The organism is Actinomadura sp. NPDC000929, assembly GCF_040492065.1.
GTDB classification, from domain to species: domain Bacteria; phylum Actinomycetota; class Actinomycetes; order Streptosporangiales; family Streptosporangiaceae; genus Spirillospora; species Spirillospora verrucosospora.
The window spans coordinates 1-50690 of sequence record NZ_JBEUPA010000045.1 but is presented as its reverse complement, the minus strand read 5'-3'; the positions used below and the strand labels follow the sequence as shown (position 1 = coordinate 50690).

53 protein-coding genes are annotated in these 50690 nt (G+C 71.3%); 36 read left to right on the top strand and 17 right to left on the bottom strand.

Annotated features, from left to right (window positions below; translation table 11 throughout):
• On the bottom strand, window positions 1-1873 hold a 1873-nt coding region (locus tag ABWI04_RS18385), incomplete at its 3' end, for a helicase-related protein (RefSeq protein ID WP_353833166.1).
• 286 nt (window positions 1874-2159) lie between these two features.
• Between ABWI04_RS18385 and ABWI04_RS18380 the strand changes: the two genes are divergently transcribed.
• Window positions 2160-2927, top strand: coding sequence for an NERD domain-containing protein (locus ABWI04_RS18380; RefSeq protein ID WP_345183554.1), 768 nt, complete (start codon window positions 2160-2162; stop codon window positions 2925-2927).
• Window positions 2928-2982: 55 nt separating this feature from the next.
• On the opposite strand, the gene ABWI04_RS18375 is transcribed toward ABWI04_RS18380, so the two are convergent.
• Entirely contained in the window at window positions 2983-3390 is a 408-nt protein-coding gene (locus ABWI04_RS18375; RefSeq protein ID WP_353833167.1) for a hypothetical protein, read from the bottom strand.
• 154 nt (window positions 3391-3544) lie between these two features.
• The gene (locus ABWI04_RS18370; RefSeq protein WP_345183556.1) at window positions 3545-3910 is read right to left on the bottom strand and encodes a hypothetical protein; all 366 of its coding nucleotides are present in this window, start codon (window positions 3908-3910) and stop codon (window positions 3545-3547) included.
• A 99-nt stretch (window positions 3911-4009) separates the two neighbouring features.
• Here ABWI04_RS18370 and ABWI04_RS18365 point away from each other — a divergent pair, with 99 nt between their 5' ends.
• Window positions 4010-4732: a histidine phosphatase family protein gene (locus ABWI04_RS18365; RefSeq protein WP_353833165.1), complete on the top strand. Its 723-nt coding sequence runs from the start codon at window positions 4010-4012 to the stop codon at window positions 4730-4732.
• On the opposite strand, the gene ABWI04_RS18360 is transcribed toward ABWI04_RS18365, so the two are convergent.
• Window positions 4716-6206, bottom strand: coding sequence for a GAF domain-containing protein (locus ABWI04_RS18360; RefSeq protein ID WP_353833164.1), 1491 nt, complete (start codon window positions 6204-6206; stop codon window positions 4716-4718). The two genes, ABWI04_RS18365 and ABWI04_RS18360, sit on opposite strands and share 17 nt — an antisense overlap.
• Before the next feature lie 228 nt (window positions 6207-6434).
• On the opposite strand from ABWI04_RS18360, the gene ABWI04_RS18355 reads away from it, so the two are divergent.
• The 6 genes from ABWI04_RS18355 to ABWI04_RS18330 all read left to right on the top strand — a co-directional run bounded on the left by ABWI04_RS18355 (window position 6435) and on the right by ABWI04_RS18330 (window position 11899).
• Window positions 6435-6620: a hypothetical protein gene (locus ABWI04_RS18355; RefSeq protein ID WP_353833163.1), complete on the top strand. Its 186-nt coding sequence runs from the start codon at window positions 6435-6437 to the stop codon at window positions 6618-6620.
• Window positions 6621-6694: 74 nt separating this feature from the next.
• Window positions 6695-7258 carry a hypothetical protein gene (locus ABWI04_RS18350; RefSeq protein WP_353833162.1) on the top strand — a complete coding sequence of 188 codons (564 nt, stop codon included), beginning with the start codon at window positions 6695-6697 and terminating at the stop codon, window positions 7256-7258.
• Between the two features lie 34 nt (window positions 7259-7292).
• Complete coding sequence (locus ABWI04_RS18345; protein WP_353833161.1) at window positions 7293-8351, top strand: threonine aldolase family protein; 1059 nt, start codon at window positions 7293-7295, stop codon at window positions 8349-8351.
• A 100-nt stretch (window positions 8352-8451) separates the two neighbouring features.
• Window positions 8452-9645 (top strand): thiolase C-terminal domain-containing protein, encoded by a 1194-nt coding sequence (locus ABWI04_RS18340; protein WP_345183568.1) that lies wholly within the window; start codon window positions 8452-8454, stop codon window positions 9643-9645.
• Window positions 9646-9846: 201 nt separating this feature from the next.
• Window positions 9847-10761, top strand: a complete 915-nt coding sequence (locus tag ABWI04_RS18335) for an oxygenase MpaB family protein (protein WP_353833160.1) — start codon at window positions 9847-9849, stop codon at window positions 10759-10761.
• A gap of 91 nt (window positions 10762-10852) precedes the next feature.
• Window positions 10853-11899: a lysylphosphatidylglycerol synthase transmembrane domain-containing protein gene (locus ABWI04_RS18330; protein WP_353833159.1), complete on the top strand. Its 1047-nt coding sequence runs from the start codon at window positions 10853-10855 to the stop codon at window positions 11897-11899.
• A 108-nt stretch (window positions 11900-12007) separates the two neighbouring features.
• Here ABWI04_RS18330 and ABWI04_RS18325 read toward each other — a convergent pair whose 3' ends face one another.
• The 3 genes from ABWI04_RS18325 to ABWI04_RS18315 all read right to left on the bottom strand — a co-directional run bounded on the left by ABWI04_RS18325 (window position 12008) and on the right by ABWI04_RS18315 (window position 14290).
• Window positions 12008-12781: a hypothetical protein gene (locus ABWI04_RS18325; protein ID WP_353833158.1), complete on the bottom strand. Its 774-nt coding sequence runs from the start codon at window positions 12779-12781 to the stop codon at window positions 12008-12010.
• Window positions 12782-12918: 137 nt separating this feature from the next.
• Window positions 12919-13728 (bottom strand): amidohydrolase family protein, encoded by an 810-nt coding sequence (locus ABWI04_RS18320; RefSeq protein WP_353833157.1) that lies wholly within the window; start codon window positions 13726-13728, stop codon window positions 12919-12921.
• Window positions 13718-14290 carry a TetR/AcrR family transcriptional regulator gene (locus ABWI04_RS18315; RefSeq protein ID WP_345183578.1) on the bottom strand — a complete coding sequence of 191 codons (573 nt, stop codon included), beginning with the start codon at window positions 14288-14290 and terminating at the stop codon, window positions 13718-13720. The genes ABWI04_RS18320 and ABWI04_RS18315 overlap by 11 nt, the downstream gene beginning before the upstream one ends.
• A 269-nt stretch (window positions 14291-14559) precedes the next feature.
• On the opposite strand from ABWI04_RS18315, the gene ABWI04_RS18310 reads away from it, so the two are divergent.
• Entirely contained in the window at window positions 14560-15729 is a 1170-nt protein-coding gene (locus tag ABWI04_RS18310) for a Cmx/CmrA family chloramphenicol efflux MFS transporter (RefSeq protein ID WP_353833156.1), read from the top strand.
• On the opposite strand, the gene ABWI04_RS18305 is transcribed toward ABWI04_RS18310, so the two are convergent.
• Both ABWI04_RS18305 and ABWI04_RS18300 read right to left on the bottom strand, forming a co-directional pair.
• Window positions 15675-16490: an SGNH/GDSL hydrolase family protein gene (locus ABWI04_RS18305; protein ID WP_345183582.1), complete on the bottom strand. Its 816-nt coding sequence runs from the start codon at window positions 16488-16490 to the stop codon at window positions 15675-15677. The two genes, ABWI04_RS18310 and ABWI04_RS18305, sit on opposite strands and share 55 nt — an antisense overlap.
• A gap of 417 nt (window positions 16491-16907) precedes the next feature.
• A complete protein-coding gene (locus tag ABWI04_RS18300) occupies window positions 16908-17213 on the bottom strand; it encodes a PGPGW domain-containing protein (protein ID WP_345183584.1) in 306 nt (101 codons plus the stop codon).
• A gap of 146 nt (window positions 17214-17359) precedes the next feature.
• Here ABWI04_RS18300 and ABWI04_RS18295 point away from each other — a divergent pair, with 146 nt between their 5' ends.
• Window positions 17360-17854 (top strand): NUDIX domain-containing protein, encoded by a 495-nt coding sequence (locus ABWI04_RS18295; RefSeq protein ID WP_353833155.1) that lies wholly within the window; start codon window positions 17360-17362, stop codon window positions 17852-17854.
• Between the two features lie 17 nt (window positions 17855-17871).
• Window positions 17872-18264, top strand: a complete 393-nt coding sequence (locus ABWI04_RS18290) for a PPOX class F420-dependent oxidoreductase (protein WP_353833154.1) — start codon at window positions 17872-17874, stop codon at window positions 18262-18264.
• 17 nt (window positions 18265-18281) lie between these two features.
• Here the strand turns inward: ABWI04_RS18290 and ABWI04_RS18285 are convergent, their stop codons facing one another.
• Entirely contained in the window at window positions 18282-18845 is a 564-nt protein-coding gene (locus ABWI04_RS18285) for a hypothetical protein (protein ID WP_353833153.1), read from the bottom strand.
• Between the two features lie 239 nt (window positions 18846-19084).
• Between ABWI04_RS18285 and ABWI04_RS18280 the strand changes: the two genes are divergently transcribed.
• Complete coding sequence (locus ABWI04_RS18280) at window positions 19085-20023, top strand: M48 family metalloprotease (RefSeq protein ID WP_353833152.1); 939 nt, start codon at window positions 19085-19087, stop codon at window positions 20021-20023.
• A gap of 26 nt (window positions 20024-20049) precedes the next feature.
• On the opposite strand, the gene ABWI04_RS18275 is transcribed toward ABWI04_RS18280, so the two are convergent.
• Window positions 20050-20307 carry a hypothetical protein gene (locus ABWI04_RS18275; protein WP_353833151.1) on the bottom strand — a complete coding sequence of 86 codons (258 nt, stop codon included), beginning with the start codon at window positions 20305-20307 and terminating at the stop codon, window positions 20050-20052.
• A 146-nt stretch (window positions 20308-20453) separates the two neighbouring features.
• Here ABWI04_RS18275 and ABWI04_RS18270 point away from each other — a divergent pair, with 146 nt between their 5' ends.
• Window positions 20454-21722 (top strand): alpha/beta fold hydrolase, encoded by a 1269-nt coding sequence (locus tag ABWI04_RS18270; protein ID WP_353833150.1) that lies wholly within the window; start codon window positions 20454-20456, stop codon window positions 21720-21722.
• On the top strand, window positions 21638-21877 hold the full coding sequence (locus ABWI04_RS18265) for an alpha/beta hydrolase (RefSeq protein WP_353833149.1): 240 nt from the start codon (window positions 21638-21640) through the stop codon (window positions 21875-21877). The genes ABWI04_RS18270 and ABWI04_RS18265 overlap by 85 nt, the downstream gene beginning before the upstream one ends.
• An 84-nt stretch (window positions 21878-21961) precedes the next feature.
• Here the strand turns inward: ABWI04_RS18265 and ABWI04_RS18260 are convergent, their stop codons facing one another.
• Window positions 21962-22525: an SUKH-4 family immunity protein gene (locus ABWI04_RS18260; RefSeq protein ID WP_353833148.1), complete on the bottom strand. Its 564-nt coding sequence runs from the start codon at window positions 22523-22525 to the stop codon at window positions 21962-21964.
• On the bottom strand, window positions 22522-22947 hold the full coding sequence (locus ABWI04_RS18255; RefSeq protein WP_345183600.1) for an ATP-binding protein: 426 nt from the start codon (window positions 22945-22947) through the stop codon (window positions 22522-22524). Before ABWI04_RS18255 ends, ABWI04_RS18260 begins: the two co-directional genes overlap by 4 nt.
• A 691-nt stretch (window positions 22948-23638) precedes the next feature.
• On the opposite strand from ABWI04_RS18255, the gene ABWI04_RS18250 reads away from it, so the two are divergent.
• The 7 genes from ABWI04_RS18250 to ABWI04_RS18220 all read left to right on the top strand — a co-directional run bounded on the left by ABWI04_RS18250 (window position 23639) and on the right by ABWI04_RS18220 (window position 29146).
• Window positions 23639-25633 carry a hypothetical protein gene (locus ABWI04_RS18250; RefSeq protein ID WP_353833147.1) on the top strand — a complete coding sequence of 665 codons (1995 nt, stop codon included), beginning with the start codon at window positions 23639-23641 and terminating at the stop codon, window positions 25631-25633.
• The gene (locus tag ABWI04_RS18245; RefSeq protein ID WP_353833146.1) at window positions 25620-26066 is read left to right on the top strand and encodes a hypothetical protein; all 447 of its coding nucleotides are present in this window, start codon (window positions 25620-25622) and stop codon (window positions 26064-26066) included. Before ABWI04_RS18250 ends, ABWI04_RS18245 begins: the two co-directional genes overlap by 14 nt.
• Window positions 26063-26572, top strand: a complete 510-nt coding sequence (locus ABWI04_RS18240) for a hypothetical protein (RefSeq protein WP_353833145.1) — start codon at window positions 26063-26065, stop codon at window positions 26570-26572. The genes ABWI04_RS18245 and ABWI04_RS18240 overlap by 4 nt, the downstream gene beginning before the upstream one ends.
• Window positions 26573-26976: 404 nt before the next feature.
• Entirely contained in the window at window positions 26977-27858 is an 882-nt protein-coding gene (locus ABWI04_RS18235) for a helix-turn-helix domain-containing protein (RefSeq protein WP_353833144.1), read from the top strand.
• A complete protein-coding gene (locus tag ABWI04_RS18230; protein ID WP_353833143.1) occupies window positions 27855-28049 on the top strand; it encodes a DUF397 domain-containing protein in 195 nt (64 codons plus the stop codon). Before ABWI04_RS18235 ends, ABWI04_RS18230 begins: the two co-directional genes overlap by 4 nt.
• Window positions 28050-28342: 293 nt before the next feature.
• Complete coding sequence (locus tag ABWI04_RS18225; RefSeq protein WP_353833142.1) at window positions 28343-28510, top strand: hypothetical protein; 168 nt, start codon at window positions 28343-28345, stop codon at window positions 28508-28510.
• A gap of 153 nt (window positions 28511-28663) precedes the next feature.
• The gene (locus ABWI04_RS18220) at window positions 28664-29146 is read left to right on the top strand and encodes a GtrA family protein (RefSeq protein ID WP_345183611.1); all 483 of its coding nucleotides are present in this window, start codon (window positions 28664-28666) and stop codon (window positions 29144-29146) included.
• A 417-nt stretch (window positions 29147-29563) separates the two neighbouring features.
• On the opposite strand, the gene ABWI04_RS18215 is transcribed toward ABWI04_RS18220, so the two are convergent.
• Window positions 29564-30226 (bottom strand): NUDIX domain-containing protein, encoded by a 663-nt coding sequence (locus tag ABWI04_RS18215; protein WP_353833141.1) that lies wholly within the window; start codon window positions 30224-30226, stop codon window positions 29564-29566.
• 388 nt (window positions 30227-30614) lie between these two features.
• On the opposite strand from ABWI04_RS18215, the gene ABWI04_RS18210 reads away from it, so the two are divergent.
• The 3 genes from ABWI04_RS18210 to ABWI04_RS18200 all read left to right on the top strand — a co-directional run bounded on the left by ABWI04_RS18210 (window position 30615) and on the right by ABWI04_RS18200 (window position 33041).
• Window positions 30615-31175 carry a hypothetical protein gene (locus tag ABWI04_RS18210; RefSeq protein WP_345183615.1) on the top strand — a complete coding sequence of 187 codons (561 nt, stop codon included), beginning with the start codon at window positions 30615-30617 and terminating at the stop codon, window positions 31173-31175.
• Window positions 31176-31189: 14 nt separating this feature from the next.
• Window positions 31190-31717 (top strand): hypothetical protein, encoded by a 528-nt coding sequence (locus tag ABWI04_RS18205; protein ID WP_353833140.1) that lies wholly within the window; start codon window positions 31190-31192, stop codon window positions 31715-31717.
• Window positions 31718-31916: 199 nt separating this feature from the next.
• Window positions 31917-33041, top strand: a complete 1125-nt coding sequence (locus ABWI04_RS18200; protein ID WP_353833139.1) for a TRM11 family SAM-dependent methyltransferase — start codon at window positions 31917-31919, stop codon at window positions 33039-33041.
• 140 nt (window positions 33042-33181) lie between these two features.
• Here the strand turns inward: ABWI04_RS18200 and ABWI04_RS18195 are convergent, their stop codons facing one another.
• The gene (locus ABWI04_RS18195; protein ID WP_353833138.1) at window positions 33182-34144 is read right to left on the bottom strand and encodes a zinc-dependent alcohol dehydrogenase family protein; all 963 of its coding nucleotides are present in this window, start codon (window positions 34142-34144) and stop codon (window positions 33182-33184) included.
• Window positions 34145-34298: 154 nt separating this feature from the next.
• Between ABWI04_RS18195 and ABWI04_RS18190 the strand changes: the two genes are divergently transcribed.
• Genes ABWI04_RS18190 through ABWI04_RS18180 form a run of 3 tightly spaced genes read left to right on the top strand, consistent with a single transcriptional unit; the run spans window position 34299 to window position 36362 of the window.
• The gene (locus ABWI04_RS18190) at window positions 34299-34937 is read left to right on the top strand and encodes a TetR/AcrR family transcriptional regulator (protein WP_353833137.1); all 639 of its coding nucleotides are present in this window, start codon (window positions 34299-34301) and stop codon (window positions 34935-34937) included.
• Complete coding sequence (locus tag ABWI04_RS18185; RefSeq protein ID WP_353833136.1) at window positions 34934-35842, top strand: hypothetical protein; 909 nt, start codon at window positions 34934-34936, stop codon at window positions 35840-35842. The genes ABWI04_RS18190 and ABWI04_RS18185 overlap by 4 nt, the downstream gene beginning before the upstream one ends.
• Window positions 35843-35888: 46 nt before the next feature.
• Entirely contained in the window at window positions 35889-36362 is a 474-nt protein-coding gene (locus tag ABWI04_RS18180) for an Mth938-like domain-containing protein (RefSeq protein WP_353833135.1), read from the top strand.
• 30 nt (window positions 36363-36392) lie between these two features.
• Here ABWI04_RS18180 and ABWI04_RS18175 read toward each other — a convergent pair whose 3' ends face one another.
• Together ABWI04_RS18175 and ABWI04_RS18170 are read right to left on the bottom strand one after the other, a co-directional pair.
• Entirely contained in the window at window positions 36393-37838 is a 1446-nt protein-coding gene (locus ABWI04_RS18175) for a serine/threonine-protein kinase (protein WP_353833134.1), read from the bottom strand.
• A 104-nt stretch (window positions 37839-37942) separates the two neighbouring features.
• Window positions 37943-38395: a hypothetical protein gene (locus tag ABWI04_RS18170; protein WP_345183631.1), complete on the bottom strand. Its 453-nt coding sequence runs from the start codon at window positions 38393-38395 to the stop codon at window positions 37943-37945.
• A gap of 300 nt (window positions 38396-38695) precedes the next feature.
• Here ABWI04_RS18170 and ABWI04_RS18165 point away from each other — a divergent pair, with 300 nt between their 5' ends.
• From ABWI04_RS18165 to ABWI04_RS18125, 9 genes are all read left to right on the top strand, one after another.
• Window positions 38696-39253, top strand: a complete 558-nt coding sequence (locus ABWI04_RS18165) for a hypothetical protein (RefSeq protein WP_353833133.1) — start codon at window positions 38696-38698, stop codon at window positions 39251-39253.
• Between the two features lie 260 nt (window positions 39254-39513).
• On the top strand, window positions 39514-40023 hold the full coding sequence (locus ABWI04_RS18160) for a hypothetical protein (protein ID WP_353833132.1): 510 nt from the start codon (window positions 39514-39516) through the stop codon (window positions 40021-40023).
• 242 nt (window positions 40024-40265) lie between these two features.
• Window positions 40266-40634 carry a hypothetical protein gene (locus ABWI04_RS18155; RefSeq protein WP_353833131.1) on the top strand — a complete coding sequence of 123 codons (369 nt, stop codon included), beginning with the start codon at window positions 40266-40268 and terminating at the stop codon, window positions 40632-40634.
• A 289-nt stretch (window positions 40635-40923) separates the two neighbouring features.
• Window positions 40924-44010, top strand: coding sequence for an AfsR/SARP family transcriptional regulator (locus tag ABWI04_RS18150; protein ID WP_353833130.1), 3087 nt, complete (start codon window positions 40924-40926; stop codon window positions 44008-44010).
• 68 nt (window positions 44011-44078) lie between these two features.
• Window positions 44079-45617, top strand: a complete 1539-nt coding sequence (locus ABWI04_RS18145) for an MFS transporter (protein WP_353833129.1) — start codon at window positions 44079-44081, stop codon at window positions 45615-45617.
• Between the two features lie 281 nt (window positions 45618-45898).
• Complete coding sequence (locus ABWI04_RS18140) at window positions 45899-46528, top strand: Crp/Fnr family transcriptional regulator (protein WP_353833128.1); 630 nt, start codon at window positions 45899-45901, stop codon at window positions 46526-46528.
• A 98-nt stretch (window positions 46529-46626) separates the two neighbouring features.
• Entirely contained in the window at window positions 46627-47439 is an 813-nt protein-coding gene (locus ABWI04_RS18135; protein ID WP_353833127.1) for a hypothetical protein, read from the top strand.
• A 98-nt stretch (window positions 47440-47537) separates the two neighbouring features.
• On the top strand, window positions 47538-49673 hold the full coding sequence (locus ABWI04_RS18130; RefSeq protein ID WP_353833126.1) for a hypothetical protein: 2136 nt from the start codon (window positions 47538-47540) through the stop codon (window positions 49671-49673).
• A 7-nt stretch (window positions 49674-49680) separates the two neighbouring features.
• Window positions 49681-50463 carry a hypothetical protein gene (locus ABWI04_RS18125; protein WP_353833125.1) on the top strand — a complete coding sequence of 261 codons (783 nt, stop codon included), beginning with the start codon at window positions 49681-49683 and terminating at the stop codon, window positions 50461-50463.
• The last annotated feature ends 227 nt before the right edge of the window (window positions 50464-50690 follow it).

The window sequence follows — 50690 nt, the reverse complement described above, 5'->3', positions numbered from 1 at the left end:
GCTCGATCGCGCCGAGGCGCTCGACGCGGCGCGCCACCACGTCCCCGTCGCGCCACACGACCTCCTCGGCGGTCTCCACCAGCGGCGCCGCCGCGGACCGCGCGACCTCCTCGTCGATCACCACGGCCTGCCGCACCCGCGCCGACGCCGACCCGGCGGGACGGTCGGCCGCCGCGACCGCGAGCCAGCCGGGCCGCGCCCCGGCCAGTGCCGACCCCTCCGCCAGCTCGGCCCCCGTCCCGGAGGCCATCAGGTAGCCGCTCCCCCGCCGCGCCCGCGCGACCCGCTCCGGGAACGCCAGCGCCACCACGGTCCCCGCGACACGGTCGTCGCCGATCCCCGGCGGGGCCCCGGCGTCCACGGTGAGCGACCTCTGGAGGCGGGCCGCCTCGTCGCGCCAGCGCGCCGCGTGCGGGTCGGCGGGGCGGCTCCGGCCGCGCAGGCCGCGCCAGACGGCGGTGAGGTCGTCGCCCGCCGATCGGGGCGGCGGCTCGGAGAGCAGGGCGACGATCTGCGCCGCGTCGCGGGCGCCGACCCGCGGGGCGCCGTCCAGGAGGGCGCGGGCCAGGCGGGGGTGCAGGCCGACGCGGGCCAGCCGACGGCCGCGGTCGGTGGCGCGGCCGTCCCGCAGGGCTCCGAGGGCGTGCAGGGTGGAGCGGGCGGCGTCCATCGCGGCGGCCGGGGGCGGGTCGGGCAGGGCGAGGCCGGTCGCGCCGGGGTCGCCCCAGCAGGCCGCCTGGAGGGCGAAGCCGGTCAGGTCCGCCAGCTCGATCTCGGGGCGGGGACGGGCCGGGAGCCGGTCGTGCTCGGCCTGCGTCCAGCACCGGTAGACGGCGCCGGGGGCCTCGCGCCCGGCGCGCCCGGCGCGCTGGTCGGCGGTGGCGCGGGACGCGCGGACGGTGGTGAGCGAGCCGAGGCCGCGGGCGTGGTCGGTGCGCGGCTCGCGGGCGAGGCCGGAGTCGACGACCGCGCGGACGCCGGGAACGGTGAGGCTCGACTCGGCCACCGAGGTCGCGAGGACGATCCGGCGGCGCGACGCGGGCGCGAGCACCTCGTCCTGCACGCGCCCCGGCGCCTGGCCGTGGATCTGCAGGATCTCGGCGGGCGCGCCGGCCAGCAGCCCGGCGACGCGGGTGATCTCGCCGACCCCCGGCAGGAAGCACAGGACGTCGCCGTCGCGCTCGGCCAGCGCCCGGCGGGCGGTCGCGGCGACGTGCGCGAGGAACCCCGGGTCGACGCGCATGCCGTGCGGCGGCGGGAGGGGGCGCGGCGGCGGCGCCCAGACCGTCTCGACCGGATGGAGCGCCGCCGCGGTCTCCACGACCGGGGCGCCGCCGAGCAGGCGCGACCACGGGCCGGTGTCGGCGGTCGCCGACGCGGCGACCAGGCGCAGGTCGGGGCGCAGCGCGGCGCGGACGTCGAGCAGGAACGCCAGCGCGGTGTCGGCGTCCAGGTGCCGCTCGTGGCACTCGTCCAGGATCACCGTGCCGACGCCGTCGAGCTCGGGGTCGGACTGGAGGCGCTGCAGGACCACGCCCGTGGTCACGACCTCGACGCGGGAACCGGGGCGGGTCTCGCCGCGGACGGTGACGCCGACCCGGCCGCCGACGCGTTCGCCGAGGAGCCAGGCCATGCGGCGCGCGGCGGCGCGGGCGGCGAGGCGGCGGGGCTCCAGGACCAGGACCCTGCCGGGCGCGGGCGGGGCGCCCTGACCCTGCGCGAGGGCGAGCCCGGCGAGGGCGAGCGGGACCAGGGTGGTCTTCCCTGTGCCGGGCGGCGCCGCCAGGACGGCCGCGCCGTGCTCGTCCAGAGCCGCGCGCAGGGCGGGGACGGCCTGGCGGACGGGGAGGCCTTCGGCGGCGCTGAGGTGCATCGTCCCAGTCTGCCGCGCCGCTCGCGCCCCGGAGCAAACAATTGCAATGAAAAGGGCCTTGAATCTTGCGGTGATAGTTGCACCGCGCCTTTCAGCCAATCTCGGGGGCTCTTCTCCGGTGTTCCCCGAATCGTCTCACCCAATCACACCCGAACGGGCAGGTGAGCAATGTCCCAGGCCCAAGAAGTGGCGCGGAAGTTTGATTTAAGTCACCTCGCAAAGTGTGGCGGGAATGCCGGACCATCCCCATACTGGTGGCGTCTAAGCAGGTGCTGGGAGGACGGACATGTTCGGCAGCTCCATCTACCTCAGGGACCGCCCCGCTTTCACCGGCGGTTCGCCGCAGGCGGTGTACGAGGAACTCTGGCAGCGGGGCCGAAAAGGACGATTGCGGACACGCGCCTTTCTAGCGGCGGCGACGCTCGTGCTGTGCGGGCTGCTCGTCAACGCCGTTTTCGGAATCGCGATGGCCGTTCTGGTGGCGACAGCTGACACGCTCGTCCATTGGCGCATTTACAGCGCGTCGCGGGTGTGGCGCCTCGGGCTGCGCGGCGACCAGCGCATGGACCGGTTCCTGCGCTACACGCTGGAGCGGCGCGGGCACCGCGTGCTGCACGCCCGGACGGTTCCCGGGCACGGCATCGCCGACGAACTGGTGGTCGGGCCCGGCGGCGTCTGGCTCGTGCACAACGAGGCGTGGTCGCCCGGGGCCGAGGTCTCCCAGCACGGCGGCAGGCTCTTCATCGACGGCCGGACGCAGACCAAGCTCGTCCGCGGGCTGACCGCGCGGGCCGAGGCCGCCGCGGAGGCGGTCTCCCGCGCCGCCGGGACGCCGGTGTCGGTGACGCCGGTGCTGGCCGTGCACGGCGGCAAGCTCGCCCGCACGCCGTTCACCGCCGACGGCATCGTGTTCGCCCCGCCGCTGAAGCTGATCCGCTGGATGCGCCGCAACCCGACCGCCGACCGCTCCCCCGAGGAGATCGAGGCGATCGCCCGGGCCGCCGTGCGCGCCCTGCCGGTCGGCTCCCCCAGCTCGGCGCACGCCGCGGCGTGACCGGCCCCTCTGGCAGGAGGACGGCATGACCCACAGACACCTGTGGCCGGAGGGCTCACACGCCGCCGCTCACAGGGCGCCCACCGCCCGCGGGGGTTCCGCCACCTCTGCGGGCGGTGCGGCGCAGCCACAGCAGACCCACGACGGGCAGGATCAGAGGCACGAACCCGTAACCGCGCCCGTAGACGGACCAGACGGTCTCGTCGGGGAACGCGGCGCGGTCGGCGACGCTGAGCGTGCCCACGGCGAGCACGCCCGCCAGCTCCGTCGCGCAGGCGGCGACTGCGATCCGGAACGAGGTCCGGCCGCCCCGGGCCAGGGCCACCGTCGCCACGACGTAGACGGCGGCGGCGACCGCCGACAGCAGGTAGGCGACCGGCGCGTCGGAGAAGCGGGTGGCGATCTGCACCCCCGCCCGCGCACCGGCCGCGAGCGCGAAGACCGCGTAGACGGCGACCAGCAGCCGTCCCGGCCCACCGGCGGTGGCGCCGGGCCGGGCACCGCCGCCCGTGCGGGCCTCGGCGCCGGCGCGGGCGCCGTCGTCCGCGCGGGCCAGCGGCTCCCGGACCGCGGTCTCGGGGACGGGCTCGGTCTCGCGGGCGGTCTCGTGTTCGGGGTCAGGCACCGGTGCCGCTCCACAGCTGGTTCATCCGCACGATCATGACGGCGACGGCCACCCCGGCCACGACGAGCACCGTGGGGCCCCACCGGGTGCGCTCCAGCAGCCCCCACCCGGCGCCGGCGACGGGGATCAGCAGAGATCCCAGCAGGTAGCCGACGAAGGTGGCGGGGCCCTCCGGCCCCTCGCCGCCGGAGAGCTTGACGAAGGCGACCACGGCCTGCGCGACCAGCAGCACCTCCAGGACGCCGAACGCGCCGAGGTCGGCGGCGCCCATCGCCCGGCCGCGCAGCGCCGTCACCAGCGCGTAGCCGGCGGCCAGGAGCGCCACCACGATGGTCGTGGCGGACAGCACGTTCGTCACGGCACCAAAGAGTACTACCGGCTGTAGAGCAACCGCGCCGCCGCCCGGCGGGTCCCGGCTCCGGCGGCGCGGGATCGGGAAGCCGCCGGGCATGGCAGCATGGCGGGCGTGAACGCGCTGCGATGGCTGACCCTGACCCGGCACGGAGAGAGCACCGGCAACCTCGCCTACCAGGCCGTCCTCGGCACCGACGCCGAGGAGGTCGACATCCCCGAGCGGGACGCCGACGTCCCGCTGTCGGACACCGGGCGGGCGCAGGCGACGGCGCTCGGCCACTGGCTGGAGGAGCTCCCCGAGGACGAGCGCCCCACGACGGTGATCGCCTCCCCCTACGTGCGCGCGCTCGACACCGCCCGGATCGCGCTCGCCGAGACGACCTTCGCCGCCCCGCGGATCCAGGTGGACGAGCGGATCCGCGACCGCGAGCAGGGCATCCTGCAGGGGCTCACCCCCCGCGGCGTCCGCGCGCGGTTCCCGGAAGAGGCCGACCGGCTGCGCCACCTCGGCAAGTTCTACCACCGCCCGCCCGGCGGCGAGTCGTGGGCCGACCTGGCGCTGCGGCTGCGCAGCTTCTACCGCGACCTGCAGACCGGCGCCCCCGGCGGCCGGGCCCTGGTCGTCGCCCACGACGCGATCATCGTCATGACCCGCTACCTGGTGGAGGAGCTGACCGAGGCGGAGGTCATGCGGATCGAGAAGGAGCCCGTCGCCAACGCGTCGGTCACCCGCTGGCGCCACGACGGGAGCGGCCTCGCGGCCGTCTGCTACAACGACTGCGCCCACCTCGCCGCCGCGGTGCCGCCTCCTACGGCTCGCCGCTGAGCAGCCGGGCGCTGCGCGAGGTCACGGCGGCCAGCCGCGGATCCCCCGGCGGCAGGACGCCCCGCAGCCGCTCCAGCGCCTCCAGGTCGCCGCGCCCCGGCTCGGTCTGCGCGTAGGCCCACAGCACGTCGGCGCCGCCGCCGTCGAGCACCTGCCGCCGGACGCGCACCGTCAGCTCGTCGCGTTCCGCGCGGACGGCGGGCGCGTCCGAGCGCGGCAGCAGCTCGCCCCCGTACAACCGCACGGCGCCGGCGACGTCCCCCTCGTCGAGCATCCGCCGGACGGCGAGGAAGTCGGCGTCGACGGCGCAGCCCAGCCGGTAGGGGCGGGCGCGCACCACGTCGCCGAACTGGTGGCGGAGCCGGTGGATCTCCGGGCGGACGGTCGCCGCGCTGCCCTCGTCGCCGTACAGGCACAGCGACAGCCGGTCGCCGCTGAGGCCCCGCGGATGCAGCGCCAGCAGCGCGAGGATCTCGGCGTGCCGAAGCGTCAGGTCGAACCGCCGCCCGTCCAGCAGCGCGTGCGGCCCGTCGCCCAGCAGCGCCAGCGTCAGCAGCGGCGCCTCGGCGACCACGGGCCTGGCCGCCAGGCCGCGCCCGGACCGGGCGCCGTCGTCGACCAGGCCCCGCGCCCCCGGGATCCGCAGCAGGAACGCCTCGCCCAGGGGCTCGGCGACGGCGGTGCGGCCGTCCGGCAGCTCGACCGTCCCGCCGGGCTCGGGGACGGCGACGCGCCGGCCGACCAGCCCGCCCGCCGGCGCGGCGAGGATGCGGCCGGTGACGGTGGCGAGCACGCCGGTGCCGCGCAGCCCCCGCAGATGCGGCAGGAGCCGCTCGCGCAGCCGCTGGTCGCGCACCAGCATCTCGTTCTCCAGCCGCGCCTCGGCCAGCCGCGCCGCGGCGGCGACGAGCGCGACGGTCGCCGGGTGCAGCGCCTGCACCGTCGCGCTGACGTCGATGCAGCCGACCACGCGCCCCGAGTCGGGGTCGGTGATCGGCGCGCCGGCGCACGACCAGCGGTGCAGGACGTGCGCGACGTGCTCGGCGGCGTACACGTACTCGGGCCGGCCGGAGGCGAGCGCGGTGCCGATGCCGTTGGTCCCGACGGCGTCCTCCGACCACAGGAAGCCCGCGGTCAGGCCGATGGCCTCGGCGGCGCGGCGGGCGAAGGCCGGGCCCTGCGTCCACAGCACGTGCCCGGCGGCGTCGGTGATCACCATCAGGTGCTCGGTCTCGTCGGCGACCCGCCGCAGCAGCGCCTGGAGCATCGGCAGGTGCGGTTCGAGGGGGTGGACGCCGCGGGCGTCGGCCAGGGAGTCCCGGTCGAACACCAGGGGCGCCGCGTCCATGCCCGCGTCGACGTCGGCGTCTTGGGAGCGCCGCCACGACTCGGCGATCGGCGTCCGGACGGTCCCCGGCTCGCGCACCACCATCAGCCCTTTCTCCCGGAGCGACATCCGGCTCCGTTCGAGCATCGGTCCATCGCCTGGGCGGTGCAACCGATTCGCCGGATCCCGCCTGACCGGATCACGGCACGGTCCGTGACCGGATGATCGCAACGTGCATGCAACGTGGGAGCGCCTACCGTGAGCGGCGCCGGGGAGCCGGAGGACCATCCCGTGGGTCCGCCGTCCCGCACGCGTCCGGGGGGAATGCGTGCGGGACGGCCTCCGCTCCCGGCGCTACGGGGGGAGAACCGACCCATGCTCTGCCTGACGTGCCACCGCGTCCGACCGGCCGCCAGCCGGGCGGACTACACCGCCGAACGCGCCTCGCTCATCGTGCGGCAGGGGCTGTGCGCCTGCGGCGCTCCGCCCGGCCCGCGCGCCTTTCCGGACGAGCGGCCGCCCGTCCGCGAGGTCGCGCGGACCGCCGAGATAAACCGGTGAGTTCACAAAACGTTCACGGTCGATTCGCCTACAGTTTAAGGAGATTCCACCCGCCGGCCCCGGAAGGGAGCGCCATGACCGTGATACCGGGTCTCGTCCGCCGCGCCGCCGCCGAGGTGGAGCGCCATCTGCGCGAGGGCGCCGGCGCCCTCGTCAGGGCCGGTCGAGATCTGGAGCGGTCGGCGGAGATCGTCCTGCTGCTCCCCGCCCTCGTCGAGCGTCTGTCGATCCTAGAGCAGTCGGTCCGCGTCCAGGACGCCGAGCTGCGCACGATCCGCACCGAGCTCGACTCGCTGGTCGGGCAGCTCAACGACCGGCTGCTGCCGCGCCTGGACGAGCGCATGGACGACACCGAGCGCGACCTGGCCGCCATCGCCACCAGCCTGATCCGGACCGGCCGCGAGTCCGCCGGCGACCACGCCCGGCTGGAGGCCACCGAGCGGCGCGTCGCCGACCTGCGCGCCAAGGTCGCGGCGCTGGAGCAGCGGACCGGGCTGTGGCGCGACCTGCAGTCCACCGTCACCCGGTTCGGCGACGACCTCGACGCGATGCGCGCCCGGATGGCGCTGCGCACGGCCGAGCCGCCGCCGGACGCCGCGCCCGCCCCGCTCCAGGACCTCACCGACCGCCCGGCATAAGGGGACATCGGCGGACGTCCTGGAGAATGGGGGCATGACTCAGCCGTCCGACATCCGTCCGTCCGCCGCGCGCGGTTTCGCCAGCGACAATCAGGCGAGCGTCCACCCGGAGGTCCTCGCGGCCCTGGCCGAGGTCAACACCGGGCACCAGCCCGCCTACGGCGACGACGCCGTCACCGGCCGGCTCCGCGAGGTCGTCCGGCGCCACTTCGGCGAGCAGGCCGAGGTGTATCCCGTCTTCAACGGGACGGGCGCGAACGTGGTGTCGCTGCAGGCGATGTCGGAGCGGTGGAGCGCGGTGGTGTGCCCGGAGTCGGCGCACATCAACACCGACGAGTGCGGCGCCTCCGAGAAGATCGCGGGGCTGAAGCTCGTCACGGCGCCGGCCCCGGACGGCAAGCTCACCCCCGAACTGGTGGACCGGTACGCGACGGGCTTCGGCAACATCCAGCGGCGGGAGCCGGCCGTCGTGTCGATCACCCAGAGCACCGAGCTCGGCACCGTCTACACCGCGCGGGAGACGGCGGCCGTGGCGGCGGCGGCGCACGAGCGCGGCCTGTCGGTCCACATGGACGGCGCCCGCATCGCCAACGCCGCCGCGTCCCTCGGCCTGCCGCTGCGCGCCCTCACCACCGACGCGGGCGTGGACGTGCTGTCGTTCGGCGGCACCAAGAACGGGCTGCTGCTCGGCGAGGCGATCGTCGTGCTGAACCCGGGCGCCGTGCGGGGGCTGGCCTACCTGCGCAAGTCGAGCATGCAGCTGGCGTCCAAGATGCGGTACGTGTCGGCGCAGCTCATCGCGCTGCTGGACGGCGACCTGTGGCTGCGCAACGCCGCGCACGCCAACGCCATGGCCCGCCGCCTGGAGGGCGCCGCCCGCGCCGTCCCCGGCGTCGAGATCACCCAGGACGTGCAGGCCAACACGGTCTTCGCGCTCATGCCGAAGGACGCGGCCGAGCGGCTGCGCAAGCGGTTCCCCTTCTACACCTGGGACGAGGCGACCGGCGAGGTCCGCTGGGTCTGCTCCTTCGACACGACCGAGGACGACGTGGACGCGTTCGCCGCCGCCCTCGCCGAGGAGACGGCGGGCTGACCGGCCCGGCCATCCCGATCATCGGGAGCGCCCCCGCCCGCCGGCCGGGCCGCGGGCTATGGTGTGACCGAACAGGATTCGGTTACAGGAGGCGAGCCCGATGGCCAACCGCACCTTCGTCGTCGGCGTGGGCATGACCAAGTTCGAGAAGCCCGGCTCCCGCGACTGGGAGTACCCCGACATGGCCAAGGAGGCCGTCGGCCACGCCCTGGAGGACGCGGGCGTCGGCTACGACGCCGTCGAGGCGGCCTACGCCGGCTCGATGTACGGATCGATGGGCCAGCGCGCCCTCTACGAGACCGGCATGACCGGCATCCCCGTCATGACCGTCATGAACGCGTGCGCGACCGGGTCCAGCGCGCTGTACCTCGCCCGCCAGGCCGTGCGCGGCGGCCTCGCCGACTGCGCCCTCGCGCTCGGCATGGAGAAGATGAAGAAGGGCTCGCTCGGCGCCGGCATGGGCGAGTCCAAGGTCACCATCATCGACCACCACCTGCGCTCCATGACCGCGGGCCGCGAGTGGGAGCTGGACAAGGCGCCCATGCCGCAGATGTTCGGCAACGCCGGACGCGAGCACATGGAGAAGTACGGCTCGACCCCCGACCACTACGCCTGGATCGGCTGGAAGAACCACAAGCACTCGGTCAACAACCCCTACGCGCAGTTCCAGACCGAGTACTCCCTCGACGACGTCAAGAACGCCACGATGATCTTCGACCCGCTGACCAAGCTCCAGTGCTCCCCCACCTCCGACGGCGCCGCAGCCGCGCTCGTCGTCAGCGAGCGGTTCCTGGACGAGCACGACCTGTGGGACCAGGCCGTCGAGATCGCCGGCCACCACATCGCGAGCGACACCGGGGAGAGCTTCGCCGACCACTCCTCCATCCAGGTCGTCGGCTTCGGCGTCTCCCAGCGCGCCGCCCGCAAGGCGATGGACGAGGCCCAGGTGTCCATCGACGACGTCGACGTCATCGAACTGCACGACTGCTTCAGCGCCAACGAGCTCATCACCTACGAGGCGCTCGGCATGGCCGAGGTCGGCGAGGGCCACAAGCTCGTCGACGACGAGGCCACCACTTACGGCGGCAAGTGGGTCGTCAACCCCTCTGGCGGCCTCATCTCCAAGGGCCACCCCCTCGGCGCCACCGGCCTCGCCCAGTGCGCCGAGCTGACCTGGCAGCTGCGCGGCAAGGCCGGCGCCCGCCAGGTGGACGGCGCCCGCGTCGCCCTCCAGCACAACATCGGCCTCGGCAGCGCCTGCGCCGTCGCCGTGTACAAGCCCGCCACCGCCTGACCCCGCGGGACAGGCACAGGGCCAGGGCCGTTCGCCCCGTCCCTCCGCACGAGGCTCGGCTAGGCCTCACGTGGAAGGGCGGGGCGAACCCGTCCCGGGCCGCGCGGCGGCCAGCGGCCGGGCGCGCGATTGTGCGACAAACATTGACATTTGTCTCACAGTCGTTACGGTGACGGTAAGCAACCGCCGGCAGGAGGTGCGATGCCCGCCCCGCCCCCCACGGTCGTCGCCGCCGCCGCCCGCAGGCCCGCCCGCACGGCCGCCCGCGCCCCGCTCGGCCCCGGCACGCTCCTCTGGCGGCACGCCGCCGACCTGCGCTCCCTGCTCCCCGGCGCCGCCGCCGGGCTGATGCAGCTCATGCACCCCGGCATCGGCGCCGGCGTCACCGAGCACTCCGCGTTCTTCGACGCCCCCTTCGACCGGATCCACCGGTCCGTCCCGCAGATCTGGGCGACGATCCTCGCCCCGGACGGCGCCGCCCGCGCCCGCACCATCCGCGACCTGCACCGCGCCATCGGCGGCGTGGACGAGCGCGCCCGCCGGTACCACGCCCTCGAACCCGAGACGTTCTGGTGGGCGCACGCCACGTTCACCTGGGAGATCTTCAAGGCCGCCGAGACCTTCCACCCCGGCACGCTCACCGCCGAGGACCACGAGCAGATGTACGCCGAGACCGTCACCTGGTACTCCCGCTACGGCGTCAGCATGCGGCCCGTCCCCGCCGACTACGCCGCCTTCCAGTCCAGGTTCTGGCACATCTGCACCCGCACGCTCGAACTCACCCCCGCCGCCGCCCGCGCCCTGGAGATCGCCAAGCACGGCTCCGACACCGTCACCCTGCTGCCCGTCGGCGGCCCCCGGATCGACCGCGCCGGGCGGCTCGCCATCGAGCGCCCGCTCCGTCTGATCACCTTCGGCTGCCTGCCGCAGGTCGTCCGCGACCGCTTCGACATCCCCTGGTCCCCGCTCGACCAGGCCCGGTTCGCCGCCCTCGCCCTGGCCAACCGGCAGGGCTACCGCATGATGCCCACCGGACTCAACCACTGGGCCCTGCGCAGCATGCTCCGCTACATCGGCGCCCAGACCCGTCAGGACCGCTACCGCCCGGCCGCCTGAGCGGCGCCTCCCTCCCGCAGGTCACGCAACGTTCTTGTCGAAGGGGTCCGGAGGTCGCATGCGCTTCAGCCGGGTCATCGGACACTGAGGCGTGGAGACGATCACAGCCGGCGCCGTCCCCGCGGCGACCGCCAAGCTCCCAGGCCTCGGCGCCGACGCCGCGGCGCCGTCCCTCGTCCGCCGGATCCACCGGGCCCGCTGGGTGGTCGCCGGACTCCTCCTGACCGTCCTCACCGCCGCCCTCCTGACGACCGCCGGGCCGCTGCGACCGGCCCTCGCCGCCCTCGGCCACATGCGCTGGGGGTTCCTTCCGGTCCTGGTCCTGCTGTCCCTGCTGCACTACGTCTGCTCCGCGGTCGCGCTGCGCGGCGCGGCGGGCCGCCCGCTCCCCCTGGTCAGGACGACGATGACGCAGCTCACCGCGTCGGCCGCCAACCGCGTCACGCCCGGGGGCCTCGGCGCCGCGGCCGTCAACACCCGCTACCTCGTGTGCCGCGGCCTGCCGCTGCCCCGCGCCGCCGTCGCCGTGGCGGTCCTCCAGGTCGCCGGCGTCCCCGCCGACCTTCTGCTGACGGGCGCGGTCCTCGGCCTCGGCGCCGTCCTGGCCCCGGGCGGCGGGAACGACCGGATGCTGGACGCCCTCGGCCACCACGCCTCCCGGGCCGCCGGCCTCGTGCCGCCCCTCCCGCTCCTCATGGCCGTCGGCGTGCTGCTGCCGGCCGCCGTGCTGTGGGGGCGCCGCGCGGTCCGCTCCGCCGCGGCCCGCAGCGCCGCGGCCGGGCTCGCCGACCTGTGCCGCCGCCCGCGCGACCTCGCGGTCACCCTGGCCGCGTCCGCGGGGACCACGCTCGTCCTCGGCGTCGCGTTCGCCCTCGGCGTCCTCGCCGTCCCCGGGACGGCGGTGGGCCCCGCCGACGCGCCGGCGCTCATCGCCGCCTACCTGGTGGGGGCCGCGGCGGGCTCGGCCGTCCCGACGCCCGGCGGCGTCGGCTCCACCGAGGCCGCCCTCGTCGCCGCGCTCGCCGCCCTCGGGATCGCCGCGGGCCCGGCCCTGCACGCCGTCCTGCTCTTCCGGGCGGTCACGTTCTGGGCGCCCGTCCCGCTGGGCATCCTGGCCTGCCGGACGCTCCGGCGGTGACTCCCTCATCGTGCTCGGCACGCGTGCGGCCCTCCCTCGTCGCGCGAGGAAGGGCCGCCGGTCGGGGCCGGAGGCCCGGCGCGGTGCCGGGCCTCCGGTTCTGTGCCGCTACCCGACGACCCACCTGAACCGCGCGGGTCGCCTGGCGAAGTGGCGCCGAGCGCCGGCGCGGTCCTCATCGGCGGAGTCCCCCGCGGCCTCGACGACCGCGCTGACGGCCCCGCCGACGAAGCCCGGCTCGAGATCGCTGCCGAACCAGCCGGAGACGCGGCCCGCGGCGCTCGCCGGCAGGACGACCACGCCGAAGCGGAGAAGGACGCCGGCCTTGCCGAGGAACTCGTCGATCTTGACGCTGCCGCCGCAGACGACGATCCGGCTGCGACCCTTCGCCTTCTTGACGAGCCCGGTGCCGCCGTCGCTGAGACCGCCGTCAATGGGCGCCCTCTCGACGACGCAGGCTTCGCTGGTGACCTCGTCGATGATGACGAAGGCGCGACCGCTGGCGTTCTCGTAACAGCCATTGCCAGCGAGTTCGTCGATGGTGACGGTGCCGTTGCCTTCGTTGTGGACACGGCCGCGGCCGCTGACCTTGCCGATGGTGACGGTGCCGGCCTTGAGGACGCCGTCGCCGCCACCGTTCCAGTTCCGGACGTACCCATGGCCGGTGACCTTGCCGATGGTGACGGTTCCACCACCCGGGTTGAGGAGGCGGCCGCTGTCGGCGACCTCCTTGATGACGAGGGTGCCGAGGCCTGCGTTGCACACCTCGCCAGTGACCTTCTTCACGGTGATGGTTTCGCCACGCGCGGGCGTGAGAACGAAGCTGCCGTCGAAAGGGCACTCCCTGTAGGAGATGGTGCCGTAGCTTTCACGGTGACCCACGATTTCCTCCTGCGTGTTGTTTGTCGTTGACGCCTCCATCCGTGTGGAAGCGCCGTGTAGGACCGTCCAGATCGCGGACGGCCGCGCAAGGCGGCGAGCGGCATCGCCACGGCGGCCGCCTTTACATTGTAGATCAACTACAGGCGGAAGACCCTGCGGGCGTTGCCCGCGAGGAACGCCTCCCGGGCGTCCTCGCCCAGGCCGAGGTCGTCCAGGCCCTTGAGCGCCCGCTCGGCGGTCAGCATCGGGTAGTTGGTGCCGAACATGACCTTGTGGTGCCGGTCCTGGGCCATGTACCGGACGAGCTCAGGCGGGTACCTGCGGACCGTGTACGCGGACGTGTCGATGTAGACGTTCGGGTGCTTCCGGCACACCGCGACCATCTCCTCCGTCCACGGGTAGCCGATGTGCCCGCCCACGATGACGAGCTCGGGGAAGTCGAGCGCCACCTGGTCGACGTACGGGATGGGCCGGCCCGTCTCGCTCGGGCGCAGCGGCCCCGTGTGGCCGACCTGCGTGCAGAAGGGGACGCCCAGCTCCACGCATTCGGCGAACAGAGGGTAGAACCGGCGGTCGGTGGGCGGCAGCTCCCACAGCCACGGCACCACGCGCAGGCCCTTGAAGCCCATTTCGCCCACGCACCGCCTCAGTTCCCGCACGGCCTCCATCGGCTTGCGCAGGTCGACCGAGGCGATGCCGGCGAGCCGGCCGGGGGCCTGCCGGACGAACGACGCGACCTCGTCGTTGCTCACGAGGTCGCCCTCGGGCCCGTACCAGGCGCTGATCAGGCCGAGGTCCACTCCCCCGGCGTCCATCGCCGCGACCGTGGCGCCGACCGGGACCTCCTCCGCCGGCGGCTCCTGCCCCGTCCACCTCCAGAGCGAGTCGAGCATCTCGTGCCGCAGGAACCGCACGGTCCCGTGCTGCATCCACGCGTCAATCACCATGGGGACCTCCCACCGACCGCCATGCGGCCTCGCTCAGCGATTCGACCTGCCCGCCGTCCGGTTCGGGGCACTGGCCGTTCAGCCAGAGCCGGCACAGTTCCTGCGCGGGCCCGAGCCACAGGACGAACGCGGTCACCGCGTCCACGTCGAGCAGCGCGCCGTGCCGCGCCTGCACGCGCCACCAGCTGCGCACCTCGCGGAAGAACGCGCCGTTGCGCTCGGCCAGCCCCGCGCTTCCGGCGGGACGTTCGGTGAACATGAACCGGGCCCGGCCCGGATGCTCCCTGCACCACCGGACGTGGAACGCCACGACCGAGGCCACCGCCTCCCGCGCACCGTCGTGCGCCTTCAGTTCGGCGAGGAAGGCGTCCTGGTACATCCCGATGCTCTCGACGAACAGCGCCTCCGCCACCTGCTCCTTGCCGGAGAAGTGGTGGTAGAAGCTGCCCACGCTCACCCCGCTCGCCGCTCTGAGCCCGCTCAGCGTGGTCCCGGCGACCCCGTCGCGCCCGAACAGCTCCAGCGCCGCCCGCAGGATCCGCTCCCGTCCGGCCTCCGTCATAGAACATTATTCTGCCATGCCAGAACAATGTTCTGTACGGGGGCCTCCAGGGCCCTGCTAGCCTCATGACCATGTCCAGCCCCGAGTCCGACAGACGCTGACTCCCGGGCGGCTCCCCTTCGTGCGGGCCGCCTGAGGCGGGCTGCCTTCCTCGCCCTCGCATTCGAGGGATCTTCTTTCTGCCGTCGCCGTCCGCGCCGACGCCGGACGGCCTTCTCGGCGCAGCCCCCATCGACAGCCGACCTGTTCGCCGTCTCGGGAGTCTCCCCTTGCCTTTCGCCGTCTACGTCCTCGGGCTCGCCGTGTTCGCCCAGGGCACCTCCGAATTCATGCTGTCCGGGCTCGTCCCGGGCATCGCCGCGGACCTGGGCGTGTCCATCCCCGCCGCCGGCCTGCTCACCTCCGCCTTCGCCGTCGGCATGGTGATCGGCGCCCCGTCCATGACCCTGCTGGCCCGCCGGTGGCCGCGCCGCCGCGCGCTGCTGGCGTTCCTGGTCGCCTTCGTCGCCGTCCACGTCGTCGGCGCCCTCACCACCAGCTACGCGGTGCTGCTGGCGACCCGCGTCGCCGCCGCCCTGGCCAACGCCGGGTTCTGGGCCGTCGCGCTCGCCACCGCGACCGCGCTCGTGCCGCCCGCCGCCCGCGCCCGCGCCACGTCCGTCGTGGTGGGCGGCGTCACCGTCGCCTGCGTCGCCGGGGTCCCGGCGGGCGCGGTGCTCGGCGGGGCGTGGGGCTGGCGGGCCGCCTTCTGGGCGGTCGCGCTGGTCTCGCTGCCCGCCGTCGCCGCGATCGCCAGGGCGATCCCGGAAGAGCGCCCGTCCGCGGGCGCCGCCCGCAGCGAACTGCGCGCCCTGGCCAACGGCCGCCTGCTGCTCACCCTCTCCGTCAACGCGCTGTTCCAGGGCGCGACGTTCTGCACGTTCACCTACCTCGCGCCGCTCGCCACGAACGTCGCCGGTTTCGGCTCCGCCTGGGTGCCGGCGCTGCTGGCGCTCTTCGGCGCCGGGTCCTTCGCGGGCGTCACCATCGGCGGACGGATCGCCGACGCGCATCCCGCCGCGCTGATCGCCGCGGGCATGACGTCCCTGACCGTCGGGTGGGCCGTCCTCGCGCTGACGGCCGGAAGCCCGGCGGCGGTCGTCGTGCTGGTGTTCGTGCAGGGGATGCTGGCGTTCGGCACGGGCCCGGCGCTGATCTCACGCGTCCTGGAGCAGGGCTCCGCGGCGCCGACGCTGGCCGGCGGGTTCGCCACCGCGGCGTTCAACGTCGGCGGGACGCTCGGCCCGTGGCTCGGCGGCGCCGCGATCGGCGCCGGCCTCGGCTACCGCTCGCCCGTGTGGGTGAGCGCGACGCTGATGGCCGGCGCGATCGCGGTCCTCGCCGGTCAGGTCTGCTTCTGGAGGGCCAGACTGGCCGAGCCCGTCAGCGCCGGCAGGTAGCCGGAACGGTGGCCCAGCGCGGTCGGGTGGTAGGACGAGCCGATCGGGATCGTGACCGCGTTGAGCCAGTCGTCGCCGGAGCACAGCTCGTGCCCGGAGAACTCGTCCCGGACGTCCGACCACGTGAACCCGGCGCGCCCCGCGGCGGCGGAGACGACGGTGTCGAGGGTGTCGGCGGCGTGGTTGAGCGCGGTGCGCTTGGTGTTGCTCAGCCCCGCGCACCAGTCGACGATGATGTAGAGGCGCGGGTACCCGAGCACCACCACCCGCGCCGACGGGGACTTCGCACGGATCTGGCCGTACAGCGAGTCGAGCTGTCCGGGGAGCGTGTTCTTCATGTAGGTCTCGGCCTGCGTCACCCTGCTCTGGCACGAGGCGTTCGACTGCAGGACGCACGTCTGCATGACGTCGGCGAACCCGGCGTCGTTGCCGCCGGCGGTGATGCTCACGAGCGTCGTGGAGGAGCTGAGCGCGCCGAGCTGGCCGCTGGCGACGGTCGTGGTCGTCGCGCCGGAGCAGGCGACGAACTTGTACGACGACGTCGCGTGCGACGCCGCCCACAGGTTCGGATAGGCGTTCGCGCTGCGCTGGCACGTTCCGCTGTTCGGATCGTAGTTCCCGGCCCCCGTGCCGGACGAGTAGGAGTCGCCGAGGGCGACGTAGTTGGGGCCGGCCGCCGAGGCGGTGCCGGACCCGAGCAGTGAGGCGGCGGCGAAGGTCGCCGCACCGAAGGCGACCAGACTGGGGCGGGAAAGACGCATCGGCACACTCCGGGCGACGTATCGAATTGTGTCTTCCGTCCTATACCCGAAGCGCCTTTACGCCAAGCTCAATTCTGATCAACTTTGTTTGGCATGATTCGCCATTGCCATCCGAAATATCCAGAAAACCGGGCCGGTCGCCCTCAAGATCTGACTACCATTCCGGCACGCTTCCCGGCGGCCCCAGGAGCCCGTCCAGCACCCTCCGCCCCCCGTCCGCCGCCCGCCCTCACCAGCCCGGCGGGCCGCCGTCCGCTGATCGGCGCGGCGGCGGAAGGCGGCACAGCCCTACCCTGAGAGGAATGACCGACACGGGGACATTTACCTATCTCACGGCGATTCGCGACGGCAGAAAAAGCGGATGGGGCGGGACGTCCGAAAGACGTCCCGCCCCATCCGCCTCGGGGCGGCCCGGGCTCAGCCCTTGCGGCCGAGGCGGGAGGCTCCGCCCCGGATCCGATGCCAGGCGGCGCGCGCGTGGCCGTTCACGCCGGCGCTGATGCGGCGGGCGGTCGGGAACTCGGTCCCGAGGAGGCCGAGCCCGGCGAGGATCGCGACGATGCCGGGCCCCGGCAGCACGAGCATGGCGACGCCCGCGACGATCAGGGCGGCTCCGGCCACCGCGACACCGATCTTGCGGAGCAGGCGGACATGCGCGCCGCGGCGGCTCGCGGGCGCCGCGTCGGCGTCCGTCCCGGCACGGTCCATGGCGGTCGTGGTCACATCGTCCCCCGATCTGCGTACACGGCTTTCTTCTGGGACGAACCGGCATGGCGGCGAAGATCCCCGATCCGGCGCGGTGTGGCCAGAGTCACACCCCGTCCCCCGGGGCGGCCGCCCGCCGTCCGCGGGCCGCTAGCATCGCGGGAATGAAGATCCCGTTCGGCGCGCGGGCCCGTCTCGGGAGCCTGGCCGCGCCGGTGTGGAGGCGGCTGAGCGGCCGTACGCAGTGGCGGCTCGCACGGCTCCGGCACCAGACGTTCCTGGTGTACGCGGGAGGGATCGTCCAGGACGAGCGGGGCCGGATCCTGCTGCTCCGCCACCGGCTGTGGCCCCCGTACCGCGCCTGGGGGCTGCCGGGCGGATACGTCGACGCCGGCGAGCGCCTCGAAGACGGCGTCGCGCGCGAGGTCCGGGAGGAGACGGCCCTGGAGGTCGAGGTCACCGCGCCGCCGCTCCACGTCGCGAGCGGGTTCCGGCACCGGGTCGAGGCCTACTACGCGGCCCGGATCGTCGGCGGGCGGCTCGACCTGGACGCGGGCGAGATCCTGGAGGCCCGCTGGTGGCCCCTCGACGCGCTCCCCGAGGAGATGTCGCCCCGGCTCCGCGGCGTCATCGCCTCCCTTGACCTCAGCCGCGGTTGAGGTTGCACCCTGGTGGCATGAGCCTCACCGACCTCGAACGCGACTACCTCTCCACCCAGCGCCTCGGCCGCCTCGCCACCGTCGGGCCCAAGGGCGACCCGCAGAACAACCCCGTCGGGTTCGCCTACAACGCCGAGACCGGGACGATCGACATCGGCGGCTGGAACCTCGCCGAATCCCGCAAATACCGCAACCTCCGCCACAACGACCAGGTCGCCTTCGTCGTGGACAACCTCGTCTCCGTCCAGCCGTGGCGGGTGCGGGGCATCGAGATCCGCGGTCGCGCCGAGACCGCGGTCGCGGAGAACTCCCGCTTCAGCGGCGACGTCATCCGCGTCCACCCGCACACCGTCTTCACCTGGGGCATCGACCCGGGCGCAAAAGGGATGACCAAGCGCGTCGTCGAGTAGCCGCCCGGCTCCGACCGTCAGATGCCGACCTCGTCGGGGCCGAAGGGAGGAAGGTAGATCTCGTCGCTGCGGACCACCCGCAGGCCGGGGCGCGCGGCGGACAGGTCGACCTCCCCCTCCGCGTACAGGACGACCTCCGCGAGCCGGTCGAGCGGCGGCAGCGGCCCGAAGTCGCCGTGGGCGAGGGTGAGGGACTCCAGGCCGACGATGTCCTTGAGGCTCGCCAGACCGTCGACGTCGACGTTGGACAGGATGAGGCGGCGGACGGGGGTGCCGCTGAGCTGCGCCAGATCGATGTTGGCGGCGGGTCCGGCGAGTTGGAGCAGCTCCCACGGCCGGCCCGCCAGCGGCCCCAGGTCCATGCCGTTGTCGTCCCAGAGCAGGGCCTCGGTGACCGAGGTCAGCCAGCGGACGGGCTCGAACGTCCCCACCCACGCGTAGTCGGTCGTGAGCCGGCGCCGCCGCAAGATCGGCTCGGCGGGCGGCGGCTCCTCGGCGTCGGTACCGGCCAGCACCCGCCGCCACACCGGCCAGAGATTCCCCCAGAACTCGTCCCAGACGAACTCCTCGTCATCGTCCACCCCGGCATTGTCGCCCCCGGACGGGCGCACCCGCAAAGCCAGGAGCGAGACGTCCCCAGTCGCGCACGTGCGGGATTTGCACACCAGTCACTTACACGGGCGATACGCGGGTCATCCGAATTCCATACAAGACCATTTCCCATCACCCCTCAGGCCATTGACGGCCAATAGCCGCTACAGGCTCGGAGTACGTGATAAAAATCTGACGGCCGCAACGAGACGACTGTCAGGAATCCTTTGTGGACGAGAAACGCGAGACGCCCCCGCCGTGGTCTCCGACGATCAGCACCGAGTGCCCGGTCGGTGTCGCGCAGCAGGCGTGGATCGAGGCGTCGATCACCTGGTTCGTCCAGGAGTTCGGCCGGGACCCGGTGATGCGGCCGATCGTCCTGCCCCAGCCGGATCTGCGGGCCGCCGGCTACACCGGCACGCCGAAGCAGATCGACGACGTGGTCGCGCGGACCTGCGAGCAGATGGGGATCGACCGATCCGAACTCACCGTGGAACTTTTCGACCGCGAGGACGAGGACGCGACGGCCCGCGACGGCAAGCGCGCGGTCGGGCACTACTACGTCGAGGACGGCCGGGCGGTCATCGGGCTCGACGTGACGGAGGCGTCCGACGCCGCCTACCTGATCGCCGTGATCGCACACGAACTGTGCCATGTCCGCCTCCTCGGCGAGGAGCGGATCACCACCGAACGCAAGGACCACGAACGGCTCACCGACCTCCTCACCGTCTATTTCGGATTCGGCGTCTTCAGCGCGAACGCGGCGCTGAGATTCGGCGAGGCGACCCGGGGCTTCTCCATCCAGCCCCTGGGGGATCTGGACGAGCGCACCCTGAACGCCGCCCGCAACGACGGCTATTCACGTCTCGGATACCTGACGGAGCCCGAATTCGGCTACGCGATGGCCTGCTACGCCTGGCTGCGCGGCGAGACCGACCCGCCGTGGGCGGCCCGCCTGGACCCGGGGCCGCGCGCCCTCCTGCGGCAGGGCCTCGCCTACCTGTCCCGGTCCGCCATGCAGGGCGAGTTCCCGACCCGCCGGACCGGAGACGTCCCGGTCACGGTCCGCGTAACACCGAGGACCGGCCCCGTATGGCGCGGCGGCCTCCACCTGACGGTCCAGCCGACCGCCTGGCCCCCGAGAGCACCCGGCCATCGGCCGACCTGACCCCGCGCGGCCCACGAGGACTGGTTTCAGCGCGCCTCGCCACGCTGGTTCGCCAGCAGTTCCTGGGCCTCCCGCCAGTGCAGATGCGAATGCTCCTTGCCCAATGCCAAATGCTCGTCGCAGAACCAGTACACCTCCGGAGGATGGCCGACCCAGCCCTCCCGATACTGTTCCTGGCGGACCGCCTCCTCTTCAGGGGTGAGCGCGAAGCGAACAGTTTCGAACGACGAGAACGGCACCCCGTCGCGAAGGGTCCGTAGACAAACGAAGCACATCGGCGGCATCAAAGCGACTCCTCAGGTAAGGGGAAACCCTTCCGAACGGTAGCGCCGCAGCGCCCTTGCCTCCTCCGAATGGTCGAGTCCCACCCGCAGGGATGCGACCGTCCGGCCGATGCACCGACCGCGCCGCATCAGCAGGATCAGCAGGCATGAACCGAACTTTTGTGCTGGCGGCCTTTGCCCTGACCATTCCACCCGTGATGGCCGTCCCGGGCAGCGCGACGGCGAGCACGATCGCCTGGCGGGCCTGCGGGGACACCGGCGCCGAGTGCGGGACCGTCACGGTGCCCGTGGACTGGTCTCACCCGGACGGGCGGAAGCTGTCGCTGGCCGTGACCCGCCGGAAGGCGGCCAAGGCCCGAGCCGGCACGTTGCTGTATAACCCCGGCGGCCCCGGAACCGGCGCTGCCGACCTGGTCCGAGACTGGGCACCCCAGTTCTTCTCACCCCGCTTGCGGGACCGGTTCGACATCGTCGGAATCGACCCGCGCGGTGTCGGCGGCAGCGAACAGATCTCCTGCAAGAGGCCCGTGCACGACCCGGAAGTGACACAGTTCCCCAGCACCAGGCCTGAGTACGAGCGCATGGTGGCCCATAACAAGTCGGGAGGGCAGAGCTGCGATCCGCTCATCCGGTACGTCGACACGGTGAGCGTGGCGCGTGACTTCGACGCCGTGCGCGCCGCCCTGGGAGAAAGAAAAGTCAGCTACCTGGGCCGCTCGTACGGCAGCATGCTCGGCACCCAGTACGCGCGACTGTTCCCCGACCGTATCCGCACCATGGCCTTGGACGGCGTCGTCGACCACGGCATGCCGTCCCGCCGCATGGTGGTCGAAGCAGCATCGGCCGTGGAGGACTCCTTCGACCGGTTCGCGGCCTGGTGCGCGCGGACAGCCGACTGCGAACTGCACGGACGCCCGGTCGGAAAGGTGTGGGACGGGCTCGTTCAGCGGGCCGAGCGCCGTCCCCTGCCGGTTCCCGGCGGCCGGCCGCTGACGGCCGAGGAACTGCGCTACAGCGTCTACGCGATGCTGACGCTGTTCCCCGAGTTCGGGCACGGACTCGCGCGCGGCATCGCCGAAGCCGACGGAAACAACGCCTCGCTGCTAGGCCAGATGCGCGACCAGGCACTGTACGACCCGGCGAGCACGGCCGCCTACCGGGCGATCCTGTGCCAGGACATCGACCCGCAGGTGCCTGACTTCGGCGAGTTGCGCCGCCGTGAACACCTGATCCGGCGGCGGGCCCCGCACATGGGCGGGACGTCGGAGTTCTGGGACATGACGACCGGGTGCATCGGCTGGCCCGTGCGCCCGGCCGCCCCCAACGCCCGGTGCACGTCCGCGACGCACCACCCGTCCTGCTGGTGGGCAACACCCACGACCCGGCCACGCCCCTGGCATGGGCGAAAAGCCTGAGCCGCGGCATCCGAGGCTCGAAGGTCCTGGCCTACGACGGCGACGGCCACACCGCCTACCTCCGCAACCGCTGCGCGACCACCGGCATCGACGACTACTTGATCACCGGCACACTCCCGACCACCGATTCCTGCCCCACCGACCCACCGAAATAGGCCGACAGAGCGGCACATGAACGACCAGGGACACAGACCGATCGCAGGCCAGCGCGCCAGGTGCGCCTCACGCGCATGGGCTGTCTAGAGGCCCGCTCGGTAGCGGGTGTATTCGCAGGCGAGGACGTCGAGGGGCATGGACGGCCAGCGGCTCAGCGCGCCCGTGTGGCCGTCGATGATCAGTAGCGGGGCCTCGTCGTCGAGGTCGTCGGCGGGACGGGCGACGAAGCCGTCCGGGAGCTCCTCGATGATCAGCGGGACGGGTCGGCCGCCGCGCCAGAAGTGCGCGTCCGCGCGGCGCCATGCCTCGGCCCGGTCGACCAGCGCCGGGCGGACGCTGTAGGCGGCGAGGACGTGGGCGAGGCCGCGTAACGTCCGGCATTCAGGCGTCCCGCAGCCGCGGCAGACAGGTTCGCCGTGCGGCCCCTCGCCGGGGCGGTGGGAGGCGAGGACGCAGGTCAGCGCGGCGGTGCAGGCGAGCACGAGGCGCCGCGACTGCGCGACGAACTCCCGACTCGCGGAATCGAGGCTTCCAGCCTGAACGAGGGCGGCGTCGACGGAGTGGGGGTCGGCGCGCATCGCGGCGGTCATCGCCGCGTGGACGCGCAGGTGGACCTGGTCGTGCGTCCAGGAGGCCGGCTCGGTCACGCGGCCCACTCCCCCGCGAACACGGCGGTGACCGTCCGCCCCTCGCCATTGCCGTGCCATCCCCAGCTCGCGGCGGTGAGCGAGACGGTGCGCAGGCCCCGGCCGGACTCTGCCAGCTCGGCGGCGTCCAGCGCCGCGGGCTCACCGGGGCCGCCCTGGTCGGTGACCGACACCGCGACCAGGCCGCCGTCCCGCACTACCTCCACGGTGAACATGCCGCCCACCTGGCCGGACTTGGTGTGCCGCAGCGCGTTGACGACCAGCTCATCGGCGGCGAGCAGGACGTCATCGAGGAAGGGGCAGCCGTCCAGCAGGCAACCCACGAACCGCCGGGCGTTGCGTGCCTGCTCGGGCCCGCCGGGGAAGGAGCGCCGCCAATACAACAGCGCCGGCTTTACTACCGGAAGCAAGGTCAGGGACATCAGAGCACCTCGGATCGCGATGGACGTCAGCGTTGCGGATCTGACAGGTCTCCCCCGTCGTCCGCACGCACATCGTCACACTCGGTCGCCAGTCGAGCACGGAGGATTAGAGCTCTACTTGTCCCGGCAAGGGATTCAGCACAAGCGCTGGTCTAATATCCGATCTCCGCACACGCGGAATTCACGCGCCCAGAGCTTGCACGTGCGGGCGAAGCGGCGAGGAAACGCCTTTCTCCTCGACGGCCACGTCACCCGCGTCCGCCTTGCCCGGACGGCCGAGTCGACCCTCGGGCGAACGCTGCTGGACAGTGGCGGCGGGCGGCGCCCAAGTCGTCCACCGTGAGCACCGTCGCCCCGAAGACATGGCGGGTCCAGCACGACTCCACGGCAGCCCAGAACACCCATCTAGGCATGAAAGCCGCACCACCGGAACACTTGAATGACCTGTCTTGGGATGCCACACCGTCCCTGCACGTCCAGAAATGCAAACGGAACCAGCGCGAAGCCCACATGCAGTCACGCGATACGCGCGCCTACTGGATGTGAGTGGATTATCGGCACGTGCAAAGTTCGCACGTGCGCGATTACATAGGGGCCGGTGTGATCCGACGTTGGCCCCGCACGTCATGGACATGCCCGGTGAGCCGTCTGGTCGGCCGGTTCACCTCCCCCCATGGAAAGGGCTGCGAGCGTGGGCTTGGACAATCCCCCCGGCGGGCCGGGCAAGGGCCCCGAGACCCCCGACAAGCCCACCCCGCCACGCACCGAGAGCAAGCCTCCGGCCGACGCTTCCGGCGGATCGCAAACGCCTCGCATAGACAGCTATGTGGCAGCGGGCCAGCCGGTTCCAGGTCGGCCGGAAGCCGGCACCGAACGGCGAGGCGACCGCGAGGCGCAGCCCAACGGATCCTCAACCGATTCCTCCTCCAACGGCCCGGCCGCGGAGAAGCCGCAGACCCCCGGTGACCCGCCGTCCGAAGCCGAAGCGAAGACCGAGAAGGAACCAGAGACCGGCAAGACCGAAATCGGCTCCCAACTGGGCGAAGAGCGTGACCACGACGCCGACCCAACTCAGCCCGACAACGCTGGCGCGGAAGCGGAAAAGCCCGGCCAGGCCAAGCCCGAGAGCCCGCGGCAAGACGAGGGCGAACTGGGCACCGGCGACCGCGGCTCCAAGACCGAGCAGTCCGAGCCAGGCAAGGCGAAAGAGCAGGATGGCGGCAAGGACAACGGCAGAACTGCCGACGACCTTGCGCCCTCCGAGCAGCCGAGCACCCGCCCGGACGAGGCTTCTCAGTTCCCGCCCGGCTCCCGCCGAGCAAGCCTCGCCGCCACCCGAGAGCAACAAGCGGAAACCGCGGAACATTGGCGAGCCATATTCCAGGACACCCAGCCCGCCGATGGCACCGGAGAGGGAACCGTTGGCGGAAGCGGTGACAGCGGAGCTCAGCCGCAGAACGAGAACGCGGGATCGGACGGGCGCGGGCCGGAAGCACACCCCCCAGCCGCTGAGACACCGCCCGGCACTACCGCCGACGGTGGCACTTCCAGCGGCGAGGCGCCCGGCGACGGTGAAGGGTCCAGCGGCCGCGATCAGCCCCCGTCCGGGACCCCCGAAGTAGAGGCGGAGCCTCCAACGCAGGAGGTAACGCGCCCGCAAGATCAGGAGCCCGAGCCCATCCCGCGACTGGACTCCTCTGGCTCGGGCGACGACAGTGGCGACCCGCCGACTGGACCACCAGCAGACAGCGCATCGCCCGCCGACGACCAGCCCCAGGGCGGGAACGACGAGACGCCGCCGGGCTCGGAGGTCGGCCAACCCATCGAACCCGCCGCCGAGGCCGACCCCGCCGTCCCCGAACCCGGCCGCGAAGCATCCCCCATCGGCCCAGAAACCCCAGACCAAGGCAGCGAGACTCCCGAGGCTAAGACTGACGACGGAACTACGGGCGACGAGAAAGACAACCCGAAGCCCGCCGACGAGACCGCGCTCCCTCCCGAGGGAACTGGCGAAAACGTCACGCCCCCAGAAGCTTCCGGTGACCAGAGCGACGGCCATGGTAGAAATGGCGAGGGCGACGGCACCGGGTCGGACCCGGAAGGTACCGAAGAATCACAACCGGAGGTCCGCCGCAATCCCATCATTTCCGACGTGTACACCGACAGCCAAGGCCAGAAACACGTTGAGCCTCGATACGGACGAGAACAAACCGACGAGCCCGGCGGCGAGCCACTACAAAACGAATCAGAGGCTCCAGAACCGGCAGGCCTCCCGACCCGGGAAGACCTTGACCCGGTCGGAGCCAGAGGCGGCGAACCCGGCCGCGGCGAGCTCCGCGACCCCGAGGACGACCCGGCAGGTCGCGACTACAATCGCACCAGCCCGGAGCGCAGGTCGCGAGAGATTGACCTTTACAAGAGATTCTTCGATGAGCCCGATAACACCAAAAGCTCTATCGATGAGTTCACTAAGCCAGCCCTGAAGGGCGTAGAGAAGGTAAAACCGACAGGTCAGCACAGCAGCCCCCACAAGAACCCCGATCAATTCAAGACACCTGATCAGCAAGTCCAAGCAGGCAGCACCGCACTTGGAATCATCGGTGGGGTGATAGTATTGCGGGAAATTAAACGCCGCGCCACTCCAATAGTACGACGAATGACAGGAAGAGAACATGCCAGTAACTGATCACCAAGTGGCCACTTTGCGCGCCCTACTAAAAGGGGAAGGTGAAGAGCATAAAAGATTGGCAGATCAACTCACTCCAGACGAAGCAAACAGCGAATATGCGGCTCTCGTGGCTGGCGCCTTCATTGAAGCCGTCGAACGACGCTTCCTAATAAACGGGAACGCCGCCAAAGAGTCGGAAGTGATCGACTTCGTCGCCAACGTACGGCAAACCGATGACGAAATGGCAAACGTCATCGATCCGCAAATTGCCGAAGGCCTAATACTCTTTCTACTTAGAAAGGGCGAAAAGGTCAATGCCGACAAGAACAAGGTCTTCGGCCACCAGATGGTCCTACTCACCTTCCTGGTCGGACAAGCCCAATACACGGACGCGGAACTCGACGCTTTTCTGGTAGAAGCAAGACATCTCGCTGACCAATTGCTAGCATGATGGACTACTCCGCCATTAAAATCCAAGAGGAGAACATTCTTGCCTTGCGGTCTTTCCTATTGGAAGGGCCGGAAGCGTGGGCACTCCTGGAGGACAAGATTCTGGTGGACGACGAGACGGCAGCCGGATATATGTCGCTGCTCTACGGCGCGTTCCATGTCGCATTGCGCCGACGCTTTTCGCCCACGTATAATGCCGAGGAAATCGTCCGACTCGTAGCCGACATGCGAATCAAGGCTGAGGATGACGAGGGGCTGATAAATCCCTCTGCTGCCGAATCAGTGATCCGCCGTGCCGTTGGCGCATCGCCACTCCAGGAAACTGGGCCAGACGATGCGAAGACCGTGCTGTACGCCCAGGTCTTCATCCTGCTCTACCTCGTCGCTGAGATGGATCTCGATCGGGCTGGGCTGGAGCAGTTCATCGACGAGGTCACCTCCTATACCGAAGAGTGGCTTGCGGCGCGGCGAGACGAAGCCTCCGCTTCGACCCCTTCCTCGTCCTGACGAACGCAGCTGGATGGTCGCCCATCCGCATTGGCCGGGCTCATGGCCCGTTCATGGTGGTTGCGACCGTTGTAGGAGAGCCGTACGGACCATGACGCCTTGATGAGCCTCTCCTGGTGCCACGAAACCCGAACTAGCCTCCAGGAGGAGGCAGCTCGCCCCCTCGGGACTTGTCGCGCATTTCCGGTACGCCCAGGTATGAGCTTTAACAAACTGGCCTTATTTGACCGAATCGGGCTGACGAGAGCTGCAACTTCCATTTGTTGCACGTGCGGATTTTGGCTCTCGCGTTGGCGTGACGGAGTTTTGTCGGGGCGTGACTCTACTATTGCCGGGCAACGTTCGATTGCAGTGAGTTAGCGATCAATACGGACTGTGTCCGACGCGATATCGGGAGGACGGCCATGCCCAGCCCCTACGTCCGCCGCCGCCGGCTGGCGGCCGAGATCCGCGAACTCCGCGAGAGCCGCGGCCTCACGACAGACGGTCTCGCACGCCTCGTCTTCCACTCCCGGACAAAGATCACCCGCCTCGAGAACGCCCAGATTCGCCCCGACCTCACCGAGATCATGAACATGCTCGACGCTCTAGAGGTCACCGGCAGTGAATACGACCGGATCTGCAAGCTGGCCCGGGAAGCAGGTCAGAAGGGCTGGTGGGACCGGTACGGGGTGTCCATGGGTCCCCGGCAGAAGGTCGCGGCCGACCTCGAATACAACGCCGGTACTGTCCGCAGCTACGACCAGACCGCGATGCCTGGAGCTCTACAGTGCCGTCCGTTCATCGAGGCTCTCATCAAGCTCGACGAGAGTCAGAGGAGCCTCAACTATCAGCCTGAGCGGCTGACCGAAGCCCGTGTGAACCGGCAACGCGAACTGCTCAGGCAGGACGGCCCTACATACGAAACCATCTTGGACGAGTGCGTAATCCATCGATTGACTGTGCCGCCACAAACGATGGCAGCCCAACTCGAACACATGGTGCGGGTGGTCTCGGAGCAGGAGCGAATCACAGTTCGCGTACTCCTCCACAACGCCAGCATCCCGGGAGGCTTGCTTCCCAAATCGTCTTTCTATCTGTACACGTTCCCCGAGCCTGGTGACCCTCCCATGGCGGTAGTCGACACGGTCACCACAGACGTCATCCTCAACCAGCGCGCCGAGGTGGTGCGGTATATCGGCATGTACGACCGCCTCCGGGAGGCTGCTCTGTCCCGTGAGGACAGCATCACCTTCCTCGAACGGGTAGCCAGAAGGCTCGCCGACGAGACAGGATCGGGGACATGACCAAGGACTTTCACAGCTGGCGCAAGTCACGCCACAGCGATCCCGACGGGCACTGTGTCGAGGTCGGTCGGGCCACCGACGGCACGATCGGAGTCCGCGACACCAAGCACTACGGCGAGAGCCCAATTCTGGAGTTCACCGGCGGGGAGTGGCGGAAGTTCCTGGACGAGATCCGCGCGGAGAGCCCCTGACCTCTGCAACTAAACGGCCTTGAGACGACGGCCTCGTCTCAAGGCCAGGGGTACTCCCCCTGTCCTCCGCGTGGCGCCGTCCCCGGCTAGAGTCAGCTCCGACCCGGCTTAGGTGGCTTGCCGGGAGGCATTGCGAGCGTGAACGCGTCATGGATCCCGAGATCTAAGCCTTCGTCCGGACGAACCGTTCGGGTCGCTGTGTCTGCAATCCCTGAATCAGGCCGAAGCAGGATACGAGAACCAAGCATGTTTTGACGGAGATCGCTATTGGCGACCGGGTTTCGGATGCGCCCTTGCGAAAGATCAAGGACATCGGTTCGGCGGCCGACCTCGACGACGCCCTCGACTCCCTCGGCGAGGATCTCCTGTCCCCGGCGGACCAGCGCCGGCGCGGGCGGTCCGTCCGCGGGTACCGCCCCACCGACGACGCCGCGGCGAGGCTCAGGAACAGGCGCGGGTGACGGCCAGCCGTATGCTCCTGCCGCCGAGCTTCTCTATGGTGTTGGGTCTGATTAGCTTGCGCCGGTTCGCGGAGCCTGGACGGTCGTCACTGGCGTGTAGCCGTCGCGCACCCCTTCGGCGGCCTGCCTCATCAGAGAATCGGAGAGCGGAACTTGTTCAAGGGATTGGCGCGGCACCTGTCGGCGTTCGCTGTGATCGGCGCACTGTGCACGGTCGCTTGGCTTCTGCTCTATCTCGTGTTCCGCACCGTGATGCCGTCGCTGGCCGCCAACGCCCTCTCGCTGGTGGTTACCACTGTCGCGAACACGGCGGCGAACCGCCGCTACACGTTCGGGGTCGTGGGGTCGGAGGGGGCGCTGCGGCACCAGATCGAGGGCGGCGTCGTCTTCCTGATCGGGCTGGGGCTCAGCAGCGCCGGGCTCGGCCTGGTGCATCTGCTCGCGCCGTCCGCCCCTCGTGCCGTGGAGGTCGGGGCGATGCTGGTCTCCTACGCGGTGGCCACCGTGGTGCGGTTCGTGCTTTTGAGCGGCTGGGTGTTCCACCCCCGTCGCCACGCTGCTCCGGCCGATGCCACAGCGGAGGCGGACGCTCCCGCGCTCCCAGTGGAGGCTCTGGAGGCCCCGCAGTCCTCTTGAGGTAATCGCACACCAGCAGCGGGATCGCTGGGGGACGGGCTGGGGCGCCGCCGGTCCCCTGGCCGCTCGGCCCCGCGGCCTGAAGTTCGCGGGGCGACGCCCCTTCTCAAACCCGTCAGGTGTCCGCCGCAAGGAACCGAGTTGCGCGCTGCTGACCGATGCGATGAGTGCGGCGCCTCTGCCCTGCGCAATGCACCGGTCGACACCAGGATCACTACACCCATCCGGCCGGCGACGGACTGGGGATGCCTCGGGTCGGCTTCAGCGAGAGATTTTCGAGGAGAACGTCAGGGCCCGGCGGTGCACGCCGGGCCCTGAATCGCGCATGGATCAGCCGACGACCTCAGAAGAATGAGGAAGCCGGCCCGGTGGTGCCAGGAAGGTCGGTCACCCGCCCCTCCTGCTCGATCGCGGTCTTCAGGCTGCCGCGAACCAGTCGGTGAGCATCCCGGCGTGGTTCTTGGAGGTCACCTCGCCCCCATGGACGGCCTTCAGATCGGTGGTCAGTTCCTGGAGGGTGTTGGCACGTACCCAGGCCGCCTTCTTCGCGTCGGACCGGGGAGTGGTCCGCGGGAAGTCGGCCCGGTTCAGGGTCCCCAGGTCCACCGTGCACAGGACGGTGACGTTCCACGCCTCGTCGGAAGCGCGCTTGCTGTGCACGTAGCGCGGCGGTGTCGACCGCCACGCCAGGCCCCGCAGGTCCACGCCTGCTTCTTCTCCCAGTTCGCGGCACGCCGTGTCCACGGCGGTCTCCCCCGGGTTCTGGAAGCCGCCGGGCAGTCCCCAGCCGCGACCGCGGTTCCGGTCGACCAGGAGAACCCAGCGGTCGCCGAATTCGTCCAGAACCGACGCGAGCCCATCGCCGGTCAGGTTCTCGCCCCAGCGGCCCAGCTTGTTGCGGCCACGCTGGATGGACGTCTTCTCGCAGGGGTTGACCGGACGGCCGTTGATCACCTCGAAGGGGATCGCGGCCACGCGCTGCCGGATCGTCCAGTTGATCTCGGTCGGATCCTCTTCGCGATCCGCCCAGCCCTCCGCGACGCCCACGGTCAGCACTATTTCGTCTGTGTACTCACGCATATGATTTCACTCCTTGTTTGTCCCGTTCTTTCCGGTGGGGAGCGCAGCTCAGTCACCCCAGCGGTACAGTCCGGAGAATCCGATCAGTCGCAAGCCGCGCACATCGGGTCACCCGGCCTCCCGCCCCTGACGCTCTGCGAGAGCTGCTCAGCCGCCGCCGGCCCGGGGCGTTCTCAGAACCGGCTGGACGCGCGGGACGATGGGGAACGGTCTGAAGAGGTGCAGACAGGACGGTTCGTCGTGCAGCATTAGCGGCGCGGCACAGCCGGCACTCGCGGCGGCGGGCTCGAAGCGAGGTCCAGGCTGTTCGAACGGCAGATCGTGAAACCGGATGGGTGGGCGAGGAGTCTCACCACCATTCCTTGATCCCACTGGACGGAAGGTGCCCGTGACCGAGCAGCTCGACCAGGTCTTCGGCCGGTTGGTCAACCGCAGCTGGCAGCGTTTCTCCGAAGAGCTCCACACCCGCGAGATCGACGATCTGCTCGTCGGCGCCGTGATCACCGCGGCGGTCGCCCAGGGCAACGCGCTCATCGATCTGAACTCCGACGGCAACCACCACTACCTGCGGTTCCAGCACCGGCAGCACAAGCACCGGCTGATGTTCCAGCTCACGCACCGGGCCGGCACCGTCATGGCCGCCAAGACGCTCGGCCAGCACGCGGCCGTGACGATCGCCTACGGCGAGTACGTGCGGGACGCGCGGACGGTGTGGCAGGCGCTGAAGTCCGAGGTGAAGAGCGGTTTCCTGGACGTCGGGGAACCCGGCGTGTTCACCGTCGACGCGGATCTCGCCACCGGCTACGTCTACGTGCAGGTGCCCCTGCTGCTGGACCTGGAGCCGTACTTCGCCGACCACTACACGGTGAAGTACCCCGTCCTGCAGGAGCACATCGCCGCCGTCACCCAGGCCTGCGCGAAGTACCTGCACGGCCGCATCGCCGCCTGAACCGGAGGAACGACATGCTCTCGATGATCAACAAGTTCAAGAACAACGCCGAGGAGCGGGAGAGCAAGGACGAGGCCCTCATCGGCGAGATGGTGTTCACGATGGCGCACCTGGGATGCCCCGTCATCGGGATCAAGTCCGGCGGGGACCTGCAGTACGTGCGGTTCAAGCCCGTGGGCGACCCGGTCCTCTACAGCTTCACGATCGTGCTGGACCGCAAGACCGGGGACGGCGTGCTGCAACAGGCCGTCTTGGGCAGCAAGGCGACGCTGACGTTCGTCGCGGAGGTGAAGAACCACATCGCCGACCCCGACGACCTGGTGGCGATGTTCCGCACCGACATGGCGAACATGCTGCGCAGCCCGTGGTTCGGTGACGTCAAGCTGGACCACCAGCTCAACTCGATCACCGCCACCAAGAAGCAGCTCATCGACATCGACGACTACGCCGACGCCGACGGCACCGACCGTGACCGGCTCAGGCAGCTCCTCCAGGGCACCATGCAGGAGCTGCGCGAGAAGGTGGCCCCCTACAAGAAGTGATCCGCCCTGAGAGGTCGTAACAGAATCAGCGGACGAGGCGTCGGGAGGCGGATGTGGAGAAGGGCCTAGACTGCCGCTCATGACGTTCTTCTTCCACCTGCGTTAGCACGCCGTCGGCGAAGCGAGGATCACCCGTCGTCGGCGAGGCGGGGCGGCGGAGCGCTGCCCCGGGTGCTGACGTGGGAGAAGAACGATCATCATGCGCATTCCGCGCGCCCGCCTGGTCGCCCGCTGCGTGCGTGGCCTGGAGCCCGAAGTCGCCGCCGAGATCCTGGAGTCGGGGCTAGGTTCCGTCACCCGCCTCGGTCATCGCGAGGTCCACTTCCGTCTGCGCTCGTCGAGGCCGGAGCCGATCCCGGCGCTGCGCACGGCCGACGACCTGTTCCTGTCGGCCGCGCGCGGACCCGACATCGGGACGACCAAGCATGACCTGCACGCCCTCGCCGAACTCGCCGCCCTGGCCGACACCGATCTACTGGTGCGCCTGCGCCGCGCGCTGACGCGGGCGCCGGCCGAGGTGCCGGGCATCGATGTCTCCGCCTCCTTCCTCGGGCGGCGCACCTTCAGCCGGTACGACGCCGAGGACGCCGTGGGCATGGCTCTGGCCGGGCGGCTCGGCGTCCCCTACCACTCGCGGCGAACGGGCTCCGCGCCTCCGCCGGGGTCCTGGGGGTGGCGGCTGACCCTGGACGGCGCGCACGCCGCGCTCATGATGCGGGTCGGCGACCGGCCGCTGCACCGCCGCGCCTACAAGCAGCGGATGATCAAGGGAACCCTGCACCCGCCGCTGGCCGCGGCCATGGCCCTGCTGGCAGGCATCCGCCCGGACCACACCGTCCTGGACCCGTGCTGCGGCGCGGGAACCCTGCTGATCGAGGCCGCGCTCGCCCGGCCCGGCGCCCGCCTGTACGGCTTCGACCTTTCTCCCGACGCCGTCGCGGCGGCACGGGCGAACGCCTCCGCCGTGCCCGTCCGCGTGGACCGCGGCGACGCCGGCCGCCTTCCCCTCCCCGACGCCAGCGTCGACCGCGTCCTGTGCAACCCGCCCTGGGGCGCCCAAGTCCACCCCGGCGGGCTGCTCGCCGACTCACCGTCCCGCTGGTGGACAGAGCTTCGCCGCGTACTGGTTCCGGACGGCAAGGCCGTGCTCCTCCTGCCCACCTCCGAAACACTGACCGACGCCATCCGGCACGGCCTCGTCCCGGTCCACGTCCAAGGCGTCCGTGTCTCCGGCGCTCAGTCCTTCATCGTCGGCCTGCACCCGGCAGCGTCCTTGAAGGCCCGGAGACGCACAACGAGCCGGACGGAACGGAACCCTCGTTGAGACAACGAACGCACCCGCCCACACCAAACCCGGACATCACGCCGTGTCGCATCGCATGCACATTTTGTGATGACCTCTAAGCGGGGATCCGGTGATCGGTGAGCGCGGAGTGGCTGGACCGCGTTCCCGTTCTGCCCGGCTCAGGGGGTCAGGACGATTCTGCCGAACACCTCGCCCGCGTCCATCTTCCGGTGGGCTGACGCCGCCTGGTCCAGTGGCAGCACCTCGTGGACGGCCGTGCGCAGGTCCCCGTTCGCGGCCTCGGCGAACTGGGACGTCCGCACGGCCTGCCTCTCTGGGCCGGGGACGGTGTCGGAGCTGAAGGTGGCGAATGACAGGGACCTGCGGAAGGCGTCCATCAGTCGCATGCCGAAATCTGCCGGGGGCTGTCCGCCGACCACTCCGACGGCTATGAACCGCCCGTTGGGGTGCAACATGTCCAGGAAATGAGGAAGGCGGGGTCCGCCCACGACGTCGAGCACCACGTCGAAGCCCGACGGCGCGCCAGGGCCGCCATCTCCGGATCGGTCGAGGACGTGGGTCGCGCCCAGGTCCCGCAGGCGGGCGCCGCGCTCGGCCGACGAGGTGGTGACCGCCACCGCGCCGGCCCCGATCCTGGCCGCGAGCTGGACCGCCGTGATGCCGATGCTGCCCGCCGCGCCGCGCACGAGCACCGCCTCGCCGGGCGCGAGGCGGGCCCGGTCCAGGACGAAATGGGCGACCACGCCGGAGCCGCCGAGCGTCACCGCGTCGGCGCCGGTCAGGCCGTCGGGGAGCGGCAGGACGTCCTCGACAGCGGCGACGGCCTGCTCGGCGTACCCGCCGGCCAGGCCCGTGAACGCCCACACGCGCCGCCCCGTCCACGAGGCGTCCACGCCCTCTCCGAGGGCGGTCACGCGTCCCGCGACCTCGCTGCCAAGGAGATGGCCCTCGCGGAAGCCGTGGGCGGCGAGCGTCCCCCGGCGGATCACGGCGTCCACGCCGCCCACCCCGATGGCCTCCACGGCGATCCGCACCTGCCCCGGGGCGGCGACGGGCACGGGCAGGTCGACGACCTCCAGCCCCTCGGGGGCGCCGAACTTCCTGATCACGACGGCTTTCATCCTGGTTCCTCCAGGGGGATGCATGGGACGGGTCACGGCCGTGGCGGCCGTGGACGGCGAACCTGCCCCAGGCCGGGCGGGCTCTGGGGTGGGGCGGGCCACCGGCTTCGGAACGTAATGGGCGCACCCGTCCGACTGGTTAAAGTGAGAGGCGATGACCGGCCGTTTGCCTCACACCGCGCGTTCCGACGCCCGCGACAACCGGGCCCGCATCCTGGCCGCCGCCCGCGCGGTGTTCGGCGAGGAGGGCCTCGGTGCGCCGATGCGGGAGGTCGCCCGGCACGCGGACGTCGGCCCGGCCACGCTGTACCGGCACTTCCCGACCAAGCGGGCGCTGATCGTGGAGGCCTTCGACGAGCAGCGGCGGGCCTGCCAGGCCATCGTCCGCGACGCCCTCGCGGACCCGGACCCGTGGCACGGGTTCCGGAGCCTGGTCGAGCGGATCTGCGAACTCCACGCCCGCAGCCGGGGGTTCGCCGACGCCTTCATGGCGGCCTTCCCCGAGGCCATGGACTTCGCCGCCGACCGGGAGCGGACTCTGCGGGCGGTCGCCGAGTCGGCCCGCCGCGCCCAGGAGACCGGCCGCCTGCGCCCCGGATTCGTCGTCGACGACCTGGTCCTCATGCTCATGGCCCACCGGGGCTTGCAGGACGCACCGCACGACGCCCGGCTCCAGGCGTCCCGCCGTTTCGCCGCCTACGTCATCGAGGCCTTCCACGCCGTCCCGGAGACGGAGGCACCCGCGCCCCTGCCGGAGATGCGGCACCGGAAGCAGACCGGGCGGTCATCGTGAGCACCACGGCAAGAAGCCCGCTGGACGGCCTGAAGGCGGTCGACTGGGCCGGCCTCCACCACGCGTACGGCCCGGCTGACGACGTCCCCGGCCAGCTCGCAGCGCTTCTGTCGGCAGACGCCGAGGAACGTCACCAGGCTCATGCCCGGCTGAGGGGGAACGTCTATCACCAAGGAACCCGCTGGCAGGTGAGTTGTCATGTCGTTCCGTTCCTGACCGAGCTGGCGGACGATCCGGCAACGCCTGATCGTGCGGCGGTGGTCGATCTGCTCCGCGCCGTCGCGCTCGGAGACCGCGACGACACCTGCCTCCCGTTCGAGCCCGACCGTGCGTTCGCGCAGGCCGACAACGTGACCAGCACCGACGTGGCAACGGTCGTGGGCTGGCTCTATGACGAGGACGCCGAGCCCGGGGAGTGCGATGCGGTCGCGGTGTCCTGGGACCGCGACGCCTACCTCGCGGCCGCCGCGATCAGCGACCGGTTCGTCGCCTGGACCCGGGATCCCGACCCGATGATCGCCGCGATGGCGGCTGAGCTGCTGGCCTGGTTTCCCGCCACCCGGCCCGTGGTCACGCACCTGATGGAGATCCCCGAGACCGGGGAGCACCGGGTGGCGCGCGCGAGCGCCAACCTCAGCCTCGGCTATCTCGGCCCGGACGAACCGGCGATCGACGACCGGTTGACGACCTTGCTCACCGCCGGGACCTTCGGCGTCCGGCTCACCGCGGCCGTCGCTCTCGCGATCCGGCTCGGCGATCGGATGCCCGATGCCGGATGGCAGGTGCTCGCCGAGGCGCAGGACCGTGCCGATGAGATCAGCGCGACCGCGTTCCCGCTCCCTTGGGATCGGTCACTTCTCGGATTCGCCGCCCTGGCGCTCTACCGGATCGGGCTGTCCCCCTAGCTTCACTTCACGGCGGAATCCGAGCGCCATCGGCGCTGCCTGACCCATGTCCGCGCGAAACGGCAACGGTCTGACCGCGCGAAGGGCGCCCGAGCGCGGGTCCGGCCATACTGCTCTGAAGATCGGACATGCCATGGGACGGGGAGAATCCGCGATGACGACATCACCTCAGATCACACATGTCTCATGGGGCCGTATGGAAGTCGAGGGCCTCGAACCGGGCAAGGATTTCAAGCTTTACCCCGGCGGCGGCCGCGCCTGGGACTGGTCGGAGACCGGGACGGGTCACCAACCCGGGATACAGCCCGCAGACGTCCAGGAACTCCTTGACCACGGGTGCACGGTCATCGTGCTCAGCCGCGGCATGGAACTACGTCTGCAGACCATGCCGGAAACTCTCAGGCTGCTGGAGGAAGCGGGGGTCGAAGTGCACGTGGAGGAGACCACGGCCGCCGTGAGGCTCTACAACGAGCTAGCCCGGTCCACGGCCGTCGGCGGCCTGTTCCACTCGACGTGCTGATCCGGCGGTATGCCCGCGGATCCGATGGGTTCAGAGCTTCTCTCTGAGGGCCCTTTCGATGATTTCGGCGATCTCGAGGACCTTGGCTCGCCGTTTCTCGTCCGTGCGCAGCGAAGGGGCCTCGCTGAGGTAGACGCCTATCTCGGCGTTCCGCAGGGTGAAGATGACCATTTCGGCGTGCCAGCCGCTCTGCCCGTCACCAAGGCGACTTTTCCGGACCGCCTCGTCTCCGAGGCCGGGGACCTTGGTCCACGTCAGCAGGTCGGTTACCGTGGCTCTCCGAAGGAGCGAGGCACGGATCGCGAGCGTGCCATCGACGGTCTTGGAACTGCCGTTGTCGGTGACGACGTCGCTCCACGTGCAGGCGTCGGCGTCTTCATGATTCTGGTAGGGGCCCCAGTCCAGGATCTCGCTCTCGTCGGGGTTGGACAGGGTCTCCCTGAGGGCCGGGCCCTCGCTGACGATGGCACAGGCGTCCGGGATCGACTCGAACTCGTCCTTCGAACCCGAGTCGGACGACCCTTGGAAGGGGAGCTTCACCCCGCCCGCCATCGTGACGATGACGAGGGGAATGAGAAGGACGAGAAGGCCCGCGATGGCCAGGGCGCCCTTTCCCGGTTTCCCATGTCCGGCATTCCTCACCAGCGGCCTTGTCGGAGTTCGCCCGTCCCGGACGGCCTTCAATTCCTGCGCGGCCTGCACCGAGGTCCAGCGTTTGCCGGGGTCTCTTTCCAGGAGGCCCCTCAAGACCGGCTTCAGCGCGCCGGACCGGACGAACGCGGGGTCGTCCCCCATGAGGAGCTGGCCGATGAGAGCCTCCAGCTCATCGGCCCGGAACGGCGGATGGCCCTCCACCGCCATGTAGAGGGTCGCCCCCAATGACCACAGGTCCGATGCCGGGCCCGGCGTGCCGGTCCGGAATCGTTCCGGGGCCATGAAGACGGGCGTTCCGACGAAACCGCCCGTCCTGGTGTACGCGGTGGCGTTGGAAACGGCCGCGATCCCGAAGTCGGTGAGGACGACACGGCCGTCATCGGCGATCAGGACGTTGGCGGGCTTGACGTCGCGGTGCAGGATGCCCGCCGCATGGGCGCGGTCCAGCGCCTCCAGCACGGCGAGCCCGATCTGGGCGGCCCTGGCGACGGGGACCGGACCGTCGTCGCGGACGATCTCCTCCAGGGAGCGGCCCTGGACGTACTGCATGACGATCCACGGGCCCGCCGCGTCGTCGACGACGTCGAACACATTGATGATCGCGGGGTGCTCCAGCCTCGCGGCGGCGCGGGCCTCCCGCAGGAACCGGCCCTTGAGGGCGTCCCGGTCCTCCTCGGCCAGGCCGTCCGGGACCTGGAGCCGCTTCATCGCCACGTGGCGTTCCAGCGACTGGTCGAACGCCTTCCAGACGATCCCCATCCCGCCCCGGCCGATCTCGTCGCCGAGCCGGTACCGGCCGCTGATCACGTCCCCTCGCACCACAGCGCCGACCCTATCTCGTACAGACGCGGCCGTACGTTTGAACGCTCGAGGCATGCCGGGCGGGACGGAACGGGGGCCTGGCGTCGCCAGGCCCCGCGGGTCGTTCAGAAGTCGGCGAACGCTTCGCCGACGACGATGCCGGCGGCGAAGCCGCCGATGACGGTGAAGGCGGCGAGGAGACCGAAGCCTCCGGCCGCGACGAGGACCGCGACGCCGCCGACGACGGCGAAGACGAGACCGCCTGCGACGATGCGCCCGCAGTTGTCCCTGGGCCTCGCCGCGCCGTAGGCGGCGCGGTAGGCGTCGCGGACGATCGCGCCGACGAAACCGGCGAAGCCGCCGAGGGCGCCGGCGATGAAGCGGTCGGAGGCGCCGGGGCCGACCATGTCGGCTATGTAGCCGGAGCAGGCGGACCCCGCCGGAGCGCCGCCGAAGCCGTGAAAGATCTCGGCGAGGTAGGAGGTGTGGAACAGGTGCTCGACGAGCCCTCCGCCGAACACGCCGGCGAAGGCGCCGATCACGATCGCGAGCAGCCCGTTCAGGACGAATCTCTTCATGGTTGTTCCCGGTTTGCGTTGGGGCGCTCGTGCTTCACGAGCGCCGGTCGGTTGTAGGAGACCCCGTGCTTCACCACGGGTGCTGGGCTCTACCGTGCCGGACCCGGCCCGCTCGGCAAGGCGGCCGCGGCCGGAGTCCGGCCGGATCGGGCCGAGGGCGTGCGCCTTGACCAGGCGGTTCTCCCCCAGATCCGGTCAGCGGTGGTCAACGCGGCCCGAGGCCGGACGGTCCTTCGCGAAAGGGTCAGTGGCATACGTGTGTCCGGCGTCGCGTCGGACCTGTCAACTGACACACAAACCATGAACGTATTTCTCGGTATCCGGCTCGGTTCCGCGCTCAAGGTCCTCAGGGCCACCGCTGTAGCGGCGGCGCTCGTCGTAGCCGGAGTGGCCGCCGGATGCTCCTCCCAGTCCTCCTCGGGGACTCCGGACAACGAGCGGCCGCCGTCCTCGGCGACCGCCCCCGCCGGGCCCGCGACCACCGTCGCGGACCCGAGCACGACCGCGACCGCGACGCCGTCCGCGTCGCCGTCCACCAGCCAGCCGGAGGCCACGGCCTCCGACACCTCGGTCCGCCCGGGCAAGGTCGTCGCCGCGTTCGAGGACGGGCCCGAGGGTCCGTTCCTCGTCCTCGCGCCGATCGACGAGGACCAGGGCGACCTGGAGTACGCGTCGGCGCACAAGGACTCCCTCCGGAACCTGGACGTGACGGCGCTGCCGATCTCGGAGGCCTGGAAGGTGAACGTCCCGGCCGACGTGCTCCCGGCGTGCCGGCCCAACCTGACGCGCATGGTGTTCAAGGACTACCCGTCCTGCACGGGTTCCGCGGACGCCACGCCCAGCACGACCAACCGGTGACGAGCCGGCCGGTCTGAGGTCGATCCCCGGGGCACGCCGCCCCGGGGATCACTTCTTTCGCGCGGTGGACGGCGCCGGCGGCGATGGTGTGGAAGACGAGCCCTCCGCCGCACACTCCGGCGAACCCGGACCAGGCGGTTCCTCCCTGCGTCCGGTCAGCGGTGGTCAACGCGGCCGGAGCCCGGACGGTCCCTCGCGAAAGGGTCAGTGGCATACGCGTGTCCGGCGTCGCGTCGGACCTGTCAACTGACAAACAAACCATGAAGGTACGCAAGCTCCTCAGGGGCGCCGGAGTAGCGGCGTTGTTCCTCGCGGTCCTCGTGGCCGCCAGGTGCTCCTCCCAGTCCTCCTCGGAGACCCCGAACAACGAGTGGCCGCCGTCGGCGACCGCTCCCATCGAGCCCACGACCCCCGTCGCGAGCACGACCGCGACCGCGGAGCCGTCCACCAGCCAGCCGGAGGCCACCACCTCCGACGTCTCGCTCCGCCCCGGCAAGGTCGTCGGCGCGTTCGCGGACGGGCCCCAGGGCCCGTTCCTCGTCCTCGCGTTGCCGGACGAGGACCAGGGCGACCTGGAGATCGCGTCGAAGGACAGCGACGCCCTCCGGAAGCTCGACGTCACGGGGCAGTCGATCTCGATGCTCTGGAAGGTGAACGTCCCGGCCGACGTGCTCCCGGCGTGCCGGCCCAACCTGACGCGCATGGTGTTCAAGGAGTACCCGTCCTGCACGGGTTCCGCGGACGCCACGCCCAGCACGACCAACCGGTGACGAGCCGGCCGGTCTGAGGTCGATCCCCGGGGCACGCCGCCCCGGGGATCACTGTTTTCCGGCCTTCTCCGCGCACCCATACTTCCGCGCTCTGCGCGCTCCACCGGCCCCTCCGAAACGCCTTCCGGAATTGACTTCGAAGTGCGGGGCCGGACGGTCAACAGCGCGACGGCTGTCGGAGCCGCCGCCGCGTGGCACGCCGCTTGGCGCGCCACGTGACAACGCAGAGGAAGGGAGCAGAAGTGGACCAGGAAACCGAAAGGGTGGAGAGCATCCCCCTCCCGGCCATGACAGGTCCCCGTGAACTGGCGGAAATCGGCTTCAACGCGGTGGAGAACCAGAACCGCCCCGTGCAGCTCGAACTCGATCGAGGAGTGACTTTCCTCGTTCGTCCGGGCATGAGCTTGGAGCTGGTGACCGCGGAGCTCGAATGGCTGTGGCCGCGTGAGCGGACGCCAGAGGAGTTCGTGGAGCTCGCCCACCGGCTGGCTCTGCTTCGGGACGCCCCGGTGCCCGTGCACGGGATCACCGTCGAGCCGGGCCAGACCTTGGAACAGGTCTTCACCGCCTTGCTGGAGCAACAGCAGAAGCGGGATCACCCCAGAATCTGATGGATGCGTCACCGCCCGAGACGGGCCGTGACCAGGAGTGAACGACCTCCGGTCCGGCGGCCCCCACGGCCACCGGACCGGAGGAACCCCCGCCGAACACCACAAGAACAGCGTTAACCCCCGAAAAGTCCGGGAACGTCGCTTCCGGTTTGTCAGGGTCGAGTCACCCGCCTGGCGGCGGGGCTTGCGGTGAGCGCGTCAGTAACCACTGGGGAATCGTGCCGGTGCTCGGTCATGGCGGGTGCCGCCGGAGGTCCGTGGAACCCCCGTGATGCGGAAGAATCGGGGGATGCAGTTCGGCGTTCTGGGGCCCGTCGAGGTCCGAGCGGACGGGGCGGTCGTCCCGGTGGGCGGGCCGTTGGTGCGGGCGCTGCTGGCGATGCTCCTCCTGGACGCGGGGCGGCTCGTCCCGGTCGAGCGGCTCATCGACGGGCTGTACGGGGAGGAGCCGCCGAGCGGGGCCGCCAACGCGCTGCAGTCGCAGGTGTCGCGGCTGCGGAGGGGGCTGGGCGATCCGGCGCTGGTCGAGGGGACGCCCGCCGGGTACCGGATCGCCGTGCGGCGGGAGGACGTCGACGTCCACCGGTTCCAGCGGCTCGTGGCGGACGCCAAGGCCGCGGGGCGGCACGAGGCGGCCGGCCTGCTCAGGGAGGCGCTCGGGCTGTGGCGCGGCCCCGCGCTGGCGGGCGTGGGCGTGCCTTTCGCGGCGGGCCAGGCGGCGCGGCTGGAGGAGGAGCGGGCCTGCGCCGTCGAGGAGTACGGCGAGGCGCTGCTCGCGGAGGACCCCGGGGCGGCGGTCGCGGCGCTGCGGGACCTGGTGGACGCGCAGCCGCTGCGGGAGCGGGCGCGGGCGCTGCTGATGCGGGCGCTGCACCGGAGCGGGCGGCAGGCCGAGGCGCTCGCGGTGTTCGAGGACGGGCGCGAGGTCCTGGCCGAGGAGCTCGGCGCCGACCCGTCGCGGGAGCTGGCGGACGTCCACCTGGCGATCCTGCGCGGGGAGGCCCCGGCGGCCGTCCGGGCGAACCTGCCGGCGCAGCTCACGAGCTTCATCGGGCGGGAGGAGGAGCTCCGCCGCGTCGGGAGGATGCTCGCGGACGGGCGGCTCGTCACGCTGCTCGGGCCGGGCGGGGCCGGCAAGACGCGGCTGGCGATCGAGGCGGCGGCGCGGGACGGCGGCGAGGTCTGCTTCGTCGACCTGGCGCCCGTCGTCTCCGGCGACGTCGGCAAGGCACTGCTCGGAGCGCTCGGGCTGCGCGAGGCCGGGATGCGTCCGGCGCCCGGCGAGCAGCCGCCGGACACGGTGGAGCGGCTGGTCACGGCGCTGGAGGGGCGGCGGGTCCTGCTCGTCCTGGACAACTGCGAGCACGTGGTCGCGGCCGTCGCGGAGCTGGCGCACCGGCTGCTGAGCGCCTGCCCCGAGCTGCGGGTGCTGGCGACCAGCCGGGAGGCCCTCGCGATCACCGGTGAGGCGTTGCGGCCGTTGCCGCCGCTGGAGCTGCCGCCCCCGGGCGCGGCGCTCGCCGAGCTGCCCCGGTATCCGGCGGTGCGGCTGTTCCTCGACCGGGCGGCGGCGGTGCGCCCCGGGTTCGCGGTGGACGAGGGCAACGCGGCGGCCGTCCTGCGGATCTGCCGGGCGCTGGACGGGCTGCCGCTGGCGATCGAGCTGGCGGCGGCGCGCCTGAGGTCGCTGCCGGTGGCGGAGGTCGCGACGCGGCTGGACGACCGGTTCCGGCTGCTGTCGCGCGGCAACCGGACGGCGCCGCCGCGCCACCAGACGCTCCGGGCGGTCGTGGAGTGGAGCTGGGACCTGCTGGACGAGGCGGAGCAGACCCTCGCGCGGCGGCTGACGGTGTTCGCCGGGGGCCTGACGCTGGAGGCGGCGATGGGCGTGTGCGGCCTGGACGACGCCGACGAGCTGCTGGTGGAGCTGGCCGACAAGTCGCTGGTGCAGAGCGACGGGTCTCGGTACCGGATGCTCGACACCGTCCGGGCGTTCTGCGCCGAGCGGCTCGCCGCGGCCGGGGAGGCGGAACGGTTCGAACGGGCCCACGCGGAGTACTTCGCCGAGCTCGCCGGGCGCGCGGAGCCGCACCTGCGGGGCGCCGAGCAGCTGGAGTGGCTCGAACTGCTCGCCGCCGACCACGGGAACCTGCACGCGGCGCTGCGGCGGACCGTCCGGTCCGACCCGGCGACGGCGCTGCGGATGATCGCGCCGCTGTCGTGGTACTGGTGGCTGCGGGGGCGCGTCGAGGGCGCCGCGCTGGCGTCGGACCTGCTGGACGTGGTCGGCACCGACCCGCCGGAGGGGCTCGACGAGGAGTACGTCCTGTGCGTCACGAACGCGGTGTCGGGCGGTGTCACGGGCGAGCGCGCGGTGGCGTGGCTCGACCGGGCCGCCGAGCTCCTGCGCGCCATCGACCGTCCCGTCCGGTACCCGGCGGTCATCGTGCTGTGGGCGCTGACGGCGGGCCCCGAGCGCACCGACATCGAGGTCTTCCAGCGGCAGGTCGGGGACGACCCGTGGACGCGGGCGCTGGTGCGGATGAGCGACGGCTTCCTCGCCCAGTTCGGCGGCGACCTGGCCGAGATGGAGAAGGCGTGCGAGGAGGCGGTGCGCGGTTTCCGGGCGTGCGGGGACCGCTGGGGCACGGCCAACTCGCTCGACCCGCTCGCGCAGCTCGCCTCCCTGCGCGGCGACCGGGAACGCGCCCGCGCGCTGCTGGACGAGGCGCTGGACCTGGTCGGCCAGCTCGGCGCCCTGGAGGACACCGCCGACCTGCTCTACCAGCGCGCCGTCGTCCACATCCGCGCCGGCGACCTCGACGCGGCGCGGGCGGACTACGAGCGCGGCGCCGAGCTGGCGCGCCGGGCCGGCACCCCGGACAAGGTCGCCGGAGGCTGCCTGGGGCTCGGCACGGTCGCGCGGCTGCGCGGGGACGCGGCCGGGGCGCGGGCCCTGTACGAGGCGGCGCTGACCGGCTACGGCTCCGAGCGGTTCATCGCCGCCGCCGTGCGGGGCGCGGCGCTGGTCGGGCTGGGGTGGCTCGCGGCGGACGAGGGCGACACCGGACGGGCCCGGGCGCTGCTGCGCGAGGCGGTGGACATGTCGTTCGACCACCCGATCTTCGGCTACCAGGCGGACGCGGCGACCGCGCTGGCGGGCCTGGCCGCCCGCGAGGGCGACGGGGAGCGCGCGGCGCTGCTGCTCGGCGCGGGCCGGGCGCTGCGGGGCGTCGCGGTGTCCGGCGACCCCGACACCGAGCGCGTCCTCGGCCGGGTCCGCGGCCTGCTGGACGACGACGCCCGCGAGGCGGCCTTCGCGCGGGCCTCGGCCCTCCCCCGCGACCGGGCCTTCGCCCTGCTCGGCGGCGGCTGACCGGGCCCCCGTCCCGCCGTCAGCGGACGGTGCGCGGACGGTCAGCGCGCCGCGCGAACCTCCGGGGCATGAACTCCTCCGCCCGCAAATGGGGCACCTTCGCGACATGCCTGCTCGTCGCGCTCGTGCCGAACATCGACCTGACCGCGCTGAACCAGGCCGTCCCGCACCTGTCCGCCGACCTGAACCCCTCCGCCACGCAGATCCTGTGGATCGCCGACGCCTACGGGTTCGCGCTGGCCGGCCTGCTGATCACCATGGGCGGCGTCGGCGACCGCATCGGCCACAAGAGGCTCCTGCTGATCGGGACCGCGGTGTTCGCCGCCACGTCCGCCCTCACCGCCTACGCGCCGAACGCCGAGCTGCTCATCGCGGCCCGCGCGCTGCTCGGGGTCGCGGGGGCGACGCTCATGCCGTCCTGCCTGTCGCTGCTGCGGCGCGCGTTCACCGAGCCGAAGGAGCGGACGATGGCGGTCGGCGCGTTCAGCGGCGTCGCCGGCCTCGCGGTCGGGCTCGGACCCGTCGTCGGCGGCGCCCTGCTCGACCACTTCTGGTGGGGCTCCATCTTCATGATCAACGTGCCGCTGATGGCGGTGGCGTGCGTCGCGGGCGCGCTGGTGCTGCCCGAGTCGCGCACCTCCGCCCCGGGCCGCCTCGACCTGATCAGCGTGCCGCTGTCGGTCGCCGGCGTCCTCGGCGTCGTCTACGCGGTCAAGGAGGCCGCCGCGCACGGCGTGGACGAGCCCGCGGTCTACGTCTCGGCGCTGGCCGGCCTGCTCGCCCTGGGGGCGTTCCTCGTCCGGCAGGGACGGGTGGCCGAGCCGCTCATCGACATCCGGCTGTTCCGCGACGCCGCGTTCTCCGGGTCGGTCGGCACCAACATGTTCGCGATGTTCACCCTGGTCGCCCAGTCGCTGATCTTCTCGCTGTTCTTCCAGCTCGCGCTCGGCTGGTCTCCGCTGCGGGCGGGCCTGGCGGGCCTGCCCGGCGCCGCGGGCGCCATGATCGGCGGCGCCGCGCTCGCCCCGCCGCTCATCAACGCGCTCGGCCGCGCCCGCGCCGTGGCGGCGGGCATGGCGCTGTCGGCCGGCGGCTTCGCCCTCTACATGGCGATCGGCCTGCACACGTCCTACTGGACGATGGTCCCGGCGATGCTGCTGTCGGGCATCGGGATGGGGCTGGCGATGACGGTCACCGCCGACACCGTCCTCGCGTCGGTGCCGAAGGACCGCTCCGGCGCCGCGTCCGCGATCTCCGAGACGGCCACCGAGCTCGGCGGCGCGCTCGGCATGGCCGTCCTCGGCAGCGTGCTGAACGCGGTGTACCGGAACGTCCTGGACCTTCCCGCCGGCGTCCCGGCCCCGGCCGCGTCCGCCGCCCGCGACTCCCTCGGCGGCGCGCTCCAGGCCGCCGCGAACCTGCCCGGAGCGCTCGGCGCCCAGGTCGCCGCCGCCGCCCGCGGCGCCTTCGTGGACGGCATGCACGCCGCCCTCACCTGCAGCGCCGGCCTCGCCGTCCTGGTCGCCGTCTTCGCCCTGGTCACCCTCCGCAACGTCCCCGCCCTCATCCCCGACACCGAGGAGCCGGCACCTGTCACCGTCCCTTGATCGGCCATGCCTGCCCGGTCCCGTCCGATGCGGCGGGACCGCAGTGTTTCCCCACCGAGAACGACTTCGCACTTTGAGCGAAGCGGAAACGGCAACGGTTGCTGGGCTGGCCTACGGCCGACCCCAGCGTCGGGGAAGCTGATCAGCGCGGAACCGCGCAAGATTGGGTCCTGACGCATTTGCAGACGGAGGGAATCATGCCGAATGGTTCGAACTCCGGACGTCGCTGGCCTTCTGGCACCTTCCTCGGCCGGCTTCCGGAAGAGTGCAGAGCAGACCTGATGAAGATCGGACAGATCCGCGCCTTTCCCGCGCGCCATGTCCTCGTCCGCCAGGGTGATCCGACCGGTTCGGTGTGGCTGCTCCTGGATGCGCTGGTCAAGGTGACGGCACAGACCGAGAACGGGCGTCAGGCCCTGCTCGCGCTCCGGGTGAGCGGCGACCTGATCGGGGAGATGGCCGCCCTGGACGGCGCTCCGCGCTCAGCCACCGTCGTCACATGCGGACGTGGCACCGTGAGCCAGATCCGAGGCCTCGTCTTCGTGGAGTTCCTCCGGCGCAGACCCCACGCCGCCCTCGCGCTCACGCATATGACCAGCGAACGTCTTCGCTGGTCCAATCAGCGGCGTCTGGACTTCGCGAACTATGACGCCTCCCGGTGCCTGGCACGAGTCCTGCTCGCACTCGCCGAACGCCACGGCCTCCCCGTCTCCACCGGAACGGACCTCGGAATACCGCTGACCCAGGCCGAGATCGGAGGCTTGATCGGGGCCAAGGAGAACACGGTCCACAAGGCGCTGCGCGAACTGTCGGCACTCGGGCTGGTAACCAGCCCGGGACGGCGCCGGCTGATCATTCACGACCTGCACAGGCTCGCGGCCTACGCAGACCTGCCCCCGTGGCGGCCCTGAGGCGCGCCAGAGCGATTTCGCTGAAGCCTGATTTATCGGCCCTCGTTTGCCCGGCCGGCGCTCACCCTGGACGTCGAAACCGAGCCAGGGAGGTCAGGATGACCGGCAGGCCCGTCCCCGAGCACCGGGTGCTCGTCACCGCGGACATCGAGGACTACAGCAGTCGTAACGACGCCGAACAACGAGTTCTGCAGAGCGCCCTCGGCGACTCACTCGACACTGCGGCCGACTGGGCGGAACTCGACAGGCAGGCATGGGTGAGGCAGGTGGGCGGGGACGGCGTTTTCGCCGTCCTGCCCAGGGACGCCGATGTCGCGGCGCTCATGGACGTCTTCGTCCGCGAGCTGGACACCGCTCTTGGCGTCCACAACCGCAGGCGAGCCGACGATCACTGGACGAGGATCCGCCTGCGCCTGGCCGTGCACGTCGGGCCGATCCACTTGGACGGGGCGATCGGATGGCCCGGGCAGCACGCCGTCCTCCCGGCCCGTCTCAGGGACTCCGCCCCCGTGCGCGCCGCACTCGCAGCCCTGCCCGACGCGGACCTGGCGGTGATCGTCTCCACGGAGGTCTACCGCGACTACATCACGCAGGGCCCCGGCGAACCGCGCCCGTCCGACTTCCGTTCCGTCCGAGTGCAGGTGAAAAAGCAAACCTACGACGCTTATCTGTATGTACCTCGTTTCGAGGTCCACGACCTGCAGATGCCGGACGGGGACTTCCCGGAGAAAACCGGCCCTCCGGAGAACGGACCGGTCGGCACCGCTACGGGGGAGCCTCATCCCCCCACCCCGGCTCCCAGCCAGACGCCCACTGTGGGCCGGGACTACATCGGTGCACAGCGAATGGAGGTCAGCGGTTCCGGCACTCTTCAGTCGTCCGGCCGCGACATGAACATCGGCAGGGAGTGAGAGAGATGAGGGACCCAGGACCGGGCGGCTCTGGAACCGCGGACCCAGAGCCGTCGCCCAGCCCCAACGATGACCAGGCTGGGTCAGAAGCAGTGACCGTGCCCAAACCCGAAGAGCAGAGCGGCGCGGCTGGTTCCGCGGACGCCGAAAGAGGTTCCGATTGCTCCGACGGCCGCCGCTTCTACCAGCGGGTCGCTGCGGACGAACGCGAGGAACAGCAGCGGCGGGAAAGCCTGCGTTCTCTAGAGGCAGACGGACCTGGTGCTGCGGCGGGGCGCGACTGGATCGGCAGCGTCTCCAACGAGGTCTCAGGCGGCACCTTTCAGAACGCTCAGCGGGACCTCTACGTGTTCGAAAGCGCGAAAGAAGATCGTTCCGTCCGGATCCGGTACGTCCCCAAACAGGTGGCCGAGCGGCTCAACCCAGACCACATCGCCTCGATCCCCTCACTGCCCGAACTCCAACGAGCCCTAAAGCGCTCCCCCGTCGTGCACGTACGAGGAACAAGCGAGACAGGACGTCTGACCGCCGCGCTGACCGCCCTGATGCAGTGGTGCCTTCCACATGGCGCAGCCCCGCCCACGGACGAGTCACCCGTCGGTTTCGTCCGGGTCGAAGGCTCCCTGACGCTGATCCGCCCGGCGGACCTGCGTCCGCGGCACGGGTATGTGATCGAGGTCGAAGGAAGTCATGGCCCGGACGCGGAACTCGCCGATCTGGAGGACCTCGCCGTCAAGACGGACTGCCGTCTGGTGCTTCTCGTCTCCGCTCGCGGACCGGCGCCGTTCGGCACCGTCATCGAGCACCGGCCGCCCGCCGCCGTCGAGGTCTTCAGACGAGTGTTCGACCGGGAGGCAGCCGCTTACGGAGTGCAACCGCACCTTATCACCGAATCGGCACTGCGGGCCGCCGAAGACCAACTCGCGGAGGAGACGTCGCCGCGTAAGGCCACCGACCATGCCCGCAGGTTGGCCCGAGGGTTGGCTGAGGGCAGGCCGGCCGAGGAGGTGATCGCCGAGTTTCCCGACCGTGTGCGGGAAGAGGTCCGGCAGCGGCTGTCCGAACGACGGCCCATTCTCAGCCGCTGCTTCATAGCCAGCGTGGCCGTGCTGCACGGTATGCAGGAGAGCACGGTCTCGCGGGCGGCACTGGACCTCGCCGACCATATCGATACCGCCTGGAAACGAGAGGACAAGAAGCGACCGCTGCCCGCTTGGGAGGATCTCCGAACCTGGCTGGACCGCGCGGGGGCAGTGACACGTTCGATGCCGAGGGGCGGCGGCCGGATCGTAGAACTGCAGCAGCGGACTCGTGCGAGAACGACCCTCCAGGTGCTGTGGGAGGAGCAACCTACGATCCGCGAGCCGCTCATGGCATGGTTGGACGGGCTCGCCCACAGCCGGGAGACCGCGATCAGAGCCGCCCATGCGGTGGGACTGTTCGCGACGTTCGACTTCGCCACAGTCAACGAACGGTTCATCCGTCCCTGGAGCAAGTCCGATTCACGGCAGGATCAGCGCCTCGCGGCCTGGGTACCTGAGGCAGCCGCCCAGGAACCCGCACTGGAACCAAGGGTCCGAGAGCACCTGCGGCTCCTGTCCCGCGGCACTCGCGGCGAAGTCATGGTGGCGGTCCGGGCTCACGGCTCGCACCTCGGCGCCGACGATCTCACCGACGCGCTGCGGGTGTTCGGGACGGCTTCCCGGCGGTCCGGCCGGGGCACCGCAGATGCCGTGGCCACCTCCCTCTCGTTTCTGTACTCGGCGGGAACGGCCATCGAGATCGTCGAAACGCTGGCGGACTGGGCGGAGAGCGAGCATTCCGGAAACCGTCTCACCGCCGCGACCGCGTTCCTTCGACTCGCCGCGCTGCGGCCCCGTCCCGGACGCCCGAAGCTCACCGAGGTGGCGCAACGAGCAGACGCTGCCGGGCATATCGCACGTCTCTGGCAGCACGCGCTATCACTCCGCCTCACCGAACCGTCCGGCCGTGAGCGTCCCGCCGCCCCGGAAGCCTGGGCGTTGTTCGCCCGCTGGATGGTCGCCTACGGGAAGGCCCCCGCGCTCCGGCCCGTGATCGAACAGGTCATCACCACTGGTGAGGCAGGAGCGACCCGGCTGAGGGCAGCGTTCCGCCTCCACGCGCGGCTCCTGCTCCACCGCGGCGACATCACGCCGACCGAATACCACCGCCTACTCCGGCTCACCCCCTCCCGGCATCAGACACGGAGTTGAAGAAGCAATGTGGTTGATCAAGCACCAGTTCCCCGCCCATGCCCCGGAACCACCGACGTCCGATTCCGCGTTCGAGCCCGCTCGCTTCACCGTGCCCGCGCAGGGAGGCGCCTTCGACTTCACTGTCACCGCCTACTGCGCCTGCACGGCCGCTGGGTGGCGGCGGATCGCTTTATGGCGGGACAACTCCACAGAGGTGGAGCGGCTGCTCGAGACAGTGCGCATAGCGGTGCGCGAGACCGCCCGCCGCTTCACGGTCTTCGATGCCGGGAGGGCGGAGGAGGCGGCCAACCGGGACCTCTCGTATCGCCTCGCCGAGATGGCGCTGGAGTCGGACGGCACCCTGGCTTGGACGGTCCGCGTGGAGTTGCGGCCGCCTGATGAAGTGCGCGACGCGATGAGGGAGAGCGCTCTCGACAGGTACAGGATCGAGGCGAAGGCCGAGGCCGACACCTTGCGGTTGAAGAAGACCGACGACCTTCGACTCCGATGGCAGCGCTTCCTGGAGGAGAGCGCCGGCAACCCCACGGCCCGGTACGCCGTGCGGCTCACCCAGGAGCCCCATCAGGCGGCGGAGACCCTCGGCACGCTCCAGCGGGAGCGGCGGGAGGGTGCCGAGGAACTGCTCGAACACGTGACCAGGCTCGCCCAGGCGCTGGAGTCGGCGGACATCCTCGGCCTCGTGGTCAACAGCGAGACCGTTCTGCGGAAGACGCTCGCCCTGATGGGCGTGCGAATGGCGCCCATCGACGACGACACGCCGCTCGTGCCGGCCGACGGCCCCTCCTAGCGGCGGTCGCCCCCTTCCTGGAAATGTGATATTACTTTGATATGTCAGTGATGGCACGGGAGAAGGGGGACGGGATGGTGGACGCGGCGGCGAAGGTGGACATGCCACGGCCGAAGATCACGGAGCGGGCGGCGGCGGACGGGGGTGGGGGGGGGTTGCTCGGGGTCGCGGTGGCGCTGATCCTGGCGGGGACCGCGGCGGCGCTCGGCGGGGTCGCGGCGGGCGGG

Excerpts from the sequence above, each read along its gene's own strand:
- ABWI04_RS18135 (WP_353833127.1), top strand. The coding sequence starts at position 46,627 with ATGACCGGCAGGCCCGTCCCCGAGCACCGGGTGCTCGTCACCGCGGAC.
- ABWI04_RS18235 (WP_353833144.1), top strand. The coding sequence starts at position 26,977 with ATGCCCAGCCCCTACGTCCGCCGCCGCCGGCTGGCGGCCGAGATCCGC.
- ABWI04_RS18125 (WP_353833125.1), top strand. The coding sequence starts at position 49,681 with ATGTGGTTGATCAAGCACCAGTTCCCCGCCCATGCCCCGGAACCACCG.
- ABWI04_RS18345 (WP_353833161.1), top strand. The coding sequence starts at position 7,293 with ATGACTCAGCCGTCCGACATCCGTCCGTCCGCCGCGCGCGGTTTCGCC.
- ABWI04_RS18140 (WP_353833128.1), top strand. The coding sequence starts at position 45,899 with ATGAAGATCGGACAGATCCGCGCCTTTCCCGCGCGCCATGTCCTCGTC.
- ABWI04_RS18195 (WP_353833138.1), bottom strand. The coding sequence starts at position 34,144 with ATGAAAGCCGTCGTGATCAGGAAGTTCGGCGCCCCCGAGGGGCTGGAG.
- ABWI04_RS18290 (WP_353833154.1), top strand. The coding sequence starts at position 17,872 with ATGAGCCTCACCGACCTCGAACGCGACTACCTCTCCACCCAGCGCCTC.
- ABWI04_RS18170 (WP_345183631.1), bottom strand. The coding sequence starts at position 38,395 with ATGAAGAGATTCGTCCTGAACGGGCTGCTCGCGATCGTGATCGGCGCC.
- ABWI04_RS18150 (WP_353833130.1), top strand. The coding sequence starts at position 40,924 with ATGCAGTTCGGCGTTCTGGGGCCCGTCGAGGTCCGAGCGGACGGGGCG.
- ABWI04_RS18315 (WP_345183578.1), bottom strand. The coding sequence starts at position 14,290 with ATGACGGAGGCCGGACGGGAGCGGATCCTGCGGGCGGCGCTGGAGCTG.
- ABWI04_RS18295 (WP_353833155.1), top strand. The coding sequence starts at position 17,360 with ATGAAGATCCCGTTCGGCGCGCGGGCCCGTCTCGGGAGCCTGGCCGCG.
- ABWI04_RS18355 (WP_353833163.1), top strand. The coding sequence starts at position 6,435 with ATGCTCTGCCTGACGTGCCACCGCGTCCGACCGGCCGCCAGCCGGGCG.
- ABWI04_RS18380 (WP_345183554.1), top strand. The coding sequence starts at position 2,160 with ATGTTCGGCAGCTCCATCTACCTCAGGGACCGCCCCGCTTTCACCGGC.
- ABWI04_RS18365 (WP_353833165.1), top strand. The coding sequence starts at position 4,010 with ATGGCGGGCGTGAACGCGCTGCGATGGCTGACCCTGACCCGGCACGGA.
- ABWI04_RS18180 (WP_353833135.1), top strand. The coding sequence starts at position 35,889 with ATGTCCGCGCGAAACGGCAACGGTCTGACCGCGCGAAGGGCGCCCGAG.
- ABWI04_RS18270 (WP_353833150.1), top strand. The coding sequence starts at position 20,454 with ATGAACCGAACTTTTGTGCTGGCGGCCTTTGCCCTGACCATTCCACCC.
- ABWI04_RS18360 (WP_353833164.1), bottom strand. The coding sequence starts at position 6,206 with ATGCTCGAACGGAGCCGGATGTCGCTCCGGGAGAAAGGGCTGATGGTG.
- ABWI04_RS18160 (WP_353833132.1), top strand. The coding sequence starts at position 39,514 with ATGAAGGTACGCAAGCTCCTCAGGGGCGCCGGAGTAGCGGCGTTGTTC.
- ABWI04_RS18340 (WP_345183568.1), top strand. The coding sequence starts at position 8,452 with ATGGCCAACCGCACCTTCGTCGTCGGCGTGGGCATGACCAAGTTCGAG.
- ABWI04_RS18240 (WP_353833145.1), top strand. The coding sequence starts at position 26,063 with ATGATGGACTACTCCGCCATTAAAATCCAAGAGGAGAACATTCTTGCC.
- ABWI04_RS18215 (WP_353833141.1), bottom strand. The coding sequence starts at position 30,226 with ATGCGTGAGTACACAGACGAAATAGTGCTGACCGTGGGCGTCGCGGAG.
- ABWI04_RS18275 (WP_353833151.1), bottom strand. The coding sequence starts at position 20,307 with ATGCCGCCGATGTGCTTCGTTTGTCTACGGACCCTTCGCGACGGGGTG.
- ABWI04_RS18320 (WP_353833157.1), bottom strand. The coding sequence starts at position 13,728 with ATGGTGATTGACGCGTGGATGCAGCACGGGACCGTGCGGTTCCTGCGG.
- ABWI04_RS18165 (WP_353833133.1), top strand. The coding sequence starts at position 38,696 with ATGAACGTATTTCTCGGTATCCGGCTCGGTTCCGCGCTCAAGGTCCTC.
- ABWI04_RS18350 (WP_353833162.1), top strand. The coding sequence starts at position 6,695 with ATGACCGTGATACCGGGTCTCGTCCGCCGCGCCGCCGCCGAGGTGGAG.
- ABWI04_RS18305 (WP_345183582.1), bottom strand. The coding sequence starts at position 16,490 with ATGCGTCTTTCCCGCCCCAGTCTGGTCGCCTTCGGTGCGGCGACCTTC.
- ABWI04_RS18230 (WP_353833143.1), top strand. The coding sequence starts at position 27,855 with ATGACCAAGGACTTTCACAGCTGGCGCAAGTCACGCCACAGCGATCCC.
- ABWI04_RS18145 (WP_353833129.1), top strand. The coding sequence starts at position 44,079 with ATGAACTCCTCCGCCCGCAAATGGGGCACCTTCGCGACATGCCTGCTC.
- ABWI04_RS18205 (WP_353833140.1), top strand. The coding sequence starts at position 31,190 with ATGCTCTCGATGATCAACAAGTTCAAGAACAACGCCGAGGAGCGGGAG.
- ABWI04_RS18245 (WP_353833146.1), top strand. The coding sequence starts at position 25,620 with ATGCCAGTAACTGATCACCAAGTGGCCACTTTGCGCGCCCTACTAAAA.
- ABWI04_RS18200 (WP_353833139.1), top strand. The coding sequence starts at position 31,917 with ATGCGCATTCCGCGCGCCCGCCTGGTCGCCCGCTGCGTGCGTGGCCTG.
- ABWI04_RS18190 (WP_353833137.1), top strand. The coding sequence starts at position 34,299 with ATGACCGGCCGTTTGCCTCACACCGCGCGTTCCGACGCCCGCGACAAC.
- ABWI04_RS18255 (WP_345183600.1), bottom strand. The coding sequence starts at position 22,947 with ATGTCCCTGACCTTGCTTCCGGTAGTAAAGCCGGCGCTGTTGTATTGG.
- ABWI04_RS18335 (WP_353833160.1), top strand. The coding sequence starts at position 9,847 with ATGCCCGCCCCGCCCCCCACGGTCGTCGCCGCCGCCGCCCGCAGGCCC.